Raw genomic sequence first — 57,235 nt, 5'->3', positions numbered from 1 at the left:
TCAGGGCGGCGAAACGGCCACGGCGGTGTACCGCCATCCAGGTTCCACCGGCCTGCAGGTCACGACCGCCGACGATGCCTGGATGATCGTCCCAGGCGTGAAGCGGTGCGCTGGGCCGGTCGTGGAACTCGTCACGGTTGGCCACCAGGCGAAGTCGCGTCGAGTCATGCGGTTGGTAATCGAAGACAATCAGGCACATGGGTCTACTCTAGCCCTCGCGGCTTAGCGGGGGAAGCCGCTTGATATGACGAATGTGGTCGGCGAGGCTGACACGTGTCATCTCGCTCACGCTCATGGCCCAGCGAGTCGAGACGCGGGCTAGCCCATGACAGACGGCGTCGAGCGACGTACACTCGTGGCACCGTTGATGTCGCACAGGGACAATAATGCGAGTCCAGACCCGCCCGGAAAGCCTTTGGCGCAGCCTGATCTGGCCGACGCTCTGGCCCTTGCTGGTCGTGCAGTCAGGTCTCGTCGCCTTGTGCATCCTGGCCTGGGCGATCCTGTGGCGCTCCACCATGTCGCCATCCCAGGCCTGGCAGGCACTCACCTGGCTTAGCCTGGCGCTGCTGATCGGTACCGGCCTGACCACGACGACCTTTCTGCTGCTGTTACGCCACCGTCTGCAACGCTGGGAGCTCTCCCTCGGAGTGCCCTTCGATCGGCTGGAGCGCATCATGCGCTCGCTGCACAAGGAGCTGCCTTCGTGGCTGAAGTCTCAGCGTCTGGTGCCGGCAGCCGCGCCCCAGGAAAGCCCGGTCGCTCGTCTGGGGGCGCTCATCGATGGCCTGGAAGTGCTCATGGAGCGCCTGATCGAGCGACCGCACCTCGTGCATATCCTCGAACGGCTCAACCAGCCGGCCTTCATTACCCACCATAATAACCTGGTTGCCGCCAATGCCAGCTTCGAGGCGCTGTTTGGCCGATCCCTATCGGATATGCGGGGGCTTGATATCCATTACCTGATGCGGCCTGACGTACGGCAGGATAAAGACAATATCGTGCGTTTGCAGGATCACCAAGGCCAATGGCAGGTTTATCGTCTGGTGCGTCTCGAGGATCTCAATCATCATGCCATGGGGATACTCGAGAATATCAACGAGCAGCAGCAGAGTCTGACTAAGATGACCCTGCTGCGTGATCGGGCACGCGAGGAGTCCCGACTCAAGTCCACGTACCTGTCGCTGATGCAGCGTGAACTCGACGATGCGCTGCATGCGCTGGACGAGAGCGCCGCGCAGGGCAGCCTGTCCCGTCATGGCGCGCTGCGCGAACGTCTTGCCGATCTGGCGACGCTGGTATCCAATCTGGCGGGCAGCGCAGCCGACGACGCCGACGACCTGGGGACGATCGACCCTGACCAGGCCTCGGCGGCACTGCTTGGCGCCGGCATCGGGGCCGAGGCAAAGCAATCGCGCATTCTCATCGTCGACGATGGCCCGGTGAATACCATGCTGGCGCGTCGGGTGCTGGAAGCGCAGGGCCTCACTGTGGATACTGCCCAAAGTGGCAAGCAGGCCCTCGAGATGGGGGCGGAACGTCATTACGACCTGGTCTTCATGGATATCTATATGCCCGATCTTGACGGTGTCGAGACCAGCCGCTGCTGGCGCCAGCGTGAGTCACACGCTGAGAACGCCCGCCCCAGTGTGCTGATCGCCTTGACCGCCAACGCCGGCGATGACGATCGCGAACGCTATTTTGCGGCCGGTATGAACGACTTCTTGCCCAAGCCCTATCGTCCGCAGGCGCTACTGGACATGGTGGCTCACTGGCTGCCCGCCGCAATGGAGGAAGCCGGCCAGTGACCCCACTTATCCTGACGATGCTCGGTTACCTCGCGCTGGGCGCAGCGGCCGGCACCCTCGCGGGTCTGTTCGGTATCGGCGGCGGCCTGATCATCGTCCCGGTACTGGTGTTTGCCTTCGGGCTGCAAGGGGTGGATGCCTCGGTGGCCATGCATCTGGCTATCGGCACGTCGCTCGCCACCATCGTGGTGACGAGCGCCTCGTCCACGTGGGGCCATATTCGCAAGGGGAGTGTGCGCCGCCACTGGTTCCTGGCCCTGTTACCCGGTCTGATGCTGGGTGCCATTGGCGGCGTGTTCATTGCCGGTGCGCTTTCGGGTGGGCTATTGGGAACGCTTTTCGGCCTGTTCGTGATCAGCGTGGCGATCAAGATGGCGCTGGGGCTCGGGCCCAAGCCCGGCGCTGCCTCCCCGGGGCGCCTCGCGATGGGCGTGGCAGGGTTGGTCATCGGTGCCATCTCGGCCCTGTTCGGTATAGGCGGCGGTACGCTCTCCGTGCCGTGGCTGTCCCGGGCGGGGGCAAGCATGACCCATGCCGTAGGCACCTCGGCGGCCTGCGGTGTGCCGATCGCGCTGGTCGGTGCGCTGATGTTCATTGTCACCGGCTGGGGCCATCCGGACTTGCCGCCCTGGAGTACGGGCTTCGTGCTATGGCCGGCGTTCCTGGGTATCGTGCTGACCAGTATTCCCTTTGCGCGTCTCGGGGTGCAGCTGGCGCACGCCTTGCCGGCGACCGCGCTGCGCCTGGGCTTTGCCGCGTTGTTGATGCTGGTCGGGATCAAGTTCCTGTTCGGCTGAGCTGGGCTTGGTCTCGCATAACCATTCTTTCATTCAGGACACCGCATGCTTTCGTATCCCGATATCGATCCCGTAGCCATCCAGCTAGGACCGCTGACCGTGCACTGGTATGGCCTGATGTATGTGGTGGGCTTCATCGGTGCCTGGTTGCTGGGGCGCCAACGCGCCCATCGTCTGGGCCTGACCAAGGACGATATCAGCGACATGCTGTTCTATGGTGCCCTGGGCGTCGTGGTGGGGGGGCGCGTGGGCTATGCCCTGTTCTACGGCATGGATCGTCTGCTCGATAACCCGCTGTGGCTATTCCAGGTATGGGATGGCGGCATGAGTTTCCATGGCGGCTTGATCGGGGTGCTGTTGGCCGCCTGGCTATTTGCCCGCAAGCACGGCCTGGCCTTTTTCCAGATGACCGATTTCGTCGCGCCGCTGGTGCCTGTCGGTCTCGGCGCCGGGCGTATCGGCAACTTCATCAATCATGAGTTGCCCGGCCGCGTCACCGATTTGCCCTGGGGTATGCCGTTTCCGGGCATGGGACCCGAGCCGCGCCATCCCTCGTCCCTGTACGAGGCGTTGCTGGAAGGCCTGGTGCTGTTTGCTATCCTTTGGGTCGTCTCGGCCAAGCCACGCCAGCGTGGTATGATTTCGGGACTTTTCCTGCTTCTCTATGGCGTATTCCGCTTTGCGGTGGAGTTCGTTCGGCTGCCCGACGCACACATCGGCTTCATCGCCTTCGGCTGGGTGACCATGGGCATGCTGCTCACGCTGCCGATGATTGTCATCGGCTTAGGGCTGATTCTCTGGTCGCGCCGCCAACCGGTGGACACACCGCCTGCCACGGCAGGTGATACGCAATGACCGACACACAAGGCTCGCTTTCTCAAGACATGGCAATTTCGGCTAACTCTCCCACGCCTCCTACACAAGCGCCGCTGGAACAGCCTTACCTGGACCTGATGCACCACGTGCTCGAGCACGGCGTGGAGAAGAGCGATCGTACCGGCGTGGGTACGCGCAGCGTATTCGGCCATCAGATGCGCTTCGACCTGGCCCGTGGCTTTCCCCTGGTGACCACCAAGAAACTGCACCTGCGCTCGATCATTCATGAACTGCTGTGGTTTCTGGCCGGCGACACCAATATCGCTTACCTGCGCGAGAACGGCGTGCGCATCTGGGACGAATGGGCCGATGCCGACGGCGAACTGGGGCCGGTTTACGGTTATCAATGGAGAAGCTGGCCACGCCCCGGCGGCGGCCATGTCGATCAGATCGCCAACCTGGTCGAACAGATTCGCCGCAACCCCGATTCACGCCGCCTGATCGTTTCGGCCTGGAATCCGACGCTGGTCGACGAGATGGCCTTGCCGCCGTGCCATGCGCTGTTCCAGTTCTATGTGGCCGAAGGGCGCCTCTCGTGCCAGCTCTATCAGCGCAGCGCCGATATCTTCCTGGGGGTGCCGTTCAATATCGCCAGTTATGCGCTGCTCACGCACATGCTGGCCCAGGTCTGCAATCTTGCCCCGGGGGAGTTCGTGCATACCCTGGGCGATGCGCATCTTTACTCCAACCATCTCGACCAGGCCGCGTTGCAGCTGACACGTACCCCGCGGCAGCCGCCACGCCTGGCGCTGAACCCCGAGGTGAGTGATCTGTTCGCGTTCCGTTTCGAGGATATCGATATCCTCGATTACGATCCGCATCCCCACATCAAGGCAGAGGTCGCGGTATGACAATCGTCGAAACGGTCGTGCCCTTGGCCATGATTGCCGCCGTGTCGCGCAATCGGGTCATCGGTGTCGAGAACCAGCTTCCCTGGTACCTGCCGGAAGATCTCAAGTTCTTCAAGCGCATGACCCAGGGCAAGCCGCTGGTAATGGGGCGCAAGACCTTCGCATCGATAGGCCGGGCGCTCCCCAACCGTCTCAACATCGTGGTGACCCGCGACCCCGGCTTTGCCGCCGAGGGTGTGCGTGTGTGTCACGATCTGGCCAGTGCGCTCGACCTGGCCGACCAGCAGGCGCTGATCGACGGCGTCGACGAGATCATGATCATGGGCGGGGCGCAGATCTACGAACAGGCATTGCCCTGGGCCACGCGGCTTTACCTCACCGAGGTCGATGTCGAGGTCGACGGTGACGCCCGGTTCCCCGCGCTGCCGCGTGATGAGTGGCACGAGGTTCAGCGTGCCCCGGCTCAGCAGCGTGACAGCGGCCAACCGGCGTATGAATTCGTCGAATACGTGCGACGCTGAGCTGCGTGGCTGTGAAACGGCCCTTGACGAGTTGTCACCCGGGCTAGAGTGACACAGACTTGGATGATCAGGCGGGGCGGGCAGTCAGTGCCCGTTTCTTTGGACGACCTCTGGAGGGTGGTGCCGTGATCCCTCAGCTTCTCGATACACTGGAACAACGAGCCGACCGCTGGCTGCTGCAGCTGTTGGACGCGCGAGCCAAGGTCAGGATGCTGGAAGCCCGCAATCGTGAATTGCAGGCAACGAATGCTGCGCTTGCCCAGGAGCTCGACGCGCTCAAGGCCGAGGTTCGCCAGCCGCATGTCACCGCTGGCCGCAGCCAGGGCCTGGCTGCCCTGATGGCGCGTCGCCCCCGGCACGCCACGGCGCACGAGCCGGAACCGGATCAGCAGCCGGCCTCACAGGAGCCGGCCATGAAGCAAGCCCCGCTGGAGCAGACGCCTCAAGAACAGACGGCGCCAGTACAAACAGACGCCTCGGCGCCGGAAGCGACGGCTACCCCCCAGCCCGCGGGGGCGCCAGTCGCCGAAGCGACCCCTCCCGCTTCCGCGACAATGCCTCCTGCTAACGCCCCCGAGCGCAGCGATGAGGTGAATGCCCGGCAAGGGTCGCTCTCCATCGGCGAGGCGCCGTCACCCCAGGCCCTGCTCGACGAGTGGTATCGCCGCTACACGGATACCTTCTTCAAGGGCCATACCCGCCCGCTCAAGATCGGCATTCACGAAGACCTGATGCAACGCGAGCCGTGGCCGGAAAAGCTCGTGCGCCGGGCGCTGGCCAGTTACGTGCATTTGCCGCGTTATCTAAAAGCCGTAAGAGCCGGCACCGAACGGGTCGGCCTGAACGGCGAACCTGCCGGTACCGTGACCGAAGGCGAGGCCAAATACGCCAAGAAACAGCTCGACGAACTCCAGGCCCAGAACCGTTCGCGCCAGGCTCAGCGCCGTGAAAAGCAGCGCCAGCAGGAGAAGGATACGCGCCTGGAGCAGAAGTTGAGTCAATTGCTGGCCAAGCACGACCGCTAAAGAGTGCTGGCAATCGTTTGAAATAGCGGTGTTTTTCCTGACTATTCCCGATACCGCATGGCGTTCGTCAATCGTTGATAGACGAGAGACTTGCCAGGTGTGTTACATGCCGCCAAGATAGGCCGGGTTCGCCGCTGGCGGTGGCTTCGTCTGCCGTGGTGGTTCCGGGGCTCGCGTTGCAGGGTGGTGGCGCGACCTCAGGAGCAGGGGAAAGTTCCCACTTTTTCGTATGCAGAGATTAAAAACAGTGTTTTTTCTTCTTGCGCTCACGAAAAAGCCGGTATAAGGTTTGCCCTGCGAGCATTGGATTATAACAAGGCTTCGCTCAGGTAGCGGCCCAGGGCCGGCACCGGGAAAGCCGACTGCATCCGCAGTAACGATCGAAACAGTAAGCTAGTTAAGGAACATATCGTGATGAAAAAGACACTGTTAGCGACTGCTATCGCCGGTGCCATGGCCGCCTCAGGCGCCCAGGCCGCAACTGTTTACAGCCAGGACGGTACTGAGCTGATCGTCAACGGCCGTATCGCCCTGGGTATCGAAGGCGGCGGTCCTACTGATGAAGGCATCGATAATGGCGCCCGATTCCGTAATGTCGGTTCGCGCCTGGGACTTTCCTTGAGCCAAGACATCAGCCGCGACCTGCGTGCCTTCGGTCGTGTCGAGTGGCGCTTCAATGCTGATGAGCGCGATCAGGAGTCTGGATTCGACGAGCTGCGTCATTCTTATATCGGTCTGGAAAGCGCCTCTTGGGGTACTGTACAGGCAGGCAACTACGACAGCTTCTACAACACCTATATCATGGGCCCGTTCGACGTCTATATTCAGGACGGCTATGAATTCGCTCAAGATTACGCAGAAGGTTACGGTAGCATTGGTGGCGGTTACCAGGCACGCGGTGATTCCATCGGTTATATCACGCCGAACCTGTCTGGCTTCCAGGCTTACCTGTCTGCCAAGCACTACAGCCAGCGTAACCAAGCTGAGACATCAGCAGACAGCGAAATCACCACTCAGGGTGGCGTAAGCTACGAGACTGGCCCGCTGCGTCTGGCACTGGGTTACGTCGATAACGAAGGTGGCCGCGCTGAAGGTACTGGCGAGATGCTTTACGGTGCAAGTGCCGTCTACGCCTTCAATGACGCCTTCTCTGCTCGTCTGGGTTATGAAACCATGGACGAGGACGACGATGGCCTGTATGGCTACGACGCGTGGGGCCTGGGTGGTAGTTATGCCATGGGTCAGTGGGCCTTCGCAGCTGACGTCTATCGTACCAGCTACGATGATGCGCGCGAAAACCGCACTTCCTGGGTAGCTGGCGTTTACTACGATCTGACCAGCAATTTCGATGTCTTCGTTGAAGCCACCCAGCGCGACCAGGGTTCTATCACCATCGATCCGAACCCCCCCGGTGACGATAACTACATCGAAACTGGTTCAGACGACGTTTACTGGATCACTGGCGCTCGCTACCACTTCTAAGCGACCGTTAGCATCCGCGATTGCTTCAAATCGCACATCGAAGCCGGCCCCCAGGGGCCGGCTTTTTAATGCATGTCTTTCCGCCGTTCGGCCCGTCTTTCTCTCCGCGAAACAGCTCACACGCAATACAGCGTTGAATCGCACTCTGCCGCTTACGCTTCGTCCTGCTATGCTCTAGCGAGGCAGGTTGAACGGTCATTCAATTGTCACGGTTCGGTCATCGTTTGGTCACTTGGCGGGCTTAGTGTCGCCAAGGACGAGCGGCCCGGCGTCGTGTCGATGCCCTGACGGGCTTGCCGCTCCTGAATAACCCAAAAAGAGAGCAGGGAGAGACTCATCATGTCGATTTCGCGTCGTCGGTTCTTGCAGGGCACCCTGGCAGCCGGGGCGGCCGCCTCGATGCCGTTCTATATCAACAAGGCAATAGCGCAGGACCAAACCTTGCGCATCTACGCCTGGGCCGGATACTTCAGCGATGCCATGCTTGCCGACTTCACCGAGAAGACGGGTATTCGCGCTACCTTCACCCCGTACGGCACCAACGATGAGTTGATGAACTCGCTGCGCGCCACCGACGGCAGCGGCTTCGACGTGATCATGCCCACCGTCGACCGGGTCCCCGGTTATCTGGATTACGATCTGGTCCAGCCGCTGGATGAGTCGCGCATCAACTGGAGCGGCGCGCTGGATAGCGCCATACAAGGCTCGGAAGTAGGCGGGGTCGTCGACGGCAAGCGCTACTTCGCGCCCAGCGACTGGGGCACCGAGGCGATCGCCTATCATCGCCGCTTCGCCGATATCGATCGCAGCAGCCTGAGCTATGCAGATCTGTGGAACCCAGACCACGGCCAGGGCGTCACGGTGCGCGGCCATTCGGCCTTGGTGGGCATCGGCCTGTGGCTTGAACGTGAAGGGCGGCTGCCGTTCCCGCTGCTGGATTCCTACAAGTCGGAAGAGGCGATGCGCGCCAACTTCGATGTGATTCTCAAGGAAGCCGTCAAGCACAAGGACATGCTGGTGCAGTTCTGGGATACCGAGAACGACGCCCAGGCCGCCTTCCGTACCAACGGTGCCATCATCGGCCAGACCTGGGACAGCACGGCCTTCCGCCTGCAGCAGGAAGGCGAGGACATCGCCTACGCCGCGCCTCGCGAAGGCGCCCTGGCCTGGATGGAAGGCTTTGTGATTCCCAAGAACGCCCAGAACCCCGATCTCGTCTACGAGCTCATCAACTGGTACTACACCCCCGAAGCCGGCGCCATGTTCGTCGAGGCAACCGGATATAACTCCACCGCCAAGGGTGCCGAGGAGCTGTTACCCGAAGCGACCAAGCAGTTCTTCCGCGATTCCTACACCGAGCAGGACCTGGCCAACCTGTGGTGGTGGCCGATCCAGGAACCTTGGTATGTCGCCCTGCGCAATGAGTATCAGGATCGTTACCTGAGTGCATAGACCGAGATAGTCAATGTTCTTGTAGGAGCGCAGATTTTTCTGCGCGAGGGGTGGTCGGTTACGCAGACTCACTCATCGCGCAGCACCAGCAGAACATCGGATCACGCGCACGGGGTTGTAGGAGCGCAGTTTACTGCGCGAGGGTTGGCCGGTTACGCAGAATCACTCATCGCGCAGCACCAGCAGAACATCGGATCACGCGCACGGGGTTGTAGGAGCGCAGTTTACTGCGCGAGGGTTGGCCGGTTACGCAGAATCACTCATCGCGCAGCACCAGCAGAACATCGGATCACGCGCACGGGGTTGTAGGAGCGCAGTTTACTGCGCGAGGGTTGGCCAGTTACGCAGACTCATTCATCGCGCAGAGAATCTGCGCTCCTACAGAAAATAAGTGCCTGTTTGCAAAGTGGGCACTTCGGTTTCACGGCGCGAGGGGTGGCAGGTTATGCGAACCCATTCATCGCGCAGCACCAGCAGAACATCGGATCACGCGCACGGGGTTGTAGGAGCGCAGTTTACTGCGCGAGGGTTGGCCAGTTACGCAGACTCATTCATCGCGCAGAGAATCTGCGCTCCTACAGAAAATAAGTGCCTGTTTGCAAAGTGGGCACTTCGGTTTCACGGCGCGAGGGGTGGCAGGTTATGCGAACCCATTCATCGCGCAGTACCAGCAGAACATCGGATCACGCGCACGGGGTTGTAGGAGCGCAGTTTACTGCGCGAGGGTTGGCCAGTTACGCAGACTCATTCATCGCGCAGAGAATCTGCGCTCCTACAGAAAATAAGTGCCTGTTTGCAAAGTGGGCACTTCGGTTTCACGGCGCGAGGGGTGGCAGGTTATGCGAACCCATTCATCGCGCAGCACCAGCAGAACATCGGATCACGCGCACGGGGTTGTAGGAGCGCAGTTTACTGCGCGAGGGGTTGGCCAGTTACGCAGATTCATTCATCGCGCAGAGAATCTGCGCTCCTACAGAAAATAAGTGCCAGTTTGCAAAGTGGGCACTTCGGTTTCACGGCGCGAGGGGTGGCAGGTTATGCGAACCCATTCATCGCGCAGAGAATCTGCGCTCCTACAGAGCGGTTGGTTTCATCCATAAAGACAAGAGGCGTGAATGGACGGTAGCGTCAAACTGGACGAGGTGGTGATGCGCTTTGGCGATTTCACCGCCATCGAGCCAACCACGCTCGCCATCGAATCGGGCGAGTTCTTCAGCTTTCTGGGACCGTCGGGCTGTGGCAAGACGACCCTGCTCAATATCGTCAGCGGCTTTCTGACACCCAGCGAAGGCCAGGTGCTCATTGGTGGCGAACCGATGGCCGGGGTGCCGGTGAATCGTCGCCCCACGGCGATGATCTTTCAGAACCTGGCACTGTTTCCGCTGATGACCGTATTCGAGAACATCGAGTTCGGGCTCGAGGTGCGGGGTGTCGACAAGCGCACCCGGCGCGAGGCGTCCGAACGTTTGCTTTCGCTGGTCGCGTTGGAGGGCAGTGGGCCGAAGCTGGTCACCGAGCTTTCCGGCGGACAGAAACAGCGCATCGCCATTGCCCGCGCCCTGGCCGTCGAGCCGCGCGTTCTGCTGCTCGACGAGCCGCTATCGGCGCTCGACCTCAAGCTGCGCCAGCACATGCGCGCCGAGCTCAAGGCGATCCAGCGTAAGACCGGCATCACTTTCATCTACATTACCCACGATCAGGGCGAGGCCCTGACCATGTCCGACCGCGTGGCGGTCATGTCCGCAGGTCGCATCCAGCAGGTCGCCGACCCCATGACGCTATATCGTTCGCCGAGCACCGGGTTCGTTGCATCGTTCGTGGGCGAGAACAATCGGCTCGAGGCCAAGGTCATCGATCGGCAGGGCGAGCGGGTGCGTGTCGATGCGGGGCTGTTGGGTGAGCTTCCTGGCCGTGCCGGGGCGCAGGCGCCACTCGGTAACGGCCAGGCGGCAGCGCTGTATATACGCCCCGAACACCTGCGGCCGGTCACCCAGGGTGCCTCCGGTCCGCAGTTGGAGGTCGACATCGTGTCGGTCCAGTTCGAGGGGGCGTCGCTGATGTTGCAGACACGGCTCGTAGCCAGTGCCGAACTCTTGCGTGTCCAGTTGGGAAGCGAGCTTGCCAAGCGGGCCAGCACCGGTTCGTTCCAGCCCGGCGAGCGGATCATCCTCGGCTACGACCCAGACGATGCCGTGGTACTGCCTGACGATGGCAGCCCGCGCCTCGATGAGGAAACAGGCGAAGTGGTTGAAACCACTGCTGGCACGGCAGGGGCGGTGCAGCCGAGCGGGGGCGCTGATGTTCGCTCAGCTTAAGGCGCGCTTCGGCGGCCCGTTGGCGATGGCCATGCTTACCTTGCTGGGCATGTGGCTGATCGTGATGGTGACCCTGCCGCAGCTGCAGATGATCGATTATTCGCTGCGACCCAACCTGCTGCCGGCCGAAGTCGGTGGGCCCAAGGATGGCTGGACGCTGGACAACTACGTCACGCTGTTCAATAACGACATCCACCGCGGCATCTTCTTCAAGACACTCTGGTCGAGCATCCTGGTCACGGTGCTGACCCTGATAGTCAGCTACCCGCTGGCGTACTATCTGGCCAAGGTGGCCACGCCACGCCAGGCAGCCCTGTGCCTGCTGATGCTGATCGTGCCGTTCTGGATCAACGAGATCCTGCGCACCTACTCCTGGTTCATCATCCTGGCCTTTCGGGGCCCGCTCAACGAGATCCTGCTGGCACTGGGCCTGATCGAACGCCCGATTCGCTTCCTCAACGGAGACGCGGGGGTGATGGTGGGCATGGTCTATGCCTACATCCTGTTCATGGTATTTCCGCTGTATAACGCCATCGAAAGCCTTGATGACAATCAGATTCGCGCTGCCCGCGACCTGGGCGCCGGCACCCTGCGTACCCATCGACGTATCGTCATTCCCCACGCCAAGCCCGGCATTGCCACCGGTAGCATCATGACCTTCATGCTTGCCGCCGGCAGCTATGCGGTGCCGGCCCTGCTCGGCTCGCCGGGAAGCCGCTGGTTCACGCAGATCATCTACAACTGGTTCTTCGAAGGCGGTAACTGGAACCAGGGGGCGGCGTATGCCTTCCTGCTGCTGGTGCTGTGTATCGGGTTCATGTCGCTTGTCATGAAATTCTTCAAAGTGGGGCTGGGGGATATTGCCAAGTGAGCTCTCAACGCTTCATGGCCTTCGGCCTGCGCTTTTATATCGTGGTGTTCTTCCTGTACCTGTTCCTGCCGTTGATCGTCATGGCTGCGGCGACGTTCAACGACAGCCGTTTCCCGACGATTACCCCGTGGGATGGCACGACGCTGCGCTGGTTCGGGGAATTGTGGGCCGATGGCGGTATGTGGCAGGCGCTTTCCAATAGCCTGCTGGTCGCCACCGGCGTGCTGTGTCTGGCAGTGCCGATCGGTATTTCCAGCGCCCTGTTCTTGAATACCGTCTCGAGTCGGGCCAAGCCGTTCATCTATGCCCTGATCCTGTCGCCGCTGCTCACCCCGGGGGTAATCATCGGTATCTCGACGCTGATCTTCTGGCGTCAATTCGGTGTCAGCGGCGGTATTTTCCTGACCGTGCTGGGCCAGGCGACCTTTATTGCGGCCTATGTGATGTTGATGGTGATGGCCCGCCTGCAACGCTTCGACCGCACCATGGAGCGCGCCGCCCTCGACCTGGGCGCCAGCCAATGGCAGATGTTCCGGCGTATCCTGCTGCCGTATCTCAAGCCGGCGATCCTGTCGGCGGCAGTCATCGCCTTTCTGCAGTCGTTCGAAAATTACAACACCACGCTGTTCGTAGTCGGCTACGACACCACCTTGACCGTGTACATCGCCTCCAAGGTACGTACCGGTTTAACCCCAGCGGTCAATGCCCTGGGGCTGGTGCTGATCCTGATTACCGTGGCGTTTGCGGTCATCTACGAGGTCAAGCGGCGGCGAGAGCAGGCGTCGCTGGCTCGGCTGTCGCGGCAGTAGTAACACGTAGGCTTGAACGGCGCCGGTTATCGCGAGGCGCCGTCAGGTCTCCTGATTCGCCTGCGCGAACCATTCGGCGAGTTCGTCTACGCTCATGGGGCGCGCAAGATGATTCCCCTGGGCGCGCGTTATGCCTTCACTCACCAAGGCATCCGCAGTGGCCTGATTTTCCACCCCCACCGCAAGGCCATGTACGCCCAGGCTGTCGAGCATTTGCGCGATCCCCGAGAGTAGCAGGCGGCTACGCTTGTGCTTGGCCAGGGTGGATACCAGGCTGCCGCTGAATTTGGCCTGGGTAAACGGCAGCCGCGATAGATAGGCAAAGTTGATGCGTCCTTCGCCGAGTTCGTCGATGCTGAGGGTCACGCCCAGCCGCTTGAGCCTGCGCAATAGATGCTGGGTTTCTTCCGGTTCGCAGGCCAGCGTGTCGCTGGCTACCTCCAGTGTCAGCCACGAGGCATCCCCGACCTGGCTACGCAGGTACTGATCGAGCGGTACGTTATCGAAGGCGCTTTCCAGCAGGTGTTGATCGACGATGTTGACGGCGATTGGCAATGCCGCCAGGGGCGAGTCACTGGCTACCCAGCTTTCGTGCTGGGCGATGGCCTGATGGATTACCCAGCGATCGAGGCGCACGGCCAAGCCCAGGCTGTGCGCCAATGGCAGGAATTCATTCGGCAACGCAGGCGGGTGGCCTGGCTGATGCCAGCGCACCAGGGCCTCCAGGCCCACCACCTTGCCGGACGTCAGGTCGACTTGTGGTTGATAGACCAGGCGGAAATGACGGTCGGGCATGTGGATCGCTTCATGCAGGGCCATTTCGCGCTTGAGTTGGCGTTGCAGGTCGCGGCCGAGCGCCTTGTCGACGAAGGCGTACTGGCCATGACCGGCACGCTTGGCGGCGTACATGGCGCTATCCGCTTGTCGAATCAGGTCATCGGCCTCGATGCTGTCCTTGGGATACAGGGCAATGCCGATGCTCGCTGACACCGGCAGGTGCTGGCCCGCGATCCAGAAGGGTGGCTCCAGCGCTTCTTGCAGGCGAAGGGCTACGGCCTGGGCAGACGCTTCGCTGACATCGCGCTCGATGAGAATGATGAATTCGTCACCACCGAAGCGTGCCAGTGTGTCCTGTTCCCTGAGTAGCCGCCCCAGGCGCCGGGCTGCCTGAATGAGCAGCTGATCGCCGGCCGCGTGACCCAGCGAGTCGTTGATGCGCTTGAACCCGTCCAGATCCAGAAACAACAGCGCCAGAGCGTGTTCCTGGCGCTCGGCATGGCGTATGGCATGCTCCAGGCGATCGCGGAGCAGCAAGCGATTGGCCAAGCCGGTGAGCGGGTCGTAGTGGGCCTTCTGGCGCAACTGCGATTCCGTCTGCTTGATCGAGGTGATGTCGAGGAAGGCACGTACGTAGTGCGTTACTTGCCCCTGGGTGTCATGAATGGCCTCGATGGCCAGCAGCTCAGGATAGCGCTCCCCGTTCTTGCGATGACAATGGACTTCCCCTTGCCAATAGCCACTCTCGGCCAGGGCCTGACGTATCCGTTGGTACTCGGGCTGCTGATCCTGGCTATGGAAGCGTTCGATGTCCCAACCCACCACACCCTGATTGTTGTAACCGGTGATCGTAGTGAAGGTGGGATTGGCGGTCAGTACGCGATGGTTGGCATCGGTAATCACGAGGCCCACCGGGCCATGCTCGAAGGCCAGCTCGGCAAACATGCGTCGATGCGCAGCGCCCCGATCGGATCCAGGCTGGGAATCTCCTTCCGAATCGGAGGGAGTAAAGGTCGTTGAATCATCGCTCATGATGGGCTGCCGTACGTGACGTTGCGTAACAATGGCTTACTATCGGGAGTGGGGGAGTCTGCGTCAAACGAAACGGTGCACACCGGGAGCAATTACCTTATTTCAGTGACAAAAAGACAAGGCGGCCTCGATCGGTCGTGATAGCCTAATGCCTGTGAATTAACGATATGGTTTTTCGTTGAATGGGATGGCTCCTTCGCTCGCTGCATTCTCGCCTGTTGCTGGGCATCAGCCTCGGCTGGCTACTGCTGGTAGCGGCAGTACTTCTTTATGCCTCGCAATCGGGTAGCAGTCTGGTTCGCCAGGCCAATATAGCCCACCTCGAATACGAAGCCAGCCTGATCGCTCAGGACCTCGGCCAAGCGGTAGATGAGCGTATCGCCGCGCTATCGCGCCTGGCGGTCCAGGCCGATCCAACGGCTGAGGACCGAGTCGATCAGCTGAGTAGCAATGCCAGTTTACTAGAATTCTTTGATTTGCTGGTGATGGTCTCCGCCGAAGGTGAAGTGGTGGCCGACTGGCCGCAGCTCGAGGGCCGGGCGGGGCTTGACGTTTCACACCGCGCGTACTTCCGCTTTATCAGCCAGGTTCGGCGGCCCTATGTTAGCGAGCCCTTCGAAGGTGGAGCCAGCGGTGAGCCGCTGGTCATGATCGGCGTACCTGTCTTCGACGAGCAGGGCAATTTCGCGGGCATGCTCGGTGGGGTCGTGAACGTCCGCAGTGGCAGCTTCTTTTCCGATCTGCGCCGGATCCGCATCGGTGACGCCGGTTACGCCGCACTGGCCTCGGTGTCGGGGCACATCCTGAGTCATCCCAACGAAGCGCTGATCATGGCGCCGACGCCGAGCGCGGAGGCCAATCCGTTTATCGACCTGGCCCTGTCGGGATGGGAGGGCTCGACGGACGAGGGGCAGCTTCTGTCCGGCGAGTCGGCACTACAGGCGTTCCGTCAGATCTGGTCGGCGGGCTGGGTGGTGGGCGTTTTCCTTCCTAGGAGTCAGGTACAGGGCCCCATCAGAGGGTTCGTCAATGAATTGTGGTGGGTCGGCCTGATGACGGTCGGCCTGATGCTGCCTCTGTTGTGGTGGCTGCTGCACGCCCTGCTCAAGCCCCTGCGCAGTCTTGAGCGACAGATAGGGCGTACCGCAAGCGGGGAAGCCAGTCGCGTCCATCTCTATACCGGCATGCGTGAACTGCAGGAGGTCGCTGAAGCCTTCAACCGAGCCCAGGATCGACGTGGCGAGGCGGTGGCCATGCTCAAGGATCGCCAGGCCTTTCTCGATGCGGTGCTGGCTTCGTCGCCGGTGGGCATGTTCGTATGCAACCTCAAGGGGGAGATCGAGTACCTCAATCCTGCGCTGTCCGAGCTGACCGGCTATGGACTGAGCGATTACCGCGATAACGCCTTGTTGAACCACATCCATCCGGACGATCTCAACGATACGCTCGACCTGTGGCGCGACACCTTGAGGACCGGGCGCGATTTTCAGCGCCAGTTCCGCTACATCGCCGCCTCGGGGGACATCTTGTGGGTCGAGGTGCATATCAGCCAGGTGCATTCCGTCGGGGTGACACTCGGCTATGTGGGCACGGTCAAGGACATTACCCAGCGCCGCGAGCAGGAAGCCCTGCAGCGCTGGGAAGCGGAGCATGACCCCCTGACCGGTTTGCTCAACCGTCGGGGGTTCGAGCGCCGGCTGGATGAAGCCATGGCCGAATGGCAGAAGACCGGCTCGCCGTCGGCACTGATCCTGATCGACCTGGATAATTTCAAGCCGATCAATGACGAGGGTGGCCATGCCTTGGGCGATGAAATGTTGCGCCGTATCGCCCAGGTCATCGCCTGGGAGGTACGTCGAAGCGACCACGTGGCGCGCCAGGGCGGCGATGAGTTCGCCGTCCTGATGCCAAGCTGTACGCTGCCGCATGCCGAGAAGGTCGCAAAGACCTTGCAACACGCCGTCAGGGAAATTTGCGTGAGCCACGTAGACAAGGAGTACCGGGTGTCGCTGAGCATCGGCATTGCCGGATTCGAAGAGAGCGACAAGGCCATCGATTCGCTTCTGGCCCGGGCTGACGATGCCTGCTACGAAGCCAAGGCCCAGGGCCGCGACAAGGTCATCCTGGCCAACGTCACGCACTGAAACACGACGACACACTTCTCCCTCGCCCAGGCCTGCCGTGGCTTGAGGCGTTCATACCCCGGGCCCAAGGCCCTGGTACCCCTTCGCCTCCTTTGCGTTGTGCTTCCTTACTCGCTACCTTGGTCATGCAGGGGTCACTGCATGCGATGGATTTGCGATGCAATACGCGAACTAAGGAGAAGTTTGCCATGAACGACACTCAGGATTTATTCCCTACCCGTATCGAACGCAAGCTGGGCATGTTCGAGCGTCTCGACCCGGTCGTCCACACCGAGGGCAGCGAGCGTGAAGACGGCCCCCTGAGCAAGGAACAGGTCGACGAGTTCGAGGAGAAGGGCTTCATTTCCTTCGACAATTTCCTGAGCGAAGACGAAGTCGAGCAGTTCCTCCAGGAATTGCGTGAGTATGAAGAAGACGAGGACCTCAAACTGTCCGAGGGCACCGTGCTCGAACCGGGTAAACAGGAGATCCGTTCCGTCTTCGGTATCCACCAGGTCTCCGAGCGCTTCGATCGCCTGACCCGGGATCCGCGCCTGCTGGGCATGGTGGAGCAGTTGCTGGGTAAAGGGGTTTATATCCACCAGTCCCGCATCAACTACAAGCCCGGCTTCAAGGGCAAGGGCTTCGACTGGCACTCCGATTTCGAGACATGGCACAGCGAGGACGGCATGCCGCGCATGCGTTCGCTGAGCTGCTCGATCGTGCTGACCGACAACGGCGAGTTCAATGGTCCGCTGATGTTGATCCCCGGCTCGCACAAGTACTTCATCCCCTGTGTGGGACGTACACCGGAGGATAACTACAAGGAATCGCTGAAGAGCCAGGATATCGGTGTTCCCGACGATGCCAGCCTGCGTGACGTGATGGTGAAGGGCGACATCGAGGCGCCCAAGGGCAAGGCAGGCTCGCTGGTGATGTTCGAATGCAACACCATGCATGGTTCGAACATCAATATGTCCTGCTGGCCGCGCAGCAACTTGTTCTTCGTCTACAACAGTGTCGAGAACACGCTGCACGCTCCGTACTGCGGTAACAAGCCGCGTCCGGAGTTCCTGGCCAATCGCAAGGACTGGAGCCCGTTGAAGCCGCTGAAGTAATTGCGGTGTGAGGGGTTGAAAGGGCGCCACGGCCAACTCGGCCTGGCGCCCTTGTTTTTATACGGCTCATTCATAGCAGGAGGCTGGCATGGCTATCGATCTGCACAACAGCGTCGTGGTGATCACTGGTGCCTCCAGTGGTATCGGGCGTGCTACCGCGCATGAGTTCGCGCGCCACGGCGCTGCACTTTTCCTGGCCGCACGCGATCGTCAGGCGCTTCATGACGTTGCCGAGGAGTGCCATCGCTTGGGCGCCCCGGCGATGATCGTGGTGGCCGATGTCACCCTGTCGGAAGACGTGACCCGCCTGGTAAACACGGCCATCGATACCGCCGGACATATCGATATCTGGGTGAACAATGCAGGGATCGGCGCGCTGGGCGCGTTCGATGAGATCCCCCTGGATGCGCACGAACAGGTGATCCAGACCGATCTGGTGGGGCAGCTACGAGGCGCACACGCCGTGCTTCCGCACTTCAAGCGCCAACGTGCGGGCACGCTGATCAATAACATTTCCCTGGGCGGCTTTACGCCCCAGCCCTACGCGGCATCCTACAGCGCCGCCAAGTTCGGGCTGCGGGCCTTTGCCGAGAGTCTGCAAGGTGAACTGCAGCGCTGGCCCGATATCCATGTCTGCAATCTCTATCCTGCTGTCATGGATACCCCAGGGTTTCGCGATGGCGGCAACTACACCGGACGCAACATCAAGCCCGTGCCCCCGGTCTATGACCCCCGTCGCACCGCCCGGGCGATCGTCGGCGCCGCACGCCGACCGCGTCACAGCATCTATGTCGGCTTCCCCTCGGTGCTGGCCCGCCTGGCGCATGGGGTGCCGGGCTATAGTCAGCTCAACGCTAGATTGGTCAACGCCTCGCTCAGCCGGGCTCGACCGCTGCCACGCTATTCGGGGAACCTGTTCTCGCCTCCCTCGGCGCAGCGGCGCATCGATGGTGGGTTCCGATCGTCACGCCCGCGCTATGGCTCGGCGCTAATGGCCACGGCGGCTGTGGCGGCATTGGCAGGCGCATGGTGGTGGCGCGAGCGCCGCAAGTAGGGTCAGATTTCCATGTGTGAGCGCAAGGTTTCGGCATTCCGCTGCATCTGGGTATTGACCTGTTTCAGTCGGATGCGCTTGCGCCCATGCTCGACGATTGCGCGTTCGAACCGTTCGAGTGCCTCGGACAAGCTGGCGTCGTCATCCTTCGGGTGGAGCCGGTAATAAGCCACTTGCGCTTGGCCTTCTGCCGGGCTGCTATGGCTGGCATATAGCGTGTCTTCGGTGCGATAGATCTGCCAGCCGGCCCGCTCGATAGGGGCGTCGAGTCCCTGGGGAAGGGTGGGGAGCGTTTCCAGCGAGAACGCGACCTCGGGGTGGGGGGTATGTTCGGTTTGCGCATGGAGTGCGCGGTACTCCTCGGCCAGTTTCAATGTCTCATCGGCAAGCTCGCCCTCGGCGCGTTCGTAGGTAATCGTGGTGACATTGTCGCGGTTCTCGAAGACGCCCTCGATATGATGGGCCACGGGAATCCAGAGTTCACCCTGCTCGATCCTTGGCTTGGCCGGGACTCGGCCTTCATAGGTATAAGTCACTCGCGTGTCGCTCATCGCTGCTTCCTTGCCTGTCGTTTCCTTGCCTTGAACCCTCTACCCTACGTGCTTCCCCTTAGGTCGTCACGTCATCGACTTGACTGTAAGTCTACCCAGTGATAGAGTGTGCGAAGTAGGTAGCAAGATGCATATTGTCAGTTGTACTCGATTTATTCGGTAGCCTGGTCATATCCCTTGTTTTGCCCACTTCTCTCGGGTATTACCCGGCAATCGCAACAACACGCCTAGCGCGTAAGGAAATCGAACATGGCAACTGGCACAGTCAAGTGGTTCAACGACTCCAAGGGTTTCGGCTTTATCGCTCCGAGCGATGGTGGTGACGATCTTTTCGCCCACTTCTCCGAAATCCAGGCTGACGGCTTCAAGTCCCTGCAGGAAGGTCAACAAGTCTCTTTTGACGTGACCCAGGGCAAGAAAGGCCTTCAGGCTGCTAACATCAAGCCCCTCTAACCGACCGGTTAGGTGTGCTTGGCGCCGCAAGGCGCCGATCTTCAAGACCCGCTCAGGCGGGTCTTGTCGTTTTTGCTTGTAAGAAAAAGCAGTGATCGAAGGCCCAATCATTATTGGTTGGGCCTTCTTTTTTTGCCTGTTTATGCCTGCGATAAGTGGCTATTGGGCCTTGGCCTCGGGGATTTCGTCCCAGCGAGTGGTGCTGCGATTGCTGCGATGGGCGCAGCGCAGATGCCAGGCCGCATTTGCGCTAGGTAGGCCGAGTTTGACCGTGCCGCGTCCCATGCGTCGGTTAAGCTCATCAAGGGTGGCCATCAGTTGCTGGCTACGTTGCCGATCGCCCTCGCTCTGGGGAGTATCGAGCAGCGAGAGTTGCTCTCGGTCGGCATCGATCAGGTCGAGCAGCATGACGCCCACTTTCATATAGCGATAGCGCGGCCGGTAGATCGTGCCCAGCGCCTGCTGGGCGGCCTGAATGATCAGGCGGGAATCATCGCTGGGGCGCTCGAGTTCGACGATGGCGCTGGGAAAGTACTGAGGCAGATCGGGTCGATGCTTGTTGGTCTTGAGGAAGACCAGTACGGCGCGGGCCAGGCTGCGCTGCTCACGCAGCTTCTCGGCCCCGCGTTGGGCATGTTGACGAATGGCCTCGCGGATTTCGCCCAGGTCATCGGTCAGGCGGCCAAAGCTGCGCGAGGTCATGATGCGCAGGCGGGCCTCGTCGGTATCCCGCATGTCGATGGCGGGCTGGCCTTGCAGTTCGAGTACGGTGCGCTCCAGTGTGACGCTGAACTTGCGTCGAATACGCTTGGGGTCCTGTTGGTGAAGATCCCAAGCCGTGCGGATCCCCATGATCGTCAGGCGCTCGACCAGTCGCCGTCCCACCCCCCACACATCGCCCAGTTCGGTTTGCTGCAGCAAGCCACGTGTTTCGGGGCTATCTGGTGACAATATGCATACTCCGTCGTAAGCGGGAAGCTTCTTGGCGGCCCGATTGGCCAGTTTGGCCAATGTGCGGGTCGGCGCGACGCCGACGGAAACGGGAATGCCGGTATAGCGATGCACACGATCATGCAGGGTGCGGGCCAGGTCGTGGGTGGTCTTGCGATCGAATCCCGCAAAGTGCACGAACATCTCGTCGATCGAATAGGGCTCGACCCCGGCCGAGAACTCCTCGAGCACTGCCTGCACTCGTCGGCTCATGTCGCCATACAGCTCGTAGTTGGACGAGAGCAGGTGTATTCGGCCTTGGCGCACCAAGGATTGAAGTTTGAAGGCGGGCACGCCCATGTCGATTCCCAGCGCCTTCAGCTCGTTGGAGCGGGCGATCACGCAGCCGTCGTTGTTGGACATGATTCCTACCGGCTGGCCCATTAGCTTGGGCTGGAACACGCGCTCGCACGAGACATAGAAGTTATTGCAATCGACCAGACCGATCATGACAGGCACTCATGAACCACCGCCCGCACGACACCCCACACCTGGCAATCGCACTCGGCCAGTGGAATCGGGGCATAACGCGGGTTGCCGGAGCAAAGGAAGGGCTGCTTGCCGATGAGGTCATAGCGTTTGACGACGACCTCGCCATCGATCGAGGCCACCAGAATATGCCCGGGGCGCAGCTCGATGGAGCGGTCGATCACCAGAAGATCCCCAGCCCGGATACCGAGTGGCTCCATGCTGTCGCCCGTCACGCGCATGAAGAAGGTGGCTGCAGGATGCCTCACCAGGTGCTGGTTGAGGTCCAGGGCGCGCTCCTCGTAGTCCTGGGCGGGGGAGGGAAAGCCGCTCAGACCGGCACGGGTGAGTACCAGCGGGTAGGGAAGCCAGCAGGGCGTCGGGTCGGGGTGGGCCTGGCTCAGCAACTGTAGGGACACGAGTGATCTCCTATATCTGTAAATATATACAGTATTCATGAGATGGACGTTGTCCGGCAAGTCTTCAGGGCCCGAACGGGCGTACTTCGGTAAGGCATTGATTAGAAAACATGCGGATACGATGTAGATGTCATGTGTTCTCGCCTTCGACCTCCGGAGCGCATCGTGACGCTTGGTTCTGCACAGTTAAGTAGCCTTTTACGTGGTGAATTGTGACCCCATGGTTTAGGCTTGTTGGGTAACGCTCTGCTACTGCTGACATCCGACGGTAAAAAAATAATACCGCTGTCGGGGTGAGAGTGTGTGCATTGGCAAAAACCCGATAAGTAAAAGACGCCAGGATCCAATGAAGGCGTGAAAAAAAAGACGAAGAATGACCGGTACGCGCTGCAGGACTGCAGCCATGTCAACAGGGTAAAGGCAGTTGCCCGCTCAAGATGCCAAGGAGGCAGGGAACGATGTGGGATAACATCGCCACGTTAGGGGTAAGTCTTTTTTTTCTTGGAGGTTGGTGGCTGGCAGCCAGGTACCTGGAGGGTCGGGGAACACACTGGTTATCTCGTCACCTGATGGCCATGCCCGTTGGGCTGGCCGCCGGTGTGGGGTTCATTGCGGTACTGGTGAGCACGGGATACGTGACGCTGGCAGGAGCGCCGAATTCGACACGGACGGCTGACACTCAGGATGTCGAGGCCATTTTCGCGACCAGCCATGCCGATCCTGTCGATACCGAAGCCGCCATACTTGGCCAGCAGGCGCTATTCGCCGGCAATGGTCATGCAGGTTGCTTCAAGGAGCGTAAGCTGAACCAGCTCCTCGTGGCCGCGACGCAGGCCGACCAACGGCGAATCGACACCCTGCTCAACAAGGATTGCATCATTCCGACGACCGGAATGCGGCTCAGTATCCTCGAGCAGACACAAACCGGAACGGTACGCGTCCGAACGCTGGATGAGGAGACGGTACTGGAATTCTGGACGGTATCCGAGGCGATCGCACTCAGCGAGCGCTGATCTCCAAGAGCCGTTAATGACCAAGCACGGGCGCACAATGCGCCCGTGTTTCGTTTGAACCTCAATGTCATTCACGGTTGCGTTCGCCGGTGGGCGGCCGTCCATGGGAGAATGAGGCTAGAACGCGCATTGAAGGAGGCGAGCATGGCAACCGCGGGAGAAAGGAAAGGGCGTTCCTGGATCGTGATCCTGCCCGTACTCTGGGTCATGGCCGGCTGCAGTGAGGAACCCGAGCGCCCGGACGCCACGGAATCGGAAGCGACTGCCACGACGGTATCCGAATCGCCATCAGCCTCGCAGGAAGATGCCTCGTCACTCTCACCGATGACGGACCCCGTGACGATCGAGGCCCGTGTCGAAGCACGGCCCGATGAACGGCTCAAGGTCACGGGACAGACCAACCTGCCGGACGGGACGGAAGTCATGGTAATGATCGAGCGTGTCGCCAGCGGCGTGCGCTGGCGGCACCTGACCCGGGTCGAGGCAGGGCGCTTCTCGGCGGAGCCCTTCGGGCCTGGCAGTGGTGTGCCCGATGGTGAGTATGCCGTGTCGGTGAGTGCCCGCCCCGCCCATGCCCAGCCAGAAGCGGTGCGTGACGTCATAGGCGCACAGGGAGAACACCTGCAGGGCGAATTGGTTTCCGAGGCACGCCACCGGGGCAGGACGGCGACCTTGCGATTCGATTACACCTCAGGTACGTCGTAGTAGCGAGCGATCACGCGAAAGGCTGAAGTGAGCGAACTTTACGTGACCCGATAACTTAGGTTATGCCAGATAGCGAGGAATACTGGCAGGGTACCCATGTCGGGACATGGAGGCCTCGACTCAGCAGCATGGACGGTGCGCGATAAGTCAGCCTTGCGCCATGGATCGGTGGGGGCTGACTTATCATTTTGCGGATGCGCTTTTGCCCATCATTAGGCCAAGGACCACTGTGCCTGTATGGCGCCATGCACCCGCCAGGTGCCGCCGCCGGTCGGTGTATCGGTGTCGAGCCTTACCACTTCTATCCTTTTCTCCCGCTCCACGACATAAAGCCCGGGCTCGCTCACGGTGGACGTGGCGCAAACGGCTGCCAGGTCGCCATGCGCCAAATGGTCGAAATGCTGCTCGGCCCCCGGTGTAACCAGGTAGCAATGTAGCGGGAGCACCGAATCGATCAGTTCACTGGGTAGCGAAATGATCGATTCGCTTCGGCTTTCCCAAGGAACCGGTGGATGAGCGTTGAGCACCAGCACGCGGGGCAGGCTAGGCTTGGCTGGGTTGGCGAGAAGCTCCCCCAAGGAGCAGCCCAGGGCATCGGACAGGGCAACCAGACGTTCGTGGCCAATCTGCTTGATCGCACCGGACTCCCAGTAGGAGATGGTGACGTCGGAGACACCCACGCGGCGCGCCAAGGCCGCCTTGTTGAGGTTGGCCTGCTGGCGTAGACGTTTGATTCGGGGACCTAAGGTATCCATGCACCACCTCGCAGACTTGGGATCATGATGCTCGTGCATCCCAAGGCAATTGTGCAATAACACGCATCAACGTTAAGACAACTCGCGCCAGGCAAAGTGCTCCTCGAGAAAAGAAAAAGCATCGCGAGGAAAGCCCCGAACATGGCGGAAGCAGTAGCGGGAAAAAGAAAGCGCGCCGACGTCATGGACGACCGGCTGCGCACAAGCAGAGATGCACTGAAGGCGTCATCCAGGGGGCCCAACCCCCCTGATAACATGGCGCTCTGGGAGTCGTATTCAGTCTCCGTGAGCGCAGGGGCAGTATAGGCAGTCGGCGTTTGCGGAATAAGTGGGTACAATCGAAAACTAGTGTTTCCAAATTGGAAACTTAACGCCTGACCAAGACAGGCCAAGAATAGAGAGTCTTCCCAGATGGCCACCCTGGATGCCCTGCGGGTCTTTGTCGAAGTCGTACGGAGCGGTAGCTTCACTGCGGCGGCACGGCGTATCGGTATCTCCAAATCCCTGGCTTCCAAGCGGGTTGCCGCCTTGGAAGAAGAACTTGGGGTCAGCCTTCTCAATCGCTCGACCCGGTCGTTGCATCTCACCGAAGCCGGGCGAATCTATTACGAGCATGGTTTGCGTATTCGTGAGGAGCTGGCGTCAGCAGAGGCCCAGGTTCAATCGGTGACGTCCCGCCCACGCGGGCAGCTCAAGGTCAGCGCCCAGGTCAGCTTCGGCTTCATGTACCTGGCCGCACCGACCACTGCCTTCATGCGTCGTTACCCCGATGTCGCCGTGGAGATCCTGCTCGAGGACCAACGCTTCGAGCCCATCGACGATTCGGTCGATCTCGCCATTCGCATGGGGCCGCTGCCGCCTTCCAGCCTGGTATCTCGCCCGCTGTGCAAGGTGGTTTATGGTCTGTACGCTGCGCCGGAGTACCTGGCACGGGTCAACCAACCGCAGCACCCTCAGGATATCCGAGAGCACGACAGTATTTTCTACGGCAATTACGATCTGGGGGCCCATTGGCGCTTTTCACTCAATGGGCAGCCCTTGGATATCGAGCCCAGTTCACGGTTGGTCATCAATAACCTGCTAGGCGTGGTGGAAGCCGCCAAGGCGGGCTTCGGGCTGGCCTACCTGCCGACTTTCGCGGGGCGCTCGGCGGTGGCCACGGGTGAGCTGGTTCCGTTACTTCAGCCTTACTGGAACGAGCACGGCTCCATGCTGGTGCTGTTTCGCTCGCGCAAGTACCTGCCCGACAAGACGCGTGCCTACCTGGATTTCATCACCGACTGGTTCCGGGTGCATCTCGCGCTCTAGCCAAGGCTGCCGGTGTGGATTCGTGTGCGTATAATCGCCCCACCGGAACTCACGCGTTCAGATGGTTCCGCCCGAGCGGAATCTCCTACAGCTGAAAATGGATGAAGAGACATGACCGTACGTACGCGCATTGCGCCGTCACCGACCGGCGATCCTCACGTCGGCACGGCCTACATCGCCTTGTTCAACTTGTGCTTCGCCCGCCAGCATGGCGGCCAGTTCATCCTGCGCATCGAGGATACCGACCGTCAGCGTTCGACCCCCGAGTCCGAACAGATGATTCTCGATTCGCTGCGCTGGCTGGGGCTTGAATGGGATGAAGGCCCCGATGTCGGCGGCCCGCACGGTCCGTATCGACAGAGCGAGCGTGGTGAACTCTATGCCGAGTACGCGCGGCAGCTGCTCGAGGCCGGGCACGCTTTCAAGTGCTATCGCACCGCCGAAGAGCTTGACGAGCTGCGCGAAGCGCGCAAGGCAGAAGGGCTGCAGATGGCGCTCAAGCCGGCCGACCTGGCGCTGCCCGATGAAGAAGTGGCGCGTCGTGAAGGGGAAGGGTGGCCGCATGTCGTGCGCATGAACGTGCCGAGCGAAGGCGTCTGCGTGGTCAAGGACATGCTGCGAGGTACTATCGAGGTGGACTGGGCCCAGGTCGATGCACAGATCCTGCTCAAGTCCGATGGCATGCCCACGTATCACCTGGCCAATGTGGTCGACGATCACCTGATGGGGATCACTCATGTGCTGCGCGGCGAGGAGTGGATCAATTCCGCCCCCAAGCACCAGTTGCTCTACGAGTACTTCGGCTGGCAGATGCCTGAGCTGTGCCACATGCCACTGCTGCGTAACCCCGACAAATCGAAGCTCTCCAAGCGCAAGAACCCGACCTCGATCAATTACTATCGACGCATGGGCTTCCTGCCCCAGGCCGTGACCAACTACCTGGGGCGTATGGGGTGGTCGATGCCGGACGAGCGCGAGAAATTCAGCCTCGACGAGATGATGACTCATTTCGATATTCAGCGCGTCTCCCTGGGCGGTCCGGTATTCGATCTCGAGAAGCTGACCTGGCTCAACGGTGTCTATATCCGCGAGGATCTCGACGACGACGCTTTCCTGGCTGCCCTGAAGCGCTGGGCCTTCAATGAGGAATATGTTCGCCAGATCCTGCCGCAGGTACGCCCACGGGTCGAAACGCTCTCGGATGTCGCACCGCTTGCAGGTCACTTCTTCTCCGGCATGCCGCGCATCGATGAGACGAGCTTCGATGACATCAAGCTCGAGCGCGAGACGCTCATCAAGCTCCTGCAGTTCCTGACCTGGCGCTTCGAAGAGACCAACCGCTGGGACAAGGATGCGCTGCTGGCCGAAGTGAAAGGCATGGCCGAGGTCTTCGAGCTCAAGATGAAGGCCTTTCTGGCCCCGGTATTCATTGCCGTGACCGGATCGGCGACATCCACGTCGGTGATGGATGCGATGGTCATCCTGGGCTCCGACATGACTCGCGCCCGCCTGCGTCACGCCATCGCCGTATTAGGTGGCGTATCCAAGAAGCAAGCCAAGCGCTTCGAAAAAGAGTATCGCGACCTCTAAACAATCTGTTGACGTACCTCCCGCGAATCAGTAACATGCGCTCCGTCTTCACGAGACACTCGATGCGAGACGGGGCCTTAGCTCAGCTGGGAGAGCGCGACACTGGCAGTGTCGAGGTCAGCGGTTCGATCCCGCTAGGCTCCACCATCTTGTATGTCACGTGAACGATGCTTGCGTCCCATTCGTCTAGTGGTCTAGGACACCGCCCTTTCACGGCGGGAACAGGGGTTCGAACCCCCTATGGGACGCCACTTCCTTATTGGTTCGATGATGGACTGCCGAGACGCTCAGAGCGTCTTTTTTTGTCCCTGCTGATTAGACTCTCATACCTGCCCAATCGGGCTGGTTTTGTTGGCTTTGCGTAGAGCGGACGTGAGCAATTTTTCACGTCTTCGGTATTGACATGGCCAGAGAGTTGTCCACGTTAGCGTTGAAATCCCTTTAACTTGTGCACAAGCCCCGTGAAACCCGCATGGCTGTGGGGCTTGCCTGTTAAGTTCTTTTAAATCAATGACTTATAATTGATCAAAAAATAGACAATTTAAGCGTAACCCGCTTGTCACGGTCGCTCGTGAGGGTTATCTCAAAGTTGTGAACAGTGTTATCCACAGAATGTGTGGAAAACATGACAGGCGTAAACAAGGGTAAAAAAAGGGCCAGGAAATGCTGTTGCGCAGCAACAAAAAAGCTGCCGAGCAGGCGAAGCGAAGCGCGGTACGTATGACGCCTTTCATGCGTCCTGAGTTAACCAACCCATACTTGGTTCCGAAGGTGCCGCCCGGGCTGATGTCGGGAACACCGAATCGCGCGCTGGGGGGTGTAGGAGCGCAGCTGGGCTGCGCGAGTTTTTATCGGCCATGACAATCTATTCATCGCGCAGAAAATCTGCGCTCCTACGAAACCAGAGCCAGATTCAGCGTGAGGAAGTAAGTAACGCGGTGAGTATCTGCGCTCCTACACAGTCAGCGCCAGATTCAACGTAGAAGGCGCAATAGGCTGCTGCGGCAAGAGGGGGAGAGGCTGCGCAGGGGTATGCCCTGCGCAGCCTTGATACTTACTTGGCGGGATAGTCGCGCTTGTCGTGACCGACGTAGAGCTGGCGCGGACGGCCGATCTTGAAGTCGCCACTGAGCATCTCGTGCCAGTGTGAGATCCAGCCGATGGTGCGAGACACGGCGAAGATGACCGTAAACATGTTGGTCGGGATGCCCATGGCCTTGAGGATGATGCCCGAATAGAAGTCGACGTTCGGGTAGAGCTTGCGCTCGACGAAGTAGTCATCTTCCAGGGCGATCTGCTCGAGACGCTTGGCGATCTTGAGCTGCGGGTCGTCGGCCATACCGAGTTCGGCCAGTACCTCGTCGCAGGTCTCCTTCATGACCTTGGCGCGCGGGTCGAAATTGCGATACACGCGGTGGCCAAATCCCATTAGGCGGAACGGATCGTTCTTGTCTTTCGCACGATCGACGAAGCGCTGAATGTTCTCCTCGGACTCATCGCCGATCTCGTCGAGCATGTTCAGTACCGCCTCGTTGGCGCCACCGTGGGCCGGGCCCCACAATGCCGCGATGCCGGCGCTGATGCAGGCGAACGGATTGGCTCCGGTGGAGCCTGCCAGGCGCACCGTCGAGGTCGAGGCGTTCTGCTCATGGTCGGCATGCAGCATGAAGATGCGATCCATGGCCTTGGCGAACACCGGATTGATCCGGTACTCCTCGCAGGGATTGCTGAACATCATGTAGAGGAAGTTCTCTGCATAGTTCAGATCGTTGCGGGGATAGTTGAACGGCTGACCGATGTTGTACTTGTAGGACATGGCCGCGATGGTCGGCATCTTGGCGATCAGGCGAATCGCACTGATCTCGCGGTCCTCTTCCTTGGTGATGTCCATGTGGTCGTGATAGAAGGCCGCCAGGCCGCCGACCACGCCGCACAGGATCGACATCGGGTGGGCGTCGCGCCGGAAGCCCTTGAAGAAGTTGTTGATCTGGTCGTGGACCATGGTGTGGTTGCGGATCCGCGACGCGAAATCGGCGTACTGTTCATCGTTGGGCAGTTCACCGAACAGCAGCAGGTAACTGAGTTCAACGAAGTTTGATTGATCCGCCAACTGGTCGATCGGATAGCCCCGATGCAACAGGGTGCCTTCGCCGCCGTCGATGTAAGTGATCGCGGACTGGCAGGAGGAGGTGGCCATGAACCCCGGGTCATAGGTGAAGAAACCTTCGGCGCCGAGGCCGCGAACGTCGATGACGTCGGGGCCGACAGTGCCGGAATAGACGGGGAACTCGATCGCCTTGTCTATTCCTTCGATGGTCAACTGCGCTTTTCTGTCAGCCATGATGGCCTCCTCTGATATGGTGTCAGGCGATAAGTCGTTGTCTCGCTTGCCGTACTGGCGAAAAGGTTCGCCCACTATAGAAGCGTGCCGGGCGATGTCAATTAGCCCATGGGGCAGTGGACTTGTGCGGATAACGTATTGGTGTGAAAGGCTTGTATACTGATTGATGCTCTGCATCATTTTGCGCTTTTCCCCGGGGCGGTCAAGGATGGACGAAGGTCTAGGGAAGTAAGCTTCGATTTGTCATGCTTCACCCTTGTCCTTATAATCCACCCCGCGCGACTGGCTGGATGAAGGTCGTGCCGACTTGGCAGACGGCCGAGCCCTTCCTCAAAACCACCGCCCGCTCGGGCCTCGCCCGATGCATGCAAGAGCGGGCCAAGAGAGTGTGTAAAGAGCCGTGAATAGCAAACGACCCATAAACCTAGATCTTGCGACGATCCAGTTCCCCCTCCCGGCGCTCACGTCCATTGCCCACCGCATCAGTGGCGTCATCCTGTTCATCGGCTTGATCTTCGCCTTCTGGGCGCTCGACAAGTCGCTCTCGTCTCCCCAAGGCTTCGATGCGGTACGTGACACGCTGGCGCACAACATCCTGGCCAAGCTGGTGGCCTGGGGCATGCTGTCCGCGCTCGCAGTGCACTTCGTGGCGGGCGTAAAGCACCTTCTGATGGACCTCCATATCGGCGTGACGCTGGAAGGTGGACTTCGCAAGGCACAGATCACCGTTGTCGCCAGCGCCGTTCTGGTGATCCTGGCAGGAGTATGGGTATGGTAACCAACATCACGAACCCTGGGCGCAGCGGGCTGGCCGACTGGCTGATTCAGCGCGTCTCGGCTGTCATTCTCGCCCTTTATACGCTGTTCATCGTCGGCTACCTGCTGTTCAATCCGGGCCTGGACTACATCGCCTGGAGTGGATTGTTCTCGCAGGCGTGGATGCGCATCTTCTCATTGTTGGCGTTCGTGTCCCTGGCAGCCCATGCCTGGGTGGGCCTGTGGATCGTTACCACCGACTACCTCAACAAGTGGGTCGGTATCCGCCTGGCCGTCCAGACCTTCATCATCCTGGCCGTTTTCGTCTTTCTGGTGTGGGGCATTCAAGTCCTGTGGGGAGCCTGATCCATGTCTATGCGTAGCCTGACCTTTGACGCAATCATCATCGGTGGTGGCGGCTCCGGCCTGCGTGCCGCCCTCGAATTGGCCAAGTCCGGCAAGAAGACCGCCGTTCTGTCCAAGGTGTTCCCGACCCGTTCGCACACCGTGTCCGCCCAGGGCGGCATCACGTGCGCCATTGCCTCCGCCGACCCGAACGACGACTGGCGCTGGCACATGTACGATACCGTCAAGGGCGGTGACTACATCACCGACCAGGACGCTGCCGAGTACATGTGCTCCGAAGGCCCCAAGTCGGTCTTCGAGCTCGAGCACATGGGCCTGCCGTTTTCGCGCTTCGATAACGGTCGTATCTATCAGCGGCCTTTCGGCGGCCAGTCCAAGGACTTCGGCAAGGGTGGCCAGGCAGCGCGTACTTGCGCCGCGGCCGACCGTACCGGCCACGCCTTGCTGCACACCCTTTACCAAAACAATCTGAAGAACAACACCACCTTCCTGAACGAGTGGTATGCGGTCGATCTGGTCAAGAATGCCAACAACGATGTCGTGGGCTGTATCGCCATGTGCATCGAGACCGGCGAAGTGGTGCACGTGAAGTCCAAGGCCACCGTCCTCGCTACCGGTGGGGCGGGCCGTATCTACGCCTCTACCACCAACGCCCTGATCAATACCGGTGACGGTATCGGCATGGCCCTGCGCGCCGGTTTCCCGATGCAGGACATGGAGATGTGGCAGTTCCACCCCACCGGTATCTATGGGGCGGGCGTGCTCGTCACGGAAGGCTGCCGTGGTGAAGGCGGCTATCTGGTCAACAAGGATGGCGAGCGCTTCATGGAGCGCTATGCGCCCAACGCCAAGGATCTCGCAGGTCGTGACGTGGTAGCACGCTCCATGGTCATGGAGATCCTCGAAGGCCGTGGCTGTGGCGAGAAAGGCGACCACGTCTACCTCAAGCTCGATCATCTGGGCGAGGAAGTGCTGGGCAAGCGTCTGCCGGGTATCGTCGAGCTTTCGAAGACCTTCGCTGCCGCCGATCCGGCCAAGGAGCCGATCCCGGTCGTTCCGACCTGCCATTACATGATGGGCGGGATCCCGACCAATGTGCATGGCCAGGCGATCATGCAGGACGCCGACGGCAAGGACCAGATCATCAACGGCCTGTTCGCCTGTGGCGAAGCGGCCTGCGTCTCGGTGCATGGCGCCAACCGCCTGGGCGGCAACTCGCTGCTCGACCTGGTGGTGTTCGGTCGTGCCGCCGGCATGTACATCGAAGGTGCGCTCAACGAAGGCATCGATTACCTCGACGCCTCCCAGTCGGACATCGATTCGGCGCTGGCTCGCATGAACCGGTGGAACGAATCCGGCAACGGCGAGTCAATCCCGGCACTGCGTGCCGAATTGCAAGACATCATGCAGACATCCTTCGGCGTGTTCCGCCAGGAGGATCACATGCAGGAAGGCGTCAAGAAATTGGCCGATCTGCGCGGCCGGATTGCCGAGGCACACCTGCCCGACAAGTCCAACGCCTTCAACACCGCTCGTGTCGAAGCCCTGGAGCTCGACAACCTGATGGAAGTAGCCGAGGCCACGGCGATCTCCGCGCTGGAGCGCAAGGAGAGTCGCGGTGCCCATTCCCGCTACGACTATCCGGATCGTGACGACGCCAACTGGCTGAAGCACTCCATCTACTTCCCGCTCGAGAAGAGGCTGGGCAAGCGCGATGTGAACTTCAAGCCGAAGACCGTCGACACCTTCGAGCCGAAAGTCCGTACTTACTAAGGGGGTCACGATGTCTACGCTTCAGGTTTCTCTTTACCGTTACAACCCTGAAACCGACTCCGCGCCGTACATGCAGGAGTTTCAGATCGACACCCAGGGCCGTGATCTGATGGTGCTCAACGTTCTTGAGTTGATCAAGGAGCAGGACAGCACCATGGTTTATCGCCGCAGCTGCCGTGAAGGGGTGTGCGGGTCCGACGGCATGAACATGAACGGCAAGAACGGCCTGGCCTGTGTCACGCCGCTCTCCGACGTGGTTCGCAACAACAAGCTGGTGCTGCGACCGCTGCCGGGCCTGCCGGTCATTCGTGACCTGGTGGTCGACATGGGTATCTTCTATCGTCAGTACGAGCGCATCCAGCCGTACCTGCAGAACGACGATCCGACGCCGGCCATCGAACGCCTGCAGTCGCCTGAAGATCGCGACAAGCTCGACGGGCTTTACGAGTGCATCTTGTGTGCTTGCTGCTCGTCGTCCTGCCCGTCGTTCTGGTGGAACCCGGACAAGTTCGTCGGTCCTGCCGGCCTGTTGCAGTCGTATCGCTTCCTGGCCGACTCCCGTGACACGGCCACTCGTGATCGCCTGGCCGATCTGGAGGATCCGTTCTCCGTATTCCGTTGCCGCGGCATCATGAACTGCGTGTCGGTTTGTCCCAAGGGGCTCAACCCCACACGGGCGATCGGCAAGATCCGGGAAATGCTGCTGACGAATGCCACTTAAATCGCGGCGCTCATCTTGCTATCATATACGCCGGTTTTCGGATGTGACCGAATGTCGCAGCCGGACCCGGCTCCCCGCCTCGAGAGCCGGTGCCTGGTGCACCGGCTTTTGACGATCGAAGCAAGGCGTATGGGCCGTGTCCGCCAAGGGCATGTAGCGAATTCGCCGGCTCGTTTCATCGCCCTCGCCGGCAGGGCACCAGAACGCCCCGATGCGGCGCCGCCGCGTTGGCGCAGTTAACACCCCATCAGTGCAGGGTGACAAGAGATGCAAGAAGGCATAATGGAGTTGATGTGGCGCACTTCCCACGTAAGTGGTGGCAATGCCCACTACGTGGAAGCGCTCTACGAACAATACCTCGTCGATCCCAACGCTGTTCCCGACGAATGGCGCAATTATTTTGACCAATTGCCCCGTCCCGAAGGCAGTCCCTCCCAAGACGTCCCCCTCGAACCCATCCGCGATCAGTTCTACCAGCTCGGCCGGAATCGGCGCACCACGCAGGCCGCTGCGTCCAGCGACAGTGGCGAGAGCAAGAAGCAGGTCAAGGTTCTCCAGCTGATCAACGCGTATCGCTTCCGCGGCCACCAGAAGGCCGATATCGATCCGCTCAAGCTGCGTTCGCAGGTGCCGGTTCCCGATCTGGAGCTCTCTTTCCACCAGCTTTCCAAGGCTGATCTGGATACCGAGTTTCAGACGGGTTCGTTGTTCCTGGGCAAGGACAAGGCGACGCTCAAGGAAATCGTCGACACGCTGGAGCAGACTTACTGTCGCTCCATCGGTTGCGAGATCATGCATATCGTCGACACCGAGGAGAAGCGCTGGCTGCAGCAACGGTTCGAATCGGTGCGCTCAAAGCCGAAATTCAGCGCCGACGTGCGCAAGCACGTGCTGGAGCGCCTGACGGCGGCGGAAGGGCTGGAAAACTACCTGGCATCGAAGTATCCGGGTACCAAGCGCTTCGGGCTCGAAGGCGGCGAAACCTTCATCCCGATGATGGACGAGATCATCCAGCGGACCGGGAATTACGGTACCAAGGAAGTCGTCATCGGAATGGCGCACCGCGGACGCCTCAACCTGCTGGTCAACATTCTCGGCAAGAGCCCCTCCGAGCTGATTGAGGAGTTCGACGGCAAGAAGGTGATCGAGAAGGGCTCCGGTGACGTCAAGTATCATCAGGGCTTCAGCTCCAACGTCATGACACCGGGCGGCGAGGTCCACCTGGCGCTGGCGTTCAACCCGTCGCACCTGGAAATCGTTGCGCCGGTTGTGGAAGGTTCGGTCCGCGCCCGCCAGGATCGCCGTGATGACAGCGAGGGCAGCAAGGTCCTGCCGATCAACATCCACGGCGACGCGGCATTTGCCGGCCAGGGTGTGGTCATGGAAACCTTCCAGATGTCACAGACCCGTGCCTACAAGACCGGCGGCACGGTTCATATCATCATCAACAACCAGGTCGGTTTCACCACCTCGCATCCGCAGGACACGCGTTCCACGGAATACGCCACCGATATCGCCAAGATGGTTCAGGCGCCGATCTTCCACGTCAATGGCGATGATCCCGATGCGGTGCTGCACGCGACCCAGGTGGCCATCGACTACCGTCACCAGTTCAAGCGTGACGTGGTCATCGACCTGGTCTGCTACCGCCGTCGGGGTCACAACGAGGCCGACGAGCCGTCCGGCACGCAGCCGATGATGTATCAGAAAATCAAGGATCATCCCTCCGCACGGGCGCTCTATGCAGGCCGCCTGGCTGAAGAAGGGGTGCTTTCCGAGGACGATACCAAGGCGCTGACCGAGAAATACCGTGAAGACCTGATGGCTGGCAATCACGTCGCTAACGCCTTGGTCAAGGAGCCTAACAAGGAGCTCTTCGTCGATTGGGCGCCTTACCTGGGGCACGAGTGGAGCGGCGATGCCGACACCACCGTCGACATGAAGCACATGCAGCAGCTTGCCGCGAGGATGTGCGAGATTCCCGACGGCGTCCAGGTGCAGCGTCAGGTGGCCAAGATCTACGAAGATCGCCGCAAGATGCTGGCGGGCGGCATGGGACTCAACTGGGGCTTCGCCGAGACCCTGGCCTATGCCACGCTGCTCGATCAGGGCCACCCGATCCGTATTACCGGGCAGGACACGGGGCGCGGCACCTTCTCCCACCGTCACGCGGTGGTGCATAACCAGAAGGACGGTACGACCTACGTGCCGCTCGAGCACATCAAGGAAGGGCAGCCGCGTTTCACCATCCACGACTCCTACCTCTCGGAAGAGGCCGTGCTGGCGTTCGAATACGGCTACTCAACCACGACCCCCAACTCACTGGTCATCTGGGAAGCCCAATTCGGCGACTTCTTCAACGGTGCCCAGGTGGTGGTCGATCAGTTCATCTCCTCCGGCGAGACTAAGTGGGGCCGTCTGTGCGGTTTGACCATGCTGTTACCGCACGGCTATGAGGGGCAGGGTCCCGAGCACTCCTCGGCACGCCTCGAGCGCTTCTTGCAACTGTGCGCCGAGCACAACATGCAGGTCTGCGTACCCACCACTCCGGCGCAGATATTCCATCTGCTGCGTCGCCAGGTGATTCGTCCGTTGCGCAAGCCGCTGGTCGTCATGTCGCCCAAGAGCCTGCTGCGCCACAAGGAAGCCACGTCGACCCTCGAGGATCTGGCGCATGGCAAGTTCCATATGGTGTTGCCGGACCAGGGCAAGCTCGACGCCGAGAAGGTGGAGCGGGTGGTGCTGTGTGCCGGCAAGGTCTATTACGACCTGGCCGCCTACCGCACCGAGAACGAGCGTGAGGATACGGCTATCCTGCGTCTGGAACAGCTCTATCCCTTCCCCAAGGAAGAGCTCTACGAGGCGCTCAAGGACTATCCGAACCTCGAACAGGTGATCTGGTGCCAGGAAGAGCCGCTCAACCAGGGCGCGTGGTATCAGAGCCAGCACCACATGCGTATCGTGACCGACATGCTGCGCGAAGGTCTGGGCCACCAGCTCAAGTTCGCCGGTCGCCCGGCATCGGCTGCCCCCGCATCGGGCTACATGTCCGTGCATGTCGAACAGCAGCGTCAACTGGTGGAAGACGCCTTTAACGGTTAAGGCGTCCCACGGGACGAGAGAGAACTCACAAGGGAAACGAAATGGCTACCGAGATCAAAGCGCCAAATTTTCCGGAATCCGTTGCCGAAGGCAGCGTGGCCACCTGGCACAAGAAGCCTGGCGATAGCGTCGAGCGTGACGAACTGCTCGTCGAGATCGAGACCGACAAGGTCGTGCTAGAAGTCTTGGCTCCGGAAGCCGGCACACTGTCTGAGATCAAGGCGGAAGAGGGTGACACCGTCCAGTCCGAACAGGTGCTGGGGCTATTGGGCGCTGCCGAAGCCAAGGCCGACAAGGCCGACGCCAAGGAAGAGTCCGAAGAAGAGTCGAAGGACGAGTCAAAGAAAGAATCCAACGACGCGCCGAAAGCTGAAAGCAAGAGCGATAGCAAGCCGGCTGCGTCGGGCAAGACCCATGATGTCAAGGCACCGAGCTTCCCCGAGTCGATTCAGGAAGGCACCGTTGCCACCTGGCACAAGAAGATCGGCGAAGCCGTGAAGCGTGACGAGGTGCTGGCCGACATCGAGACCGACAAGGTCGTGCTGGAGGTCGTGGCGCCGGCAGATGGCGCGCTCAAGGAAATCAAGGCCGAAGAAGGCAGCCAGGTCGAGTCCGAGCAGGTCCTGGCCATCTTCGCCGAAGGGGCGGGCGACGACTCCGGCGCAGACGAAGGCGCCTCTGCCGAGTCGCGCGGCGACGAGAGCGAAGCCAGTGGCAGCGAAACCGACGAGAAGGTCGGCGACAAGATCCTGGCCCCGGCCGCACGCAAGCTGGTCGCTGAGCACGATCTCGACGTCAACAAGATCGAAGGCACCGGCAAGGGTGGCCGTATCCTCAAGGAAGACGTCCAGCGTGCCGTGAAAGAAGGCAATGCGAAGAAGGCCTCACAGCCCTCTGCAGCGCCGCAGAAAGCGGCTGCAGCCGCACCGGCTGTCGAGGGCGAGCGGCCCGAGAAGCGCGTGCCGATGAGTCGTCTGCGTCAGACCATCGCCAAGCGTCTGGTCCAGGCCCAGCAGACCGCGGCCATGCTCACCACCTACAACGAGGTGGACATGGGCGCCGTGATGGCCCTGCGTGCTCAGTACAAGGACACGTTCCAGAAGTCCCACGACGTTAAGCTCGGTTTCATGGGCTTCTTCGTCAAGGCCGCCAGCGAAGCCCTCAAGCGCTTCCCTGACGTCAACGCCTCGATCGACGGTACCGATATCGTCTATCACGGCTACCAGGACATCGGCGTGGCGGTATCCACCGATCGTGGCCTGGTGGTCCCGGTACTGCGCGACACCGACAGCATGAAGATCGCCGATGTCGAGAAGACCATCGTCGATTTCGGTAAGCGTGCCCGTGACGGCAAGCTCGGCATCGACGAGATGCAGGGTGGCACCTTCACCATCACCAACGGCGGTATCTTCGGTTCGCTGATGTCGACGCCGATCATCAATCCGCCGCAGACGGCTATCCTGGGGATGCACAAGATCCAGGAGCGCCCGATGGCGGTCAACGGCAAGGTCGAGATTCGTCCGATGATGTACCTCGCCGTGTCCTATGATCACCGCATGATCGATGGCAAGGATGCAGTCCAGTTCCTGGTCACCATCAAGGAGCTGCTCGAGGATCCGGCGCGCCTGCTGCTGGACATCTGAGCATCGAGACGAAGCGAATCCATAGCGTACCGACTAACAGGAAGATCACATGGCCGATAAATTCGATCTGATCGTCATTGGCGCAGGCCCCGGGGGTTACGTGGCCGCCATCCGCGCCGCACAGCTGGGTCTGAAGACCGCCTGTGTCGAGAAGTGGGTCAACAAGGAAGGCAAGACCGTCCATGGCGGCACCTGCCTGAACGTGGGCTGCATTCCCTCCAAGGCCCTGCTCGAGACCTCGCACAAGTTCGTCGAAGCGCGCGACCACTACGAGGAAATCGGCATCGATATCGGCGGTGACGTGGCGCCGAACGTTGCCAAGATGCTCGAGTTCAAGGACAAGGTCATCGCCAAGAACGTCGGCGGTATCAGCGCCCTGTTCAAGGCCAACGGTGTCACCGCGCTGGAAGGCACCGGCCGCGTCGTCTCCAGCAAGCAGGTCGAAGTGACCGGCAACGATGGTGAGAAGGCCTCTTACGAAGCCGACAACATCATCATCGCGTCCGGCTCCGTACCGGTCGAGATCCCCCCGACCCCGCTGACCGAAGACATCATCGTCAGCTCCACCGGCGCGCTGGAATTTTCCGAAGTGCCCAAGCGCCTTGGTGTGATCGGCGCCGGCGTGATCGGCCTCGAGCTGGGTAGCGTGTGGAGTCGCCTGGGCAGTGAGGTCACCGTCCTCGAGGCGATGGACTCGTTCCTGCCGATGGTCGACAAGGACGTGGCCAAGGAGACCCAGAAGCTGCTCAAGAAGCAGGGCCTGGATATCAAGATGGGCGCCCGCGTTACCGGTTCCGAGATCAACGGCAAGGAAGTCACCGTCAAGTACGCCGATGCCGATGGTGACCAGGAGATCGTGGTCGACAAGCTGATCGTATGTGTCGGCCGTCGTCCGTACACCGAAGGTTTGCTGGGCGATGACGCTGGCGTCAAGCTGGATGAGCGTGGCTTCATCTTCGTCGACGACCATTGCCGTACCAGCGTGCCGGGCGTCTATGCCATCGGCGACTGCGTGCGCGGCCCGATGCTGGCGCACAAGGCCTCAGAAGAGGGCATGATGGTTGCCGACATCATCGCCGGCCACAAAGCCGAGATGAATTACGACGCCATCCCCAGTGTGATCTACACTTCGCCCGAAGTGGCGTGGGTCGGCATGAACGAGCAGGAAGCCAAGGCGGCCGGTATCGAGGTCAAGACCGGGTCCTTCCCGTTCTCGGCCAACGGTCGCGCACTGGCCAACAACGCCCCCGAGGGCGTGGCCAAGGTGATCGCCGATGCCGAGACCGACCGTATCCTGGGCGTGCATATCGTCAGCCAGCACGCTGGCGAGCTGATCGCTCAGGGCGTGATCGCCATGGAGTTCGGCTCCAGTGCCGAAGATCTGGCGCTGACCTGTTACGCGCACCCGAGCACTTCGGAAGCGATCCACGAGGCGGCCCTGGCCGTCGACGGACACGCCATCCACATGGCCAACCGCAAGAAGCGCAAGTAAGCGGAAGGCCAACGCGACAACAAGCGCCACCCGCGGGTGGCGCACGCGCCCGGCAATGTACCGGGCGCAGACGGGGGTGACCCGGGCAGAGAGCCGATTCGGCCGCGCCCAGGGTCATCGTTCGAGTCACATGCAACCAATGGCATGAATCGATGAACCTTCACGAGTATCAAGGCAAGCAACTGTTTGCCGATTATGGTCTGCCGGTGTCCAAGGGTTTCGCCGTGGACACTCCCGAAGAAGCAGCCGAAGCCTGCAAGAAAATCGGCGGTGACATGTGGGTCGTCAAGGCCCAGGTGCATGCCGGTGGTCGCGGCAAGGCTGGCGGTGTCAAGCTGATCAAGAGCGCGGACGAGGCCAAGGCCTTCGCCGAGCAGTGGCTGGGCAAGAACCTGGTGACCTACCAGACCGACGAGCATGGTCAGCCGGTCGCCAAGATCCTGGTCGAGAACTGCACCGATATCGCCAACGAGCTTTACCTGGGTGCCGTGGTTGACCGTGCCACTCGCCGTGTGGTCTTCATGGCCTCCACCGAAGGCGGTGTGGAGATCGAGAAGGTCGCCGAGGAAACCCCCGAGAAGATCCTCAAGGCCGAGATCGATCCGCTGGTCGGCGCACAGCCCTACCAGGCGCGTGAGCTGGCCTTCGCCCTGGGTCTGTCCGGCGACCAGGTCAAGCAGTTCACCAAGATCTTCCTGGGCCTGTCGAAGATGTTCCACGACAAGGACCTGGCGCTGCTCGAGATCAACCCGCTGGTCATCACCAGCGAAGGCAACCTGCACTGCCTCGACGCCAAGATCAACCTGGACAGCAACGCCCTGTATCGTCACCCCGACCTGCAGGCGATGCGTGACCCGTCCCAGGAAGACGAGCGCGAAGCCAACGCCCAGAAGTGGGAACTCAACTACGTGGCGCTGGAAGGCAACATCGGCTGCATGGTCAATGGTGCCGGGCTTGCCATGGGCACCATGGACATCATCAAGCTCAACGGCGGCCAGCCGGCCAACTTCCTTGATGTCGGCGGTGGCGCCACCAAGGAGCGCGTAGCCGAAGCCTTCAAGATCATCCTCTCCGACACCTCCGTGAAGGCCGTTCTGGTCAACATCTTCGGCGGTATCGTGCGTTGCGACATGATCGCCGAGGGCATCATCGGTGCCGTCGAGCAGGTCGGTGTCAACGTGCCGGTCGTGGTACGCCTCGAAGGCAACAACGCCGAGCTGGGTGCCGAGAAACTGGCCTCCAGCGGTCTGAACATCATCGCTGCTACCAGCCTGACTGACGCGGCACAGCAGGTCGTCAAAGCGGCGGAGGGCAAGTAATGAGTATCTTGATCGACAAGAACACCAAGGTCATCTGCCAGGGCTTCACCGGTGGCCAGGGGACCTTCCACTCCGAACAGGCGATCGCCTACGGCACCAACATGGTCGGTGGCGTGACGCCGGGCAAGGGCGGCCAGGAGCACCTGGGCCTGCCGGTGTTCAACACCGTACGCGAAGCCGTCGAGAAGACCGGCGCCGAAGCGTCCGTCATCTACGTGCCGGCCCCGTTCTGCAAGGATTCAATCCTTGAAGCTGCCAACGCCGGCATCAAGCTGATCGTGTGCATCACCGAAGGCATCCCGACGCTCGACATGCTCGACGTCAAGGTGAAGTGCGACGAGCTGGGTGTGCGCCTGATCGGCCCGAACTGCCCCGGCGTGATCACCCCGGGTGAGACCAAGATCGGCATCATGCCGGGTCACATCCACAAGCCGGGCCGTGTAGGCATCGTGTCGCGTTCCGGCACTTTGACCTACGAAGCGGTCAAGCAGACCACCGACCACGGCTTCGGCCAGTCGACCTGCGTAGGCATCGGTGGCGACCCGATCCCGGGCTCCAGCTTCATCGACATCCTCGCGCTGTTCGAGAAGGATCCCAAGACCGAAGCCATCGTCATGATCGGTGAAATCGGCGGCACTGCCGAGGAAGAAGCCGCGGCCTACATCAAGGCCAACGTTTCCAAGCCGGTCGTTTCCTACATCGCGGGTGTGACTGCACCTCCGGGTAAGCGCATGGGTCACGCCGGTGCGATCATCTCCGGTGGCAAGGGTACTGCAGACGAGAAGTTCTCCGCCCTGGAAGACGCCGGTGTCAAGACCGTGCGTTCCCTGGCCGAGATCGGCGATGCGCTGAAGGAAGTCACTGGCTGGTAAGTAAGTCAGGATGACGTAGGTAACGAAGGCGCTCCGAAAGGAGCGCCTTTTTTGTTGCTCACAGGCCTGACGCAATTACAGCTAACAGTGCTAGTGTAACTGCAGATGGTCTAGCCAAGCAGCCAACCTGGGCGGGGTAACTAATCATGAAGATTCCTTTAGTACTATCTCGAACCTCGGGGCTAGTGTTGTGTTTAAGTCTAGCCAATATTGGTTGGGGAGATGAGATGACAGCAGACCATACACCTAGGCCGGACGCCAATATATACATTCAAATCAGTGGTGATGAGGGGACACGCTTTGCTGCTGAGTGGGTTATTACTTCAGCTGACGGTGTGGTAAATCGTTTCGAGCATGAAGGGAGCATACCGGTGACCTATGCATACATGGGCGAGGCTATCTCAGGTACGGTAACTCAGTTGAGTGAGGGGGGGCGGCTATTAGTAGAGATTCGTAATAACGGCAATCGCTCGCTCTCTTCGACGCAGGGTAAGGGAAGTGTTTTGAAAACCACAGTAAACTAACTTGCTGAAATTAGCAATTAATCCGAGTGATTATGTTTCCGCTATTAAGGAGTAAACCATGAACTTGCCCATTAGATGGACAAGTTCATGGGGCGCAAACAGGGCTAGGGCTTCCTAGACCCATCGCTTATTAATGCTGGGATACGTCGGCGAGGTTGCTGATGCCATTTTGAGTAACGGTCGAGATGTTATTGAACTGGCCTTGATCGATATAAGCAGCATTTCCTAGACCTGTTTGGTCTATGGTAGATCTGGCTGTGTCTGCAACTTGGGAGACATTGGCGTAGTTGCTGCTACCATATTGATCGATTTCGGATTTACTGAAGCCACCCTCTTGGTAGACGTCAGCAGCGTTGAACTGCCCTGTTTGATTGATGATTGATCTTTCAGCTATCCCACCCTGGTATACATCTGAGGAGTTACCAAAGCCATCTTGATTGATTTTCGAACCATTCGATGATGTGGTTTGATTAACTAGAGCATTGTTTTGGCTGCCAGCCTGCACGATGCTGCTGCGAAGGCTATGCTCTCCGGACTGATTGACAGTAGCCCGGTTGTAGGTTCCGCTTTGTGTCACTTCACTAGTGAAGCCTGTTTGAGCGCTATCCTCTTCACCGTTCTGATAGACATCGGTGATGTTACCCGCGCCGATTTGTTCTACTGTTGACTCATGGGTCCGGGGAGCCATTGTGTTTTGCGTGACCCTAGCAATGTTGCCGGTTCCAGTTTGCTCAATGTCTGAGATGCTTCCTTCCGCCTCGTTCGAAGGCCCGTTTTGGTCAACGAAGCTATAGTTACTAACGCCTGTTTGAGTGACCTCAGAGTTATTTTTATCTGCCTGTGCTGCTGCTGAAATGGCGAGCGCCAGAGCGGATGCTGCAAAGATGGCTGTTTTTTTCATGGTATTCCCTTCCTTAGATTTACTGCTGAGTTGCCTGAGATTCGACTGATCTCAGTAGGTATGGACAGTGACAGGAGCAGACATGCCCGAAGACGCATTTTGGTCAACGGTAATGTTGCGTAAGCCACTCCCCGATTGTGAAACGTGAACGTCGCCTCCGATGCCGTATTGGTTCAGTCGGGCTTCGAAGTTATCGCCGTGCTGTTCTATCGTTGCTCGGTGTTCGTCACCGTCCTGAAAAATGGCACCAATATTATTACCGCCGGCCTGAAGAATAGAGGCTTCATTCTCATTGCCATATTGATAGACGTTAGCGTAATTGCCTTGCTGATACGCAGCAGGATCATGGCGCTGAGAGACGACGGCGCTGTTTTGGTCGCCAATCTGAGATATGATGCTGGTGCTGTTTTTCCAACCCGCTTGTGAAAAGTTTAAGTCAGCTGTTTTATAAAATGTCTGTAGCTCTTGCTGACTCAAGTCACGAGTATTCTGCAGCTTCTCGGTGACTTCGTCTGCCGAAACTGGCCCAGAGAGCACCAGCATCAGCGCAGGCAATAGCGTTAGTGGGCCGGTAAGTAAAGACGTGAGTGGCTTCCTACTCTTTTTTTGCGATGTCTGATTACAATTGGCACGCATGGCTATCCCTGCCTTTGTGAACATTGAAGCTTGCTTAATGAACCGGGTATGTATAGGTGATCTATTTGTTAATCGGTGTAAGCGAACTGTGAGTTTAAGTATGGATTGCTAAGAAAACGATGCCATCAGAAATCGGGGCCAATGTTCGGTACTAGCTATTTGGTACTTTTAATGTCGAAAGTATTATTCGGCTGCTGATAGGCGTTGCTGGAACAGGAAACAAAAAAAGACCATGCGTGAAGCATGGCCTGATCGTTGACGATGTCGAGTGGAGTGTGAGCTAGGCGATAATATTCTACAGTGCCGGGGTCGGGGCGTTCAGATAATCGGCAAGAATTGTGTCCCGAATTTGCATATCCGCTGGCAGGTTCCAGAGATTTGTAGTGACCCCCCGGGCGATGAGATGGATGACAGACGATTCAATGGCCGACATGACTGCCATTTGTACGGGCTCGTTATTGGTTATGCCGGCTTCGGCCTCCAGTAGGCGTTTGAAGTCGATGAAGCGGTAAACGCCTGCGCGCAGCTCCTTCGAATAGATGGTCTTGGTTGTGGTGACGTTAGCCAGCACTTCGCCCGTGGAAATCTCGATGGCACGTAGATTCACCGTCACCTGATCGACCTGATACTGGCCTGATGCACCGATGCCGAAGTATTCGGCGCCTGCGCCTCCGGTGCGAATATTGGATTCATAAGCGATTATCCCGCCTTCAAGCATTACGGAAGCGGCACGTAATGATGGCAGGGTATCGGGTTGGCCGAAGCGCTCGAACTCGGCGCGAATGATGCGTCGTTCGGTCAGCAGGTTCTGTAAGCCGACCCGCTCCAGTGGAATGAACCAGCCCGAGTCCGCCAAGGCACCGGTCAGCATGGCGGCGGCCCCCTGAGTCACCGCTGTTGAAAAGGTACTGTTGGGCGCCGGCTTGTATTGCCCGGTCATGTCGCGGAAATCATAAACCGAGGCATAGATCTGACCTGCCGGAGGGGGCAACGCGATCAGGTCCTGGTAGGTACCGCTACGCGGTGTCAGCGTTGGCGGCTGGCCCTCGAGCCCCTCGGAGTCGGCGACTATGCTGGCGCAGCCGCTCAGGCTCATAAGCACTAAAAGTAAATAGATAAGTCTCATGTTCGTTCCCTTAACGTATTCTTGGAAGAGCTCGATGCTTCTTAATAACCCGACAAACCACCGACACTGATAGTCGTCGTATCCCCGGTGATCTTGTCGGTAACGTCAATGCTCAGCTGGCCGCCGTCGTTATTGATCACGACACCAAACTCATCGGTATCGAACGTACCTTCCTCTACGTCCCCATCATTGACGTCACTGATGAGTTGCCTGACCAAGCTATTCTGCAGGCTCTGAACCAGACGATCGGTAGTGGATAGCGGCTCGTAGCTGCGCGCATCCGGATCTTTATGCGTATCCTGGGCCTGGGCCTTGCTGAGAAGATGGTTGCCCATGTAGGGATTGCCGCCGAACGACGGGTTGATCGGTTGATAGACCAGCTCTCCCGCGGCGGCCATGGGGGAGGCACAGGCTAGCGAAAGGGCAATCGCATAGTGTTTTTTCAAGGTCTTGTTCTCCATGGTTAGAATTCTTCCTCGGCAAGATCGATGCTCGGTGCCATCGCTTTGGCAATTTGCCGTTTGAGCACGGCCTCTTCGACGTGATCGATCGCCTGGCGGGCGACGTCATCGGCATCATTGAGACGCGGCGAAAGTCGGGTCCGGAAATGGATCTGGTTGCCTTCGGTAATCCATAGCTGCACGCCCCAGCGTGCATCAGGTCTTTCATGCACGGTGAGGGTGGCGCCGCGGATGATGGGTCGCTCCATGGCGATCTGACTGAACCTGCGGTAGAAACGCTGGCCAATGATGGTCATCGTCCGGTCGACGAGGACGCCAGTCAGTTCACTGGTACCATTAACCGGTGCTTCTACCTTGGGTCCGTCTGGCCCCTGGAGTTGGTTGATACCCTCCGTCCCTGAGGCGTTGCTCGTTTCCCCATCGGGTGAGGTAGGCGTGAGCGGTTCTGCACTGACGCTGAGGCTAAATAAAAAGGCCCCGCACAGCGAAACGACGCCAGTTCCCATTGTGCGTTTCATGGTTCCAACCTGCTTATCTAGACGTTGGGTATTGTCAAAGTCATTTTTTTATTCATGCAATGACCGGTGGAATACCGATATTACGGTGTGCCCAGTTCATTGCCTGGATACGATTGCTGACCTTGATCTTGCGAAAAATATTATAGAGATGGGTTTTGACCGTATGCTCACTGACGAACAGCTTTTCGGCGATTTCGGCGTTGGATGACCCGAAGCTCAGCAGTCCGATGATGTCGAGCTCTCGCTGGGTAAGGCCGCAGACCGGGCGATAGGCATTGAGCTGCTGTCGCCGGTAAAAATGAATCAGGCGCGTCATCAAGCCGCGTGACAGCCAGAGATGGCCATCCAAGAGCTTTTCAATCCCCTTGACTATCAAGTCAAGGGGATCATTACGGTAGAAGACACCGTCGAAATGGTAGGAAGATAGCGTTCGAGCGGCTTGGTCTTCGTCCTGAAGATTGAATGCGGCGAGATAAAGTGAGTCGATCTCGATGGCCTTGTGTTGCCATTGTTGCGATTCCGACTCGCCGATATGGTCGGCATCAAGCATTACCAACGTGCGCTGTTGATCGTTGAATACCGCCTCTATATCCGAAGGTGTCACCGCTCTTATCGGATACCCCAGCCTTTGGCTGAGGTAATCGAGGAACAGCTGGTTTTGTGGATTAGTCTGCGTTACCAAATAGACATTGGTATTAGGAATCTCCATTTCCCTGCTCCGCTGAGTGATCCCTTTGCATGGGATTCTGTCTTATAGGCGCCTATCTCACCTATTCAGGGTGGTCGGATTTATTCAACATGTAAAGTTAAGTAATAATTTTTTTATATAACTTATAGGAATAACATTATTGATTGATCACTATTTTCGTTATATTGGCTAATTTATATAAAAGTCAATAACATAAGTTTATGAGACGATGGCTAGAGGAGGCTCGCCATCTTGAGGCTCGTCTGGTCTTGGGGCATGAGAGATTTGATGGTCTTGAGCCTGGGTCACGAGCGACCTCTGAGTTAAAGCGATTACCGTGATTTACTGGGCTGAATGAACTTACTCATGCTGCGGCTAACGAGGGCACCCCGACTATCGCATTCCATGCTTCGCCAGCCCAGACAAGCGACGAGCACCGCGCCGACAGTATTCATTATGAGGTCTCCCATGGTATCGGGAAGACCTGAGCTGCTTCCTACAGGGTGCTGCATTCGTGTATCGAACAAGCTGTCGAGAGTGAACTCAAATATTTCCCATAGAGCGCCCATGCTCACCGAGAGTAGGCATGCAAACAGCGCCGTGAAGCTGGGTGTGAGCCGGTTGCCTTGGGGCGTGTGGCGTTCGTGGCCATGAACGATCACAAACCCCATGGAACCGAGCAGGAAACCCGAAATGCCATGTAGCGAGATATCCCACCACCAGAAGCGCTCGTAGTAACCCAAGCCTTCGCCAAGTAACAGCGACGCGAGCACCACGCCGATGGCCATGTACTCCAGGAGCGGAGGCATACGGATACGCCACTGCCGTTCGAGAAGATGGGGTAGGAACGAAATGAGAATGACCAGCAGGCAGAGTGTGGCCAGGTATCCGTGACGATGCAGTAACGAGAACCCTGCCTGGGCCAAAAGTACTAGCCGCAGCGCATTCATGATCCATCGGTGCGGATTGCGTTTTCGCATCTGGACCCTCCTTGGTCCTGCCATCCTGCACGTAGCATAGGGTAGGTGGGGTTTTGGTGGCACACCATGCGATACGTGCTACCTTGCAATAAAACAAGAGTAAAAACGGAGGGGCCTATGATTGAAGTGTGCCAGTTCTCGGCGAAGAGTTGGAGCGGTGAACCTGCCACCTTGGTGGCCTTTGTTCATTTTGCTCCAGACAATCCTCCCGAAAGTGAAGCAACCTACGTGCTCGGCCCCATCGAACTGTTCACTCTGGACGGGCGTACCGTCGACTATGTCGATGGACAGTTGGTCAGCCTTGAGGATGACGATACGTTCATTCCCAGCGATACATCGATCATCGATTTACTGGAGATGGAGCATTGATTGCTCGATAGGGTTGCCTTCCCGCCGAGCCAATGTGCGGGGGAAGGCAAAATGTCAGTTGTTAGAACGTCCCCGGGTAACTGCCCCCGTCCAGAAGAATGTTTTGTCCAGTCAGATAGCTCGCCTGAGCGCTGCAAAGAAAGGCGCATACGTCCCCGAACTCGTCGGCATTGCCGAAGCGCCGGGCTGGTATGCCTTGGACGCGCTGCTCACGCAGAGCCTCGACCGACGTGCCTGTCTTGTCTGCGGTCTTTCTCAGGTTGCCCTGAAGCCGCTCGGTATCGAACGAGCCCGGCAACAGGTTATTGATCGTGACATTGTTGGAGGCCAGTTCAGGCTGTCGAGCCAACCCGGCGATGAACCCGGTCAGCCCGCTGCGGGCACCATTGGAGAGCCCCAGGATATCGATCGGCGCTTTCACCGCGCCTGAGGTGATGTTCACGACCCGTCCGAAGCCATTGGCAGCCATTTTATCGACAGTCGCCTTGATGAGCTCGATGGGGGTGACCATGTTGCCTTCCACTGCCTTGAACCAATCATCACGATCCCAGTCGCGAAAATCCCCCGGGGGTGGCCCGCCATTGTTGTTTACCAGGATGTCGACGTGAGGACAGGCAGATAGTACCGCTTCCTGAATATCCGGGGTGCTGATATCGCCGGCGATGGCAATGACTTCGATAGACGCGTTGAGGGCTCTCAACTCATTGGCGGTACCCTCAAGTGCGTCCTGCCCTCGGGCATTGATCACCAGGTTGACCCCCTCCTTGGCCAGGGCCTTGGCGCAGCCTTTACCCAGCCCTTTACTGGCGGCGCATACGATGGCCCAGCGTCCCGCGATTCCCAGATCCATGAGCTTCTCCTTTTGTGGGTGGTTCTCGTCATGACTTGCTGATCGATGGCGGATACACCAAGCATCGATTTTTCGCTTCCTCCGGTTAGCTTGGCACATTTTCCTGGCTAAAGTTCTTTTGTCTTGGCGTCAATGACTTAACCTTCACTATCTTGTCGTAACCTCCCTAAACAAGGTCATCCTTGCGAAGATTCGCGGATCCTTTCTATGGTGTGAGTCAACAGCACGGGACGTGCTCATTGCTAACGGCCAAGCCGCTAGCGTAATAGAGGGATTTGTTACGCCAGTAATTGGTAAGCATCTCCACGAGGAAATTTTCTTCATCGAAAGGAGAAGCACATGGCTGATAAGCGCAATATGTCAGTTAACGAAGCCGGTCAGAAAGGCGGCGAAACCACCGCAAAGACTCATGACCGTGAGTTCTACGAAGAGATTGGCCAGAAAGGTGGCCAGGAAAGCGGTGGCAACTTCAAGAACGATCCTGAACGGGCTTCTGAAGCTGGTCAGAAAGGGGGTCAAATCGGCGGTCAGAACAGCAGCGGCAATTTTGCCAATGACCGAGAGAAAGCCTCTGAAGCGGGTCAGAAGGGCGGCCAGAACAGTGGCGGTAATTTCGCCAACGATCGTCAGAAGGCCTCTGAAGCCGGTCAGAAAGGCGGCCAGAACAGCAACAGCGGTGGCCGCTGATAGCTGATTAGCCACTGAAGCCAGTGGTATCAGGCTTCACAGCAAGAAGGCGCTCCAGTTGGAGCGCCTTTTTTATGTGATCAGGTCAGACGTACTCGGTCAGGCAAACAACTCGACAAGATTGCCTGAATCGACACCCAACACCTCGACATCCAGCTTGCCGGCGTCACTGGTCGCGGCTAGCGAGGCATGGCCCTTGCCGTCGCCATAGGCCTTGTAGGCAAATCGCCAGGTCTCGCCAGGATCCAATGTCTGCGGGTGGTCATCGGTAAGCCGATAGTCATCGCCGTCCTTGCGGGCGATCCCGTTCCAAAGCGTATGGATATCGTCCGGCAAATCGAGGTGTAGTTCTGCACCTTCGATGGCTTCATCGCTGACGTTTTCGATGAACAGTTCCTTGACGTAGCCATCCTTCCAGCGGCTCACGGTGTTGCCTCGTACGGCGAGTTCGGCATCGTCGCTCACTCGTCCCGACGAGGAGGCTGCGCCCTTGTAAGCGGTGTCGGAGAGGATGTCTTGCGGGGAGGGCAGCTCCAGCGCATCGCCATTGGTGACGCGTCGTGATGCGATATCCAGGGTCTTGCCGTCACCGAAGACGGCATACTCCATGTTAATCAAGGTATCGTCCGACCCCTTGTCGCTGCGGATGCGTACCTTGTCGCCAATGAAGTCGATGTCGTGGCGGTCGTAATCCTGGGTATAACGCGCGATATCGGTGCCTGCGCCACCGTCCAGCATGTCGATGCCGTCGTACCAGTCGTTGCCAAGGCCGCTTTGCAGAATGTCATCGCCCTTGCCACCGATGAGCACATCGTGACCCAGCCCACCATTGAGATAGGCACCGTCATCGGAGCCTTGCAACTCATCGTTTCGGCGGGTGCCGATCACATAGTCGAAACGCACCTGGTTTGCATCGGCGTCGGTAATTGCGCCGAAACTCTCGCCACCCTGGTTGATCCACAACGAGGGCGACAGCCCATCGGAGTCACTGTCGCGGACGGACTGAAGGACACGAACCTGATTGTCGTGGTCGCGGCCGCCATGGAAGTTGATGTCCCGATCGGTCTTTTCTACCTCGATGTCATTCCCTACCGAGGAGCGCCAGGACGCGAACAGCAACCCATGGCGCATGCCGCTATCCTCCAGGCCGGCAAAGGTCCCGTCATAACTCTCCTTGAGCTCGTGAGCGTAGCCGTTACCGCCGGTGCCCTTGTTGAAGGTGCCCTCGGCACGCGTATCCTTGACAGTGATATCCAGCGAGCGCTCGATATGAAAGGCGGTCGAAGGCCCATTGGTCACGCTGACATCCTCGAGGCGAGCATCGACAGTGCCGTCGATTGATACGGCTTCGTAGCCGGTGAGTCCGCCCTTGGTATTGCGAAACGCGTCTGCATCGGGGGTGCCCAGGTTGAATTCGATGCCAATGCCCTTAAGTGTCACGTCATCGATAGTTTCGATGCGCTCGACCTTTGCTTTGTTGGCATCGAAGTCGAAATGAGCGCCGCGGTCCAGGGTGACCTTGTTACCGTCGATATCCTTTACCGTGGCCATGCTGGTACGCAGCTCGGCATACTTCTGCTTCCGCCAGGAGGTATCGCCAATCTCCTTGAAGAAGGCGCTGTCATTGTCTTGCCAGATACGCAAGGTATCGCCGCGCGAGAGCCCGTCGGTCGAGCTGAGACGTAGGGTGGTATCGCCTTGGTCGATATCGCTGGTGACGCGGCCGATCAGTTCGTCGGTCGTTCTCGGCTCGATTCGAATGGCATGGTCGTCATTTCTGTCGAGTGCCTTGCCTGTGAATGTGAAGGTCGTTTTCTCTGCACCGGCACCGACCAGGGATATATCGGAGCGGCGTACGCTGATGGCGTCGTCGAAGCGATACTCCCCCGCGGCAAACTCGAATCTTGTTCCTTTCGCAGCGTTGTCGATCCAGTCGTTTAGTTGATCGGCACTCGTGCCCTTACTGACTTTCTTGATGCTCATGCAATGTCTCCGGATGATCTTTCATGCTTCCGGCGGCATCCATCGCCGGATAGCGTCACCCAACTGCAGTTCTTGTTTTGGCAGGCCCGGCCGAGACACTGCGTACCAAAGAGGTTCCTTTGTCGCCGGAGACTGCCTGCTATCGCAAGTCAGGCAAGGCGGCATGCTACACCCAGCGAAGCGGCTGACAAGATGGCCTAATACGCTAATTAAGCGATTTGTTACTGAATCAGACCTCGACTTTTGCTATTTAACATGGGTTAAGTTTTTGAAACGACAAAGAATACTTCGCAGCTCCTCGCTGGCATGAGTTTCCTGGTCAGTTGCGAATTAACGATATGTGATACAAAAGTATGCTAAACGGCATCATTAAAATGCCATGAGTCTGATAATCTTCGCATCGTCGCGATACAGGGAACGCATTGCACACAACCATTGCTCTTTTCTTGACGTGTGGGTGCCATGACAACCGAATCAATAACGCTCGAGCTCAGGCAGGCGCTCAACGCCAGCCGCAGCTCCTTCCTTGCTGTCGCCGGCTTCAGCCTGTTCATCAATCTTCTGATGCTCACCCCCGCCCTGTACATGCTTCAGGTCTACGATCGCGTCATCGCAACCGGCAGCAAGGAAACGCTGCTGATGTTGACCCTGGTGACGGTATTCCTGTTGGCGGTCATGGGCGGGCTGGACTGGGTTCGCTCACGGCTGCTGGTTCGCATCGGAAACTATCTGGATACGCTGCTTAGCCCGCGACTGTATCGCGCGATGTTTCGACGTGGCCTGTCCGAGCAGGGCCCGTCGGCTCAGCCCCTCGACGACCTGAAGACGCTTCGTCAGTTCGTCTCCGGCAACGGCCTGTTCGCCTTCTTCGATGCCCCCTGGGTGCCGCTCTACCTGGCCATTCTGTTCCTGTTCAATGTGTGGTTCGGTGTCTTCGCCACCTGTGCGGGAGCGATCCTGCTGGCGCTGGCCTACGCCAATGAGAAAGCCACTCGAGACCTGTTGGCCGAAGCGGGCACAGAGCACATCAAGGCGCAGGGGCTGCTTGGCAGCAATCTGCGTAACGCCGAAGTCCTCCATGCCATGGGCATGCTTCCTGGGATCATGGGGCGTTGGGCCTCACGTCACGATGCGGCCCTGATCAAGCAATCCCAGGCCAGCGATCGTGCCAGCAGCCTCAGCAATCTTTCCAAGGTGCTACGCATCCTGGCCCAATCACTGATTCTGGGGCTTGGGGCGCTTCTGGTGCTGGATGGCAGCGTCACCCCGGGGATGATGATTGCCTCGTCGATCATCATGGGGCGGGCATTGGCGCCAATCGATCAGATGATCGGTAGCTGGAAGAGCTTTACCGGGAGCCGTGAGGCCTATCAGCGTCTCAACGGCTTGCTCGAAGACGTTCCAGACGCAGCGCGTCGTTTATCGTTGCCTGCCCCCAAGGGTGAACTGGCTCTCGAGTCGGTGACCGTAGTACCGCCTGGCGGTGCTAAACCCTCGCTGCAGGATATCAATCTTCACGTCGCACCTGGCGAGCATGTCGGAATCATAGGTCCCAGCGCAGCGGGCAAGACCAGCCTGGCCCGAGCCTTGCTGGGAATATGGGCTCCTCAGTCCGGGGATGTGCGGCTCGACGGTGCCAACCTGGAACACTGGAACCGCGATGAGCTGGGTCCGTATCTTGGGTATCTGCCCCAGGACATCGAACTCTTCGATGGCACAGTCAGCGAGAACATCGCCCGGTTCGGTGAGCTTGACGATGCCAAGGTCGTGGAGGCTGCCACCAAGGCCGGCGTGCACGAAATGATCCTGCGCCTGCCCAACGGCTACGATACGCCGATTTCAGCGACCAGTGGTGTGTTGTCTCGCGGTCAGCGCCAGCGTGTCGGGCTGGCCCGCGCGCTGTACGGCAATCCTGTGCTCGTGGTTCTCGACGAACCCAACGCCAACCTCGACGATGCGGGTGAGCGTGCCCTGGCGGCGGCGATCAGACAGCTCAAGACCGAGGGTGTGACGATGTTTGTGATTACTCATCGCCGCAGCGTGCTGAACAGCGTCGACAAGCTCCTGGTGCTCAACCAGGGGCAGGTGAGGCTGTTCGGGCCCCGTGATCAAGTGGTGGCGCGCCTGTCACCTGCGGGGCCGGCATCACCGTCAAGCAAACCGCGTACTCGTCCCGCTGATAACGTCGTTCATGCATTGGGTAGCGCTCAGGAGAGGAGCCAGGAATGAACAAGCCCTCAGGTTCAACATCTTCGTTGCCGATCGACGGGCGCGCCTATCGTCGCCTGGGTATGGCGATGCTTCTGGTGGCATTCGGTGGCTTTGGCGGCTGGGCATTGGCGGCCAACCTGGCGGTTGCCGTGGTGGCGCCGGGCAAGGTGTCGGTGGCGTCTTTCAAGAAGACCATCGAGCACTACGAGGGGGGTATCGTCAGTGAAATCCACGTTACCGACGGTGATCATGTCGATGCCGGCGATGTGCTTCTCGTATTGGACAAGACGCGAGCGCAATCCCAACTGCAGCTGGCGCGTACCCAATACCTGACCAATCGGGCGGCCGAAGTTCGGTTGGCGGCCGAGCTGGCCGGTGATAAAACACTCGAATTTCCGGCTGAGCTGGTGAACAGCGACTCGCAGCGGGTCACCGAAGTACTGGCGGTCCAACGGGGCCTGTACTTCGCGCGACGCGAGGCGCTTACGGGGGCACTTGAAGCGCTCGATCAACAGACACGCCAGTTCCATGAGCAACGGCAAGGGCTGGACGCGTTGATCGTGTTGAATGAGCGGCAGGTGGCTTCACTGAACGAAGAGGCACGGGACCTGCGTAAGCTCTTCGAGCGCGGCCTTGGTGACAAGCAGCGACTGCGCGAGGTCGAGCGGGACATCCTGGAAATGCAGGGAGAGGTCGCCCAGCAGCAGTCCGTGGTAGCCCGTATCGCTGCTCAGGTCAGCGAAAACGAACTGCAGAAGCAGGTTCGGATTCAAGAGTTCAATCAGGAAGTGGGCGACCAGTTGCGCGAGGCTCAGGAACGGATCAGCGATGCGGAGGAGCGCATCACCGCGTTGACGGACGAGGTGCGCCGCACCACGCTCAAGGCCCCCGTGGCGGGTACGGTCGTCGGATTACAGCTGCATACGCTTGGTGCGGTCATCAACCCGGGGGATGCGATCCTGGATATCGTACCCAGCGATGGTGAGTTTGTGGTCGAGGCGCGGGTGCCGGCCAGCGATGTGGATCGCCTGCATCTCGGCCAGCCAGCGGAGATCCGCTTCAGTGCCTTCAACCAGCAGCTGACCCAGGCCGTCGAAGGCCAGGTGTCTCATATCTCGGCGGACAGCTTCGAGGACGAAGCCACCGGCCGCGATTATTACAAGACGCGAGTCAAGGTGACCCCACGTGGCGAGGAGAACATGACCGAGGACATGCAATTGCTCGCCGGCATGCCGGCGGAGGTGATGATTCATACCGGTGAGCGTACCTTCGCCAGCTACCTGGCCAAGCCGGTGACCGACATGTTGGCGCGTGCCATTCGCGACTGACCCCGAGGGCGCCAGGTGGCGCCCTTTTCATTGATTATCCGGAAGGCGTTCCTGGTCTCCCTATCCACCAGGCTAGGCCAATTATCCGCTAGGCTAGGGCGATGAACTGATTGAGGATTCTCCCATGGCCAAGGTGCCCGCCGCCTACCAAGCGACCCAGGGCTCGATACTGGATGTCGATCGAGTCTTTTACTCCCGCCTCACCGACCCCTCGGCCCGGACACGGGTCGATGCGCTGACCGTACCGATAAGGGAGGGGCGTGCCTGGCGTGTACCGGCAGGGCATGTAGTGCGCCTCTCGACCCTCGATGGCCCCCAGGTGGGCGACTTCAACCTTTGGCACCTGCATAACCCGCGCGAGCGCTTCTGGGCCTCGCGCACCCGCCAGCTGCATCGTGCCCATGTTTCGACCTTTGACCGGCTGTGGTCGACCCTGCCTTATCTGCGTCCCATGGCGACGATCATCGACGACACGCTGGCGAGCTATGGGGTCGAGGGGAGTGGGGTCGATGCCGAGGGTGGGCGTATCCATGATCTGCTGGGAACCCGCTGCGACCCTTATGTCAATCGGCTGCTGACCGGCGAAGACTTCGACCACCACTGCCATTCCAATCTGGTACGTGCTGTGGCGCCCTTTGGGCTGACCGAATTCGACGTTCACGATGTGCTGAACGTTTTCCAGTGCACCGGCTTGAACGAGGATGACGAGTACTTCATGAAGGCGTGCCCGGCGAAGGAGGGAGATTACCTTGAACTATTTGCCGAGATCGACCTCCTGTGTGCCTTGTCGTGCTGCCCCGGCGGCGATCTTTCGGTGGATTTATGGGGGCCGAATGCCGCCGATCCGCTAATGACCTGCCACCCGATCGGAGTCGAGGTGTTTCGGCTTGACCAGGCGGTGCTGGAAGGCTGGACACCGCCCGAGTACGCCCCCTACCGCGGCGGCCATGGCATGCGTGGTCCGGCCATCGACTGGGCCGAGGAGAAGCGGCGGCGACAGGAGCGCTGATGCTTACCGCGAGGGACGTATTACGCGATATGCCGTCAGCAGGAAGAATGGCGCACCGGCGGCCAGATAGAAATGGTACGTCACCAGTCGCCAGACGAGAACGGCGACCCCCGCTTGCTCGCGTTCCATCAGCGGCAGTAGCAGTGCGCCAACGCCGACCTCCACAGCGCCTGCACCCCCCGGGAGAATGCTGAGCTGGCTGGCGGCCATGGCCAGCGTCTGGGTCAGGAACGACCAGACCCAGTCGGCATGGCCTCCTGCCCCGAGTACGGCCAGGTAGAGCAAGCTGTAGCGCAGCAGCCAATGAGCCGCCGTGAGCAGCAGCATGGCCAGCAGGGTGGTCGTCGGCAGCCGCAACGTGGTGCGTAAGGCAGCACGACAGGAAAGAAGGCGTCTCGCAAGCCATCGGCGGCGGCGGGGTGCCAATTTTGCCATTCCAGGTGGCGGGTCGCGTCGCAGCAACCAGGGTAGGCTCAGGATCATGACGCTGAGGCTGGCAGCGATGAGTGCCAGCCCTGCCAGTGCCAGTTGCACCAGATCCTGGTGAGGCCATGTGACCTCAGTGAACAATGAGAACAGCGTGAGCCCGGTCAGCATGCCCATGAAAAACAATAGATCGCAGCCCTGATCGACGAGAAAGACGCCGGCCCCCTTGGCGGGGGACAAGCCTCGCTGCGCCAACAGCAAGAGCAAGGTAGCGGGGCCGCCGCTCCCTCCGGGGGTCGCGCATAATGCAAACTTGGATGCCATCTCGATCGTCAGGGCGCCGCGCTGCCCAAGATGACCGGCACGGCCATCGAGCATCAGTCGCAAGCGTGCTGCGTTCAGATTCCAACACAGCACCGCCAATGCGAGCATCAGCGCGAGCACGCCGAGCGGAAAGTGCGTGACGGCCTTCAGGGCATCGCCGCCGCCCAACCCTAAGGTGATGCCGAGCGGGGCGACAAGCGAGAGGGCAAACAACACGCCATGCAGCGGCCGCCATGACGACAGCCTGGCCTTGCGTTCAGCCATTCTGAGGGATGACATGGGGCTCGCTGCCTGGACGGAGATGGTGATAGTGCGTTAGCAGGGATTCCATGGCGCTCTCCCAGCTGAAATGGCGCTCGACGTGACGACGGGCGTAGCGTCCGCTGGCGGCCACATCGTTGAGAAACAACGAATGGCAGGCGTCGGCCATGGCCTCCGGATCGAGCGGGCGACAGAGAATCCCCGCCCCGAGGGGGACGTTTTCGGCCAGAGCCCCCGCCCTGGCCCCGACGATGGGAATCCCGCTCGCCATGGCCTCCTGGGCGATGAGCCCGAAGGTCTCCCGCGTGCCTGCATGCAGCATGGCATCGCTACTCGCCAACGCACGGGCCACTTCGTGTACGCCACAGCAGCGGTCGACCACGGTCACGTTGTTCGGTACCTGAT

General features: G+C 59.6%; 52 protein-coding genes and 2 tRNA genes (2 of these 54 cut by a window edge). 36 read left to right on the top strand and 18 right to left on the bottom strand.

Translation table 11 applies throughout. The annotated features are described in order from the left end of the window. Window positions 1-199: the 5' portion of an NRDE family protein gene (locus tag JH15_RS04575; RefSeq protein ID WP_043527419.1), read on the bottom strand. Its footprint begins 593 nt before the window's first position; only the first 199 of its 792 coding nucleotides appear in the window; it begins with the start codon at window positions 197-199; its stop codon lies off the left edge, out of view. Between the two features lie 187 nt (window positions 200-386). Between JH15_RS04575 and JH15_RS17460 the strand changes: the two genes are divergently transcribed. The 11 genes from JH15_RS17460 to JH15_RS04520 all read left to right on the top strand — a co-directional run bounded on the left by JH15_RS17460 (window position 387) and on the right by JH15_RS04520 (window position 12,807). After that, window positions 387-1,808: a response regulator gene (locus JH15_RS17460; RefSeq protein ID WP_052383896.1), complete on the top strand. Its 1,422-nt coding sequence runs from the start codon at window positions 387-389 to the stop codon at window positions 1,806-1,808. 17 nt (window positions 1,809-1,825) lie between these two features. Then, window positions 1,826-2,605 carry a sulfite exporter TauE/SafE family protein gene (locus JH15_RS04565; RefSeq protein ID WP_043527416.1) on the top strand — a complete coding sequence of 260 codons (780 nt, stop codon included), beginning with the start codon at window positions 1,826-1,828 and terminating at the stop codon, window positions 2,603-2,605. Between the two features lie 45 nt (window positions 2,606-2,650). Beyond that, window positions 2,651-3,460 (top strand): prolipoprotein diacylglyceryl transferase, encoded by an 810-nt coding sequence (gene lgt, locus JH15_RS04560; protein WP_043527414.1) that lies wholly within the window; start codon window positions 2,651-2,653, stop codon window positions 3,458-3,460. Between the two features lie 29 nt (window positions 3,461-3,489). Further along, window positions 3,490-4,332, top strand: a complete 843-nt coding sequence (locus JH15_RS04555; protein WP_052383956.1) for a thymidylate synthase — start codon at window positions 3,490-3,492, stop codon at window positions 4,330-4,332. Further along, a complete protein-coding gene (locus JH15_RS04550) occupies window positions 4,329-4,853 on the top strand; it encodes a dihydrofolate reductase (RefSeq protein ID WP_043527411.1) in 525 nt (174 codons plus the stop codon). The genes JH15_RS04555 and JH15_RS04550 overlap by 4 nt, the downstream gene beginning before the upstream one ends. 125 nt (window positions 4,854-4,978) lie before the next feature. Then, window positions 4,979-5,878, top strand: a complete 900-nt coding sequence (locus JH15_RS17455; protein WP_052383895.1) for a ProQ/FINO family protein — start codon at window positions 4,979-4,981, stop codon at window positions 5,876-5,878. Between the two features lie 414 nt (window positions 5,879-6,292). After that, window positions 6,293-7,360 (top strand): porin, encoded by a 1,068-nt coding sequence (locus JH15_RS04540; RefSeq protein WP_043527408.1) that lies wholly within the window; start codon window positions 6,293-6,295, stop codon window positions 7,358-7,360. A gap of 339 nt (window positions 7,361-7,699) precedes the next feature. Then, window positions 7,700-8,812, top strand: a complete 1,113-nt coding sequence (locus JH15_RS04535) for a substrate-binding domain-containing protein (protein ID WP_043527405.1) — start codon at window positions 7,700-7,702, stop codon at window positions 8,810-8,812. Between the two features lie 1,115 nt (window positions 8,813-9,927). Next, entirely contained in the window at window positions 9,928-11,127 is a 1,200-nt protein-coding gene (locus JH15_RS04530; protein ID WP_052383894.1) for an ABC transporter ATP-binding protein, read from the top strand. Then, window positions 11,111-11,998, top strand: coding sequence for an ABC transporter permease (locus JH15_RS04525; protein ID WP_043527403.1), 888 nt, complete (start codon window positions 11,111-11,113; stop codon window positions 11,996-11,998). Before JH15_RS04530 ends, JH15_RS04525 begins: the two co-directional genes overlap by 17 nt. A gap of 14 nt (window positions 11,999-12,012) precedes the next feature. Continuing rightward, entirely contained in the window at window positions 12,013-12,807 is a 795-nt protein-coding gene (locus tag JH15_RS04520; protein ID WP_422730551.1) for an ABC transporter permease, read from the top strand. A 42-nt stretch (window positions 12,808-12,849) separates the two neighbouring features. Here the strand turns inward: JH15_RS04520 and JH15_RS04515 are convergent, their stop codons facing one another. Continuing rightward, window positions 12,850-14,616 (bottom strand): putative bifunctional diguanylate cyclase/phosphodiesterase, encoded by a 1,767-nt coding sequence (locus JH15_RS04515; RefSeq protein WP_081948879.1) that lies wholly within the window; start codon window positions 14,614-14,616, stop codon window positions 12,850-12,852. A gap of 182 nt (window positions 14,617-14,798) precedes the next feature. On the opposite strand from JH15_RS04515, the gene JH15_RS04510 reads away from it, so the two are divergent. The 3 genes from JH15_RS04510 to JH15_RS04500 all read left to right on the top strand — a co-directional run bounded on the left by JH15_RS04510 (window position 14,799) and on the right by JH15_RS04500 (window position 18,911). After that, complete coding sequence (locus tag JH15_RS04510; RefSeq protein ID WP_043527400.1) at window positions 14,799-16,760, top strand: sensor domain-containing diguanylate cyclase; 1,962 nt, start codon at window positions 14,799-14,801, stop codon at window positions 16,758-16,760. A 188-nt stretch (window positions 16,761-16,948) separates the two neighbouring features. After that, entirely contained in the window at window positions 16,949-17,857 is a 909-nt protein-coding gene (gene thpD / locus JH15_RS04505) for an ectoine hydroxylase (protein ID WP_043527398.1), read from the top strand. 88 nt (window positions 17,858-17,945) lie between these two features. Further along, window positions 17,946-18,911, top strand: coding sequence for an SDR family oxidoreductase (locus tag JH15_RS04500; RefSeq protein ID WP_043527396.1), 966 nt, complete (start codon window positions 17,946-17,948; stop codon window positions 18,909-18,911). 2 nt (window positions 18,912-18,913) lie between these two features. On the opposite strand, the gene JH15_RS04495 is transcribed toward JH15_RS04500, so the two are convergent. Further along, on the bottom strand, window positions 18,914-19,462 hold the full coding sequence (locus JH15_RS04495; RefSeq protein ID WP_043527394.1) for a hypothetical protein: 549 nt from the start codon (window positions 19,460-19,462) through the stop codon (window positions 18,914-18,916). A 249-nt stretch (window positions 19,463-19,711) separates the two neighbouring features. Between JH15_RS04495 and JH15_RS04490 the strand changes: the two genes are divergently transcribed. Next, window positions 19,712-19,915 carry a cold-shock protein gene (locus JH15_RS04490; protein ID WP_043527392.1) on the top strand — a complete coding sequence of 68 codons (204 nt, stop codon included), beginning with the start codon at window positions 19,712-19,714 and terminating at the stop codon, window positions 19,913-19,915. Between the two features lie 159 nt (window positions 19,916-20,074). On the opposite strand, the gene JH15_RS04485 is transcribed toward JH15_RS04490, so the two are convergent. Beyond that, window positions 20,075-21,355: a Y-family DNA polymerase gene (locus JH15_RS04485; protein ID WP_043527390.1), complete on the bottom strand. Its 1,281-nt coding sequence runs from the start codon at window positions 21,353-21,355 to the stop codon at window positions 20,075-20,077. Next, window positions 21,352-21,792 carry a LexA family protein gene (locus JH15_RS04480; protein ID WP_052383892.1) on the bottom strand — a complete coding sequence of 147 codons (441 nt, stop codon included), beginning with the start codon at window positions 21,790-21,792 and terminating at the stop codon, window positions 21,352-21,354. The genes JH15_RS04485 and JH15_RS04480 overlap by 4 nt, the downstream gene beginning before the upstream one ends. Window positions 21,793-22,250: 458 nt before the next feature. Between JH15_RS04480 and JH15_RS04475 the strand changes: the two genes are divergently transcribed. Continuing rightward, entirely contained in the window at window positions 22,251-22,805 is a 555-nt protein-coding gene (locus JH15_RS04475; RefSeq protein WP_156105244.1) for a hypothetical protein, read from the top strand. A gap of 144 nt (window positions 22,806-22,949) precedes the next feature. Then, entirely contained in the window at window positions 22,950-23,510 is a 561-nt protein-coding gene (locus JH15_RS04470; protein ID WP_081948876.1) for a hypothetical protein, read from the top strand. 212 nt (window positions 23,511-23,722) lie between these two features. Here JH15_RS04470 and JH15_RS18305 read toward each other — a convergent pair whose 3' ends face one another. Continuing rightward, complete coding sequence (locus JH15_RS18305) at window positions 23,723-24,265, bottom strand: helix-turn-helix domain-containing protein (protein WP_052383891.1); 543 nt, start codon at window positions 24,263-24,265, stop codon at window positions 23,723-23,725. A gap of 411 nt (window positions 24,266-24,676) precedes the next feature. Between JH15_RS18305 and JH15_RS04460 the strand changes: the two genes are divergently transcribed. The 4 genes from JH15_RS04460 to JH15_RS04445 all read left to right on the top strand — a co-directional run bounded on the left by JH15_RS04460 (window position 24,677) and on the right by JH15_RS04445 (window position 27,414). Next, entirely contained in the window at window positions 24,677-25,573 is an 897-nt protein-coding gene (locus JH15_RS04460; protein ID WP_043527385.1) for a LysR family transcriptional regulator, read from the top strand. Between the two features lie 111 nt (window positions 25,574-25,684). Next, window positions 25,685-27,163: a glutamate--tRNA ligase gene (gene gltX, locus JH15_RS04455; protein WP_043527383.1), complete on the top strand. Its 1,479-nt coding sequence runs from the start codon at window positions 25,685-25,687 to the stop codon at window positions 27,161-27,163. A 71-nt stretch (window positions 27,164-27,234) separates the two neighbouring features. Further along, a tRNA-Ala gene (locus tag JH15_RS04450) sits at window positions 27,235-27,310 on the top strand. A 28-nt stretch (window positions 27,311-27,338) separates the two neighbouring features. Beyond that, window positions 27,339-27,414: transfer RNA gene (locus JH15_RS04445), tRNA-Glu, on the top strand. Between the two features lie 803 nt (window positions 27,415-28,217). Here the strand turns inward: JH15_RS04445 and gltA are convergent. Next, window positions 28,218-29,504, bottom strand: a complete 1,287-nt coding sequence (gltA, locus tag JH15_RS04440; protein WP_043527381.1) for a citrate synthase — start codon at window positions 29,502-29,504, stop codon at window positions 28,218-28,220. A gap of 400 nt (window positions 29,505-29,904) precedes the next feature. On the opposite strand from gltA, the gene sdhC reads away from it, so the two are divergent. The 10 genes from sdhC (at window position 29,905) to JH15_RS18020 (ending at window position 42,072) form a co-directional block, all read left to right on the top strand. Beyond that, on the top strand, window positions 29,905-30,282 hold the full coding sequence (gene sdhC, locus JH15_RS04435) for a succinate dehydrogenase, cytochrome b556 subunit (RefSeq protein WP_043527379.1): 378 nt from the start codon (window positions 29,905-29,907) through the stop codon (window positions 30,280-30,282). Next, window positions 30,276-30,626, top strand: a complete 351-nt coding sequence (sdhD, locus tag JH15_RS04430) for a succinate dehydrogenase, hydrophobic membrane anchor protein (protein WP_043527377.1) — start codon at window positions 30,276-30,278, stop codon at window positions 30,624-30,626. Before sdhC ends, sdhD begins: the two co-directional genes overlap by 7 nt. A gap of 3 nt (window positions 30,627-30,629) precedes the next feature. Then, the gene (sdhA, locus tag JH15_RS04425; protein ID WP_043527375.1) at window positions 30,630-32,399 is read left to right on the top strand and encodes a succinate dehydrogenase flavoprotein subunit; all 1,770 of its coding nucleotides are present in this window, start codon (window positions 30,630-30,632) and stop codon (window positions 32,397-32,399) included. Window positions 32,400-32,409: 10 nt separating this feature from the next. Further along, entirely contained in the window at window positions 32,410-33,120 is a 711-nt protein-coding gene (locus tag JH15_RS04420) for a succinate dehydrogenase iron-sulfur subunit (protein WP_043527373.1), read from the top strand. A gap of 267 nt (window positions 33,121-33,387) precedes the next feature. Further along, window positions 33,388-36,222 (top strand): 2-oxoglutarate dehydrogenase E1 component, encoded by a 2,835-nt coding sequence (locus JH15_RS04415; RefSeq protein WP_043527371.1) that lies wholly within the window; start codon window positions 33,388-33,390, stop codon window positions 36,220-36,222. A 41-nt stretch (window positions 36,223-36,263) separates the two neighbouring features. Further along, a complete protein-coding gene (gene odhB, locus JH15_RS04410; protein WP_043527369.1) occupies window positions 36,264-37,865 on the top strand; it encodes a 2-oxoglutarate dehydrogenase complex dihydrolipoyllysine-residue succinyltransferase in 1,602 nt (533 codons plus the stop codon). A gap of 49 nt (window positions 37,866-37,914) precedes the next feature. Then, entirely contained in the window at window positions 37,915-39,357 is a 1,443-nt protein-coding gene (gene lpdA / locus JH15_RS04405; protein ID WP_043527367.1) for a dihydrolipoyl dehydrogenase, read from the top strand. A gap of 152 nt (window positions 39,358-39,509) precedes the next feature. After that, window positions 39,510-40,676 (top strand): ADP-forming succinate--CoA ligase subunit beta, encoded by a 1,167-nt coding sequence (gene sucC / locus JH15_RS04400; protein WP_043527365.1) that lies wholly within the window; start codon window positions 39,510-39,512, stop codon window positions 40,674-40,676. Then, complete coding sequence (gene sucD / locus JH15_RS04395) at window positions 40,676-41,548, top strand: succinate--CoA ligase subunit alpha (RefSeq protein WP_043527364.1); 873 nt, start codon at window positions 40,676-40,678, stop codon at window positions 41,546-41,548. The genes sucC and sucD overlap by 1 nt, the downstream gene beginning before the upstream one ends. A gap of 146 nt (window positions 41,549-41,694) precedes the next feature. Beyond that, on the top strand, window positions 41,695-42,072 hold the full coding sequence (locus JH15_RS18020) for a hypothetical protein (RefSeq protein WP_156105243.1): 378 nt from the start codon (window positions 41,695-41,697) through the stop codon (window positions 42,070-42,072). A gap of 130 nt (window positions 42,073-42,202) precedes the next feature. Here the strand turns inward: JH15_RS18020 and JH15_RS04390 are convergent, their stop codons facing one another. The 7 genes from JH15_RS04390 to JH15_RS04360 form a co-directional block, all read right to left on the bottom strand. Further along, window positions 42,203-42,973, bottom strand: coding sequence for a hypothetical protein (locus JH15_RS04390; protein WP_043527363.1), 771 nt, complete (start codon window positions 42,971-42,973; stop codon window positions 42,203-42,205). A 51-nt stretch (window positions 42,974-43,024) separates the two neighbouring features. Then, the gene (locus JH15_RS18015) at window positions 43,025-43,609 is read right to left on the bottom strand and encodes a hypothetical protein (RefSeq protein ID WP_197053270.1); all 585 of its coding nucleotides are present in this window, start codon (window positions 43,607-43,609) and stop codon (window positions 43,025-43,027) included. A 295-nt stretch (window positions 43,610-43,904) separates the two neighbouring features. Next, window positions 43,905-44,735, bottom strand: coding sequence for a CsgG/HfaB family protein (locus JH15_RS04380; RefSeq protein ID WP_043527361.1), 831 nt, complete (start codon window positions 44,733-44,735; stop codon window positions 43,905-43,907). A 41-nt stretch (window positions 44,736-44,776) separates the two neighbouring features. Next, the gene (locus JH15_RS04375) at window positions 44,777-45,196 is read right to left on the bottom strand and encodes a curli assembly protein CsgF (RefSeq protein WP_052383890.1); all 420 of its coding nucleotides are present in this window, start codon (window positions 45,194-45,196) and stop codon (window positions 44,777-44,779) included. 2 nt (window positions 45,197-45,198) lie between these two features. Next, entirely contained in the window at window positions 45,199-45,714 is a 516-nt protein-coding gene (locus JH15_RS04370; RefSeq protein ID WP_156105241.1) for a CsgE family curli-type amyloid fiber assembly protein, read from the bottom strand. 52 nt (window positions 45,715-45,766) lie between these two features. Continuing rightward, window positions 45,767-46,423 carry a response regulator transcription factor gene (locus tag JH15_RS04365; protein ID WP_043527360.1) on the bottom strand — a complete coding sequence of 219 codons (657 nt, stop codon included), beginning with the start codon at window positions 46,421-46,423 and terminating at the stop codon, window positions 45,767-45,769. Window positions 46,424-46,734: 311 nt separating this feature from the next. Further along, window positions 46,735-47,382 (bottom strand): DUF2238 domain-containing protein, encoded by a 648-nt coding sequence (locus JH15_RS04360; RefSeq protein ID WP_043527359.1) that lies wholly within the window; start codon window positions 47,380-47,382, stop codon window positions 46,735-46,737. Window positions 47,383-47,499: 117 nt separating this feature from the next. On the opposite strand from JH15_RS04360, the gene JH15_RS04355 reads away from it, so the two are divergent. Continuing rightward, on the top strand, window positions 47,500-47,751 hold the full coding sequence (locus tag JH15_RS04355; RefSeq protein WP_043527357.1) for a hypothetical protein: 252 nt from the start codon (window positions 47,500-47,502) through the stop codon (window positions 47,749-47,751). Window positions 47,752-47,812: 61 nt separating this feature from the next. On the opposite strand, the gene JH15_RS04350 is transcribed toward JH15_RS04355, so the two are convergent. Next, the gene (locus JH15_RS04350; RefSeq protein ID WP_043527355.1) at window positions 47,813-48,601 is read right to left on the bottom strand and encodes an SDR family oxidoreductase; all 789 of its coding nucleotides are present in this window, start codon (window positions 48,599-48,601) and stop codon (window positions 47,813-47,815) included. A 339-nt stretch (window positions 48,602-48,940) separates the two neighbouring features. Between JH15_RS04350 and JH15_RS18710 the strand changes: the two genes are divergently transcribed. Then, window positions 48,941-49,288, top strand: coding sequence for a con-10 family general stress protein (locus JH15_RS18710; RefSeq protein WP_043527352.1), 348 nt, complete (start codon window positions 48,941-48,943; stop codon window positions 49,286-49,288). A 99-nt stretch (window positions 49,289-49,387) separates the two neighbouring features. Here the strand turns inward: JH15_RS18710 and JH15_RS04340 are convergent, their stop codons facing one another. Next, complete coding sequence (locus tag JH15_RS04340; protein ID WP_043527350.1) at window positions 49,388-51,271, bottom strand: calcium-binding protein; 1,884 nt, start codon at window positions 51,269-51,271, stop codon at window positions 49,388-49,390. A gap of 462 nt (window positions 51,272-51,733) precedes the next feature. Between JH15_RS04340 and JH15_RS04335 the strand changes: the two genes are divergently transcribed. The 3 genes from JH15_RS04335 to JH15_RS04325 all read left to right on the top strand — a co-directional run bounded on the left by JH15_RS04335 (window position 51,734) and on the right by JH15_RS04325 (window position 55,819). Further along, window positions 51,734-53,500, top strand: coding sequence for a type I secretion system permease/ATPase (locus JH15_RS04335; protein WP_081948874.1), 1,767 nt, complete (start codon window positions 51,734-51,736; stop codon window positions 53,498-53,500). Continuing rightward, window positions 53,497-54,810: an HlyD family type I secretion periplasmic adaptor subunit gene (locus tag JH15_RS04330; protein ID WP_043527348.1), complete on the top strand. Its 1,314-nt coding sequence runs from the start codon at window positions 53,497-53,499 to the stop codon at window positions 54,808-54,810. The genes JH15_RS04335 and JH15_RS04330 overlap by 4 nt, the downstream gene beginning before the upstream one ends. Window positions 54,811-54,934: 124 nt before the next feature. Next, window positions 54,935-55,819 (top strand): urea carboxylase-associated family protein, encoded by an 885-nt coding sequence (locus JH15_RS04325; protein ID WP_043527346.1) that lies wholly within the window; start codon window positions 54,935-54,937, stop codon window positions 55,817-55,819. A 3-nt stretch (window positions 55,820-55,822) separates the two neighbouring features. Here JH15_RS04325 and JH15_RS04320 read toward each other — a convergent pair whose 3' ends face one another. Together JH15_RS04320 and JH15_RS04315 are read right to left on the bottom strand one after the other, a co-directional pair. Then, entirely contained in the window at window positions 55,823-56,848 is a 1,026-nt protein-coding gene (locus JH15_RS04320; RefSeq protein ID WP_052383888.1) for a glucosaminyl phosphatidylglycerol flippase, read from the bottom strand. After that, a protein-coding gene (locus tag JH15_RS04315; RefSeq protein WP_043528794.1) for an N-acetylglucosaminyl phosphatidylglycerol synthase crosses the window boundary here: on the bottom strand, window positions 56,826-57,235 show its 3' portion. 709 nt of this gene lie beyond the right edge of the window; 410 of the gene's 1,119 nt are visible here — the last part of the coding sequence; the start codon falls outside the window, past its right edge; it ends in the stop codon at window positions 56,826-56,828. Before JH15_RS04315 ends, JH15_RS04320 begins: the two co-directional genes overlap by 23 nt.

It is taken from the genome of Litchfieldella xinjiangensis (assembly GCF_000759345.1).
Taxonomy (GTDB): Bacteria; Pseudomonadota; Gammaproteobacteria; order Pseudomonadales; family Halomonadaceae; genus Litchfieldella_A; species Litchfieldella_A xinjiangensis.
This window is presented reverse-complemented; position numbering and strand designations above follow the sequence as displayed.

Excerpts from the sequence above, each read along its gene's own strand:
- JH15_RS17460 (WP_052383896.1), top strand. The coding sequence starts at position 387 with ATGCGAGTCCAGACCCGCCCGGAAAGCCTTTGGCGCAGCCTGATCTGG.
- JH15_RS04565 (WP_043527416.1), top strand. The coding sequence starts at position 1,826 with ATGCTCGGTTACCTCGCGCTGGGCGCAGCGGCCGGCACCCTCGCGGGT.
- lgt (WP_043527414.1), top strand. The coding sequence starts at position 2,651 with ATGCTTTCGTATCCCGATATCGATCCCGTAGCCATCCAGCTAGGACCG.
- JH15_RS04555 (WP_052383956.1), top strand. The coding sequence starts at position 3,490 with ATGGCAATTTCGGCTAACTCTCCCACGCCTCCTACACAAGCGCCGCTG.
- JH15_RS04550 (WP_043527411.1), top strand. The coding sequence starts at position 4,329 with ATGACAATCGTCGAAACGGTCGTGCCCTTGGCCATGATTGCCGCCGTG.
- JH15_RS04540 (WP_043527408.1), top strand. The coding sequence starts at position 6,293 with ATGAAAAAGACACTGTTAGCGACTGCTATCGCCGGTGCCATGGCCGCC.
- JH15_RS04535 (WP_043527405.1), top strand. The coding sequence starts at position 7,700 with ATGTCGATTTCGCGTCGTCGGTTCTTGCAGGGCACCCTGGCAGCCGGG.
- JH15_RS04530 (WP_052383894.1), top strand. The coding sequence starts at position 9,928 with ATGGACGGTAGCGTCAAACTGGACGAGGTGGTGATGCGCTTTGGCGAT.
- JH15_RS04525 (WP_043527403.1), top strand. The coding sequence starts at position 11,111 with ATGTTCGCTCAGCTTAAGGCGCGCTTCGGCGGCCCGTTGGCGATGGCC.
- JH15_RS04520 (WP_422730551.1), top strand. The coding sequence starts at position 12,013 with ATGGCCTTCGGCCTGCGCTTTTATATCGTGGTGTTCTTCCTGTACCTG.
- JH15_RS04515 (WP_081948879.1), bottom strand. The coding sequence starts at position 14,616 with ATGAGCGATGATTCAACGACCTTTACTCCCTCCGATTCGGAAGGAGAT.
- JH15_RS04510 (WP_043527400.1), top strand. The coding sequence starts at position 14,799 with ATGGGATGGCTCCTTCGCTCGCTGCATTCTCGCCTGTTGCTGGGCATC.
- thpD (WP_043527398.1), top strand. The coding sequence starts at position 16,949 with ATGAACGACACTCAGGATTTATTCCCTACCCGTATCGAACGCAAGCTG.
- JH15_RS04500 (WP_043527396.1), top strand. The coding sequence starts at position 17,946 with ATGGCTATCGATCTGCACAACAGCGTCGTGGTGATCACTGGTGCCTCC.
- JH15_RS04495 (WP_043527394.1), bottom strand. The coding sequence starts at position 19,462 with ATGAGCGACACGCGAGTGACTTATACCTATGAAGGCCGAGTCCCGGCC.
- JH15_RS04490 (WP_043527392.1), top strand. The coding sequence starts at position 19,712 with ATGGCAACTGGCACAGTCAAGTGGTTCAACGACTCCAAGGGTTTCGGC.
- JH15_RS04485 (WP_043527390.1), bottom strand. The coding sequence starts at position 21,355 with ATGATCGGTCTGGTCGATTGCAATAACTTCTATGTCTCGTGCGAGCGC.
- JH15_RS04475 (WP_156105244.1), top strand. The coding sequence starts at position 22,251 with ATGTGGGATAACATCGCCACGTTAGGGGTAAGTCTTTTTTTTCTTGGA.
- JH15_RS04470 (WP_081948876.1), top strand. The coding sequence starts at position 22,950 with ATGGCAACCGCGGGAGAAAGGAAAGGGCGTTCCTGGATCGTGATCCTG.
- JH15_RS18305 (WP_052383891.1), bottom strand. The coding sequence starts at position 24,265 with ATGGATACCTTAGGTCCCCGAATCAAACGTCTACGCCAGCAGGCCAAC.
- JH15_RS04460 (WP_043527385.1), top strand. The coding sequence starts at position 24,677 with ATGGCCACCCTGGATGCCCTGCGGGTCTTTGTCGAAGTCGTACGGAGC.
- gltX (WP_043527383.1), top strand. The coding sequence starts at position 25,685 with ATGACCGTACGTACGCGCATTGCGCCGTCACCGACCGGCGATCCTCAC.
- gltA (WP_043527381.1), bottom strand. The coding sequence starts at position 29,504 with ATGGCTGACAGAAAAGCGCAGTTGACCATCGAAGGAATAGACAAGGCG.
- sdhD (WP_043527377.1), top strand. The coding sequence starts at position 30,276 with ATGGTAACCAACATCACGAACCCTGGGCGCAGCGGGCTGGCCGACTGG.
- sdhA (WP_043527375.1), top strand. The coding sequence starts at position 30,630 with ATGTCTATGCGTAGCCTGACCTTTGACGCAATCATCATCGGTGGTGGC.
- JH15_RS04420 (WP_043527373.1), top strand. The coding sequence starts at position 32,410 with ATGTCTACGCTTCAGGTTTCTCTTTACCGTTACAACCCTGAAACCGAC.
- JH15_RS04415 (WP_043527371.1), top strand. The coding sequence starts at position 33,388 with ATGCAAGAAGGCATAATGGAGTTGATGTGGCGCACTTCCCACGTAAGT.
- odhB (WP_043527369.1), top strand. The coding sequence starts at position 36,264 with ATGGCTACCGAGATCAAAGCGCCAAATTTTCCGGAATCCGTTGCCGAA.
- lpdA (WP_043527367.1), top strand. The coding sequence starts at position 37,915 with ATGGCCGATAAATTCGATCTGATCGTCATTGGCGCAGGCCCCGGGGGT.
- sucC (WP_043527365.1), top strand. The coding sequence starts at position 39,510 with ATGAACCTTCACGAGTATCAAGGCAAGCAACTGTTTGCCGATTATGGT.
- sucD (WP_043527364.1), top strand. The coding sequence starts at position 40,676 with ATGAGTATCTTGATCGACAAGAACACCAAGGTCATCTGCCAGGGCTTC.
- JH15_RS18020 (WP_156105243.1), top strand. The coding sequence starts at position 41,695 with ATGAAGATTCCTTTAGTACTATCTCGAACCTCGGGGCTAGTGTTGTGT.
- JH15_RS04390 (WP_043527363.1), bottom strand. The coding sequence starts at position 42,973 with ATGAAAAAAACAGCCATCTTTGCAGCATCCGCTCTGGCGCTCGCCATT.
- JH15_RS18015 (WP_197053270.1), bottom strand. The coding sequence starts at position 43,609 with ATGCGTGCCAATTGTAATCAGACATCGCAAAAAAAGAGTAGGAAGCCA.
- JH15_RS04380 (WP_043527361.1), bottom strand. The coding sequence starts at position 44,735 with ATGAGACTTATCTATTTACTTTTAGTGCTTATGAGCCTGAGCGGCTGC.
- JH15_RS04375 (WP_052383890.1), bottom strand. The coding sequence starts at position 45,196 with ATGGAGAACAAGACCTTGAAAAAACACTATGCGATTGCCCTTTCGCTA.
- JH15_RS04370 (WP_156105241.1), bottom strand. The coding sequence starts at position 45,714 with ATGAAACGCACAATGGGAACTGGCGTCGTTTCGCTGTGCGGGGCCTTT.
- JH15_RS04365 (WP_043527360.1), bottom strand. The coding sequence starts at position 46,423 with ATGGAGATTCCTAATACCAATGTCTATTTGGTAACGCAGACTAATCCA.
- JH15_RS04360 (WP_043527359.1), bottom strand. The coding sequence starts at position 47,382 with ATGCGAAAACGCAATCCGCACCGATGGATCATGAATGCGCTGCGGCTA.
- JH15_RS04355 (WP_043527357.1), top strand. The coding sequence starts at position 47,500 with ATGATTGAAGTGTGCCAGTTCTCGGCGAAGAGTTGGAGCGGTGAACCT.
- JH15_RS04350 (WP_043527355.1), bottom strand. The coding sequence starts at position 48,601 with ATGGATCTGGGAATCGCGGGACGCTGGGCCATCGTATGCGCCGCCAGT.
- JH15_RS18710 (WP_043527352.1), top strand. The coding sequence starts at position 48,941 with ATGGCTGATAAGCGCAATATGTCAGTTAACGAAGCCGGTCAGAAAGGC.
- JH15_RS04340 (WP_043527350.1), bottom strand. The coding sequence starts at position 51,271 with ATGAGCATCAAGAAAGTCAGTAAGGGCACGAGTGCCGATCAACTAAAC.
- JH15_RS04335 (WP_081948874.1), top strand. The coding sequence starts at position 51,734 with ATGACAACCGAATCAATAACGCTCGAGCTCAGGCAGGCGCTCAACGCC.
- JH15_RS04330 (WP_043527348.1), top strand. The coding sequence starts at position 53,497 with ATGAACAAGCCCTCAGGTTCAACATCTTCGTTGCCGATCGACGGGCGC.
- JH15_RS04325 (WP_043527346.1), top strand. The coding sequence starts at position 54,935 with ATGGCCAAGGTGCCCGCCGCCTACCAAGCGACCCAGGGCTCGATACTG.
- JH15_RS04320 (WP_052383888.1), bottom strand. The coding sequence starts at position 56,848 with ATGTCATCCCTCAGAATGGCTGAACGCAAGGCCAGGCTGTCGTCATGG.